Raw genomic sequence first — 57,671 nt, forward strand, 5'->3', positions numbered from 1 at the left:
GGACGGGGCCGTGCCCGGGGAGCCAGGCGGAGTCCGGCCCGCCGAGGAGCGTCTCGTCGGTCATCACGAGGGTGAGCGCGACGTCCCGGGGCTCGTCGACGGCCCGGCCGGTCACGCGCTCGACGAGGAGGTCCGCGGCGATCTGGGCCTTGGTCCGCGAGGCGGCGGCGCCCGTCGCGACGGCGGTGCCGGAGTCGCGCTCGAGGGCCGCCTTGACGCTCACGGCGTCCGCCACCGTCAGCAGGGCGCTGAGGTAGGCCATGCCGTTCGGCGCCGGGCGGACGCTCACGCGCCGCTCGCTCCTCGCGCGCTCCATCCGCAGGACTGCGCTCTCCTGGTCGAGCTCCTGGGCCAGCTTGCGCGCCCGGTTGCCGGCCTGTCGGTCGCCCATCGTGGGGAGGTCGGGCGCGAGCACCTCGTCGACGACGCGGCGGTCGTCGGGCGCGAGGAACGCGATCTCCTTGGCCACCAGGGTCGCGCGCCACTCGGAGACCTCACCCGCCTCCATGAGCTCGAGCGTGCGCGGCATCTCCGAGGTGAGGCACCGCGCGAGGCGCAGGTGCACGCCGCCGGCGAACGGCGACTCGCGGCGGGCGAGCGCGATCTCGTCGGCCACTCCCCTGCCCTGCCGCTCGACGGGAATGCCGCGCCGCGCCTCGTCGTCCCGACGCATGTCGTCCAGCGCCACTGACGCACGCGCCTGCGCAGCCTCGGCCGTGCGCTTGAGCGACTCGGCGGCCGAGATGATCGCGATCGCCTCCGCCTGGTCGGCGACCTCGATCCGCGCGAGCGACCTCGCGAAGGCGAGGATCTCCTCGGGGCCGGGGCTGGCGCCATGGTGGTCGACCGCCCCCGTGTCCGTCCCGGCTGCGCGCTCGGCCGGTCCCGTCCCGCTTGCGTCGTCGTCCGTGCCCGACCCCAGCGTCCAGTCCGTCGTCATGTCGCTCACCTCCCCCGTCGCGTCGCTGCCGAACGACCCTCGGGGGTGGGCACGCGTCCTCGCGCACCCCGCCGGTCTGGTCGATCTGGTGACTACGCTACGGGCCACCACCGACAACGAAACCGCAGGATTGCAACGGTTGTGGACAGTCGTGCAGCAGGCCGACCTGTGGGGACGGCGTCGCCAACAGGGTGTGTTCTAGCGTCGTCGACGGCGACAAGGGCGTTGCCGACGGGACAGCACGTCGAACGACGACGAACGACGCACGCGTGACGTCGAGCGAAGTCCGACGCGCCCTGGCTGTCAGTCGCCGCGGACCACCTCGAGGACGGCGGCGAGCACCTGCTCCTCGTTCATCGTCGTCGTGTCGATCGTGACGGTGGCGACCGCGGCGAGGGCCGCGTCCCGCTCGGCCGCCATGGTCGTCCACATCGCCCGCGGGTTCGGCAGCGCGACCGAGCCGAGGCCGGACAGGCCGAGCCGGCGCATCGCGGTGCCGGGGGTGATCCGCAGGTGGACGACGACGGCGCCGCTCCCCCGCAGGTCGGCCAGCCGTTCGGTGGCCGCGTCGATCGCGCCGGACCCGAGGGCGACGACGGCGGGCTCCTCCAGCGGGTCGCCGCCCAGCGCCTCGGCCGCCACGGCGGACTCCGCGGCACGGAACTCGGACTCGCCGAGATCGACGACGAGCTCGTGCACCGGCGCGCCGAGGCGATCTGCGACGAGGTCGTCGGTGTCGCGCAGAGGCAGGCCGAGCGCCCCGGCGACAGCCCGGGCGGAGGTCGAGACGCCTGCGCCGGGGACGCCGAGCAGGACGATCGTGCGTGCTTCCGGCGTGTCGCCGGTGCCCGAGTCAGGGCCTGCACCGACGCGTGCTCCCGCGCCGGGATCCGGTCCCGAGGCGCCGGGCACGTCCTGGCCGGAGCCGGCGTCGAGGGAGTGGTCGTCGCCCGTCACGCGCTCACCGTGGCCCACGCGGCCTCGAGCACGTCGTCGTCGGGGCCGTCGAGGATGACCGGCTCCCCCTCGGCGCGCAGGGCGACGAACCGCAGCCGGTCGCCGCGCACCTTCTTGTCGTTGCCCATCGCCGCGCGGACGCCGCCCCAGTCGAGCCCGCTCACGGTCACCGGCAGGCCGAGGGAGGTGAGCACGGCCCGGTGACCGTCGGCGAGGCCGCTCTCGGCCAACCCGCTGCGCTCGGCGAGCTCGGCGGCGACGACCGAGCCGACCGCGACCGCGTCGCCGTGCCGCCACGAGTACCCGGACGCCCGCTCGATCCCGTGCCCGGTCGTGTGGCCGTAGTTGAGGACCTCGCGCAGCCCCGCCTCGCGCAGGTCCTCCCCCACGACGTGCGCCTTGACGGCGACTGCCCGCTCGACGAGCTCGCGCAGCACGGCCGAGCCGGGGTCGAGCGCCTCCTCGGGGTGGGAACGCACGAGCGAGAGGATGTGCCGATCGCTCACGAACCCGATCTTCACCACCTCGGCGAGCCCGGCCGCGAGGTCGGCGGCCGGCAGCGTGGCGAGCAGGTCGAGGTCGCAGACCACGGCGAGCGGTGCGTGGAAGGACCCGACGAGGTTCTTGCCCGCCGGCGTGTTGATGCCCGTCTTGCCGCCGACCGCCGCGTCGACCATGCCGAGCAGCGTGGTGGGCACGTGGACGACGCCGACGCCGCGCAGCCACGTGGCCGCGACGAACCCGCCGACGTCGGTGGTGGCGCCGCCGCCCAGGGTGACGACGACGTCCTGACGGCCGAACCCGTGCTCGCCGAGGACGGTGTGGCACCGGCCGACGACCTCCCAGGTCTTCGCGGCCTCGGCGTCCGGGAGGAGGAACGTGTGCGCCTCGCGCCCGCCGAAGCGGAGGGCGGCGGCGATGCGGCCGGCGCGGTCCGCCATGACCTCGGGGTGGACGAGGAGGACGCGACGGGCGGTCTCCGGGATCGCGCGGGCGACCTCGCCGGACAGGTCGTGCCCGATCGTCACCGGGTAGGGGCGGGCACCCGGCACGGTGAGGACGGTGGGGGCGGCCGCGAGTGCCGCGACCTCGGCGGCGACGTCGCTCAGATCGCGCCCGTCGGTGTCGACCGTCCAGGTGGCGACCTCGGCGTAGAGCGGCGCCCGTTCCTCCGCCAGCGCGGCGAGGCGCCCCACCGGGTCCTCGGCCAGCAGGGGCCGGCTCGAGGCGGAGCCCACCCGGGCGTGCGCCTGCTCCGGCGAGACGGCGAGGTGGACGACCCTGCGGTCGGCGAGGTCGGCCCGCGTGGCCGGGTCGAGGACCGCGCCGCCTCCGAGCGTGAGGATCCCGGTGCCGTCGGCGAGCTGTGCGGCGATGACGTCGCGCTCGAGCTCGCGGAACGACCCCTCGCCGGCGGCGGCGAACACGTCGCTCACGCTGCGGCCGGCGCGCTTCTCGACCAGGTCGTCGCTGTCCGAGACCGTGGTGCCGAGGAGCCGGGCGAGGTGCCGCCCGACGGCGGACTTCCCGGCACCGGGCAGGCCGACGAGGACGAGGTCGGGTCCGCGGCCGGGCACGGGCGCCCCGGCGATCGGGTGGACGGCCGGCCCGCCGGGGGTGTCCCCGGCCGGAGGCCCGTCGTCGTGCACGTCGTTGCCCGTCAACGCTGGTGCTCCGGGATCGCCTCGAGGTAGGCGGCGAGGTTGCGGGCGGCCTCCTCGACCGAGTCGCCCCCGGTCTTCTCCAGCAGCGCCTGGGCGAGCACGAGCGCGACCATCGCCTCGGCGACGACGGCGCCCGGCGCCACGTGGCACGTGTCGGAGCGCTGGTGGAGGGCGGTCGCCTCCTCGCCGGTGGCGACGTCGACGGTCGCGAGCGCGCGCGGCACCGTCGAGATCGGCTTGAGGGCGGCGCGCACGCGCAGGACCTCGCCGTTGCTCATGCCGCCCTCGGTGCCGCCGGCGCGGTTCGTCTCGCGCACGATGTGGCCGTCGTCGTCGCGGGTGATCTCGTCGTGCGCCTGCGAGCCTCGGCGGCGGGCGGTCTCGAACCCGTCGCCGACCTCGACGCCCTTGACGGCCTGGATGCCCATGATCGCGCCCGCGAGCCGGGAGTCGAGCCGGGCGTCGCCCGAGACGAACGAGCCGAGCCCGGGCGGCAGGCCGTAGGCGAGGACCTCGACGACGCCGCCCACGGTGTCGCCGTCCTTCTTCGTCGCGTCGACCTCGGCGACCATCTCCTCGTCGACCCCGGGTACGATGCACCTCAGCGGGGAGGCGTCGAGGGCTGCGACGTCGTCGGGCGTGGGCAGGGGGGCGCCGTCGGGGACCCGGACCGGTCCGACGGCGAGGGTGTGCGAGACGAGGCGGACGCCCGCGACCTGCTCGAGGACGGCGGCCGCCACGGTGCCGAGGGCGACCCGGGCGGCGGTCTCGCGGGCGGAGGCGCGCTCGAGGACGGGCCGGGCGTCGTCGAGGTGGTACTTGCGCATGCCGGTGAGGTCGGCGTGCCCGGGGCGGGGCCGCGTGAGGGGCCGGTTACGGGCGACCTCACGCTCGTCCCCGGTGCCGGCGTCGACGAGCAGCTCGCTCGGGTCGACGGGGTCGGCGGACATCACCGTCTCCCACTTGGGCCACTCGGCGTTCCCGATCGTCAGGGCGACGGGGCCGCCCATCGTCACGCCGTGCCGGACGCCGCCCAGCAGGGTGACGACGTCCGTCTCGAACTTCATGCGCGCCCCGCGGCCGTAGCCCAGGCGGCGGCGCGCGAGGGCGGCGACGATCTCGTCGGTGGTGATCGACAGTCCGGCGGGCACGCCCTGCAGCACGGCGACGAGCGCCTGGCCGTGGGACTCCCCGGCAGTGGTCCAGCTCAGCATGCACCGATCATCCCATCCGTCCCGCTCGCTCCCCCGCGCCCCTCGTCCCGTGAGACTCTTGGACCCCCGCCACCGCCGCCGAGAGGGAGCCATGACCAGGCACCACGTGAGAGTCCACCCGTCCGCGGACGACCTCCCCCGGGAGCGGCAGCTCGCCTGGGCGATCGCCGAGCTCGCCGCCGAGCGGGTGGCCCCGGACGCCGAGGTGACCGACATGGTGGTCAACCGCGTCATCGACAACCACGCGGTGGCCGCCGCCTCGCTCACGCGGGCGCCCGTCGTCGCCGCACGCGCGCAGGCGCTCGACCGCCCGCGCACCCCGGGAGCGACGGTGGCCGGCCTCCCGTCCGACACGCGCGTGGCCCCGGAGTGGGCGGCGTGGGCGAACGGCGTGGCCGTGCGCGAGCTCGACTTCCACGACACCTACCTCGCCGCGGAGTACTCGCACCCCGGCGACACGATCGCGCCGATCCTCGCCGTCGCCCAGCACCTGGGCGAGGCGCGTGGACTCACGGGCGCCGACCTCGTCGCCGCGATCGCCACCGCCTACGAGGTCCAGGTCAGCCTCGTCACCTCGATCTCGCTGCACGCGCACAAGATCGACCACGTCGCTCACCTCGCGCCCGCCGTGGCCGCCGGGATCGGCACTCTCCTGCGCCTGGACCCGACGACGATCTTCCAGGCCGTCGGCCAGGCCCTGCACACGACGACGGCGACCCGCCAGTCCCGCAAGGGCCAGATCTCGACGTGGAAGGCGTACGCGCCCGCGTTCGCCGGCAAGGCCGCGATCGAGGCCGTCGACCGTGCGGTGCGCGGCCAGACCTCGCCCGAGCCGATCTACGAGGGCGAGGACGGGGTCATCGCGTGGCTGCTGGACGGGCCGGGGGCGGGGTACGACGTCGACCTGCCCGCGCCCGGTGAGCAGCGCCGCGGCATCCTGCGGACCTACACGAAGGAGCACTCGGCCGAGTACCAGGCGCAGGCGCTCATCGACCTCGCGCGGCGGATGGGCGAGGCGCACCCGGAGCTGCGTGACCCCGTCCGGGTGGCCGGGATCGTGCTCGAGACGAGCCACCACACCCACCACGTCATCGGCTCGGGCGCGAACGACCCGCAGAAGTACTCCCCCGAGGCCACGCGCGAGACGCTCGACCACTCGATCCCCTACATCCTCGCCGTGGCGCTCCAGGACGGTGCCTGGCACCACGAGCGCTCCTACGCGCCCGAGCGCGCCCGGCGCGCCGACACGGTCGAGCTGTGGCAGAAGATCACGACGGTCGAGGACCCCGCGTGGACCGAGCGGTACCACTCGAGCGACCCGGCGGTGAAGGCGTTCGGCGGCCGCCTCGTCGCCACGCTCGACGACGGGACCGTCGTCGCGGACGAGCTCGCGCTCGCCGACGCCCACCCCGACGGCGCACGGCCGTTCGCTCGGGACCAGTACGTCGGCAAGTTCGAGACGCTCGCGACCGACGTCCTCGGCGCGGACGAGGTGGCCCGCTTCCTCGACGTCGCCCGCCGCCTGACCGACCTCGGTCCCGACGAGCTCGGCCAGGTCACCGTCACCGCCCCCGCCGCCACGATCGACGCGGCCGGCCGACCCGAGGGGATCCTCTAGTGCTGCACGCGCCCGCCTCCGCCTCCGACAAGCGCCGGGCCCTCCGTGCCCGGCTCGCCGCCGGGGAGCAGCTCGTCCTGCCCGGGGCGTTCAACCCCCTCTCGGCCCGGCTCATCGAGGACAAGGGCTTCGACGGCGTCTATATCTCCGGCGCCGTGCTGTCCGCCGACCTCGGTCTGCCGGACATCGGGCTCACCACGCTCACCGAGGTGGCCCAGCGCGCCGGCCAGATCGCGCGGGTGACGAACCTGCCGGCGATCGTCGACGCCGACACCGGGTTCGGCGAGCCGATGAACGTGGCCCGCACGATCCAGGTCCTCGAGGACGCCGGGCTCGCCGGCGCGCACATCGAGGACCAGGTCAACCCCAAGCGGTGCGGGCACCTCGACGGCAAGCAGGTCGTCGACGAGGCCACCGCGCTCAAGCGGGTGCGCGCCGCTGCCGAGGGGCGCCGTGACCCCGACTTCCTCGTCATGGCGCGCACGGACATCGCCGCCGTCGAGGGGCCGGGGGCGGCCGCCGAGCGCGCGAGGGCCCTCGTCGACGCCGGGGCAGATGCGATCTTCCCGGAGGCGCTGCGCAGCCTCGAGGAGTTCGCCGCCGTGCGCGCGGCGGTCGACGTCCCCGTGCTCGCCAACATGACCGAGTTCGGCAAGTCCGAGCTGTTCACGCACGCCCAGCTCGCCGACGCCGGCATCACGATCGTCATCCACCCCGTCTCGCTCCTGCGGTCCGCGATGGGCGCCGCCGAGCGGCACCTCGACCACCTGCGCGAGCACGGCACGCTGACCGGAGTGGTCCCCGAGATGCAGACCCGGGCGAGGCTCTACGAGCTCCTCGACTACGCCGGGTACAACGCGTTCGACTCCGACATCTTCACGTACGAGCCCTGATCCACCCTCGTCACCGACGAGCCTCGATCCATCCCTCGACCGGCAGGAGCACCCCATGACGCAGCAGCACGGCACCGCCGAGCCCGAGATCCGCAAGGGCCTGGTCGGCGTGGTCGCCGACACCACGGCGATCTCGAAGGTCAACCCCGAGACGAACTCGCTGCTCTACCGGGGCTACCCGGTCCAGGAGCTCGCCGCGAGCTGCTCGTTCGAGGAGGTCGCCTACCTCCTGTGGCAGGGCGAGCTCCCGACGGCCGCCGAGACGGACGCCTTCGTCGGCACCGAGCGCAGCCACCGCAGGCTCGACCCGGCGCTGCGCGCCGTCGTCGACGCCCTGCCGACGAGCGCGCACCCGATGGACGTCGTCCGCACCGCCGTCTCGGTGCTCGGCGCGCAGGACCCGCTCTCGGAGGACTCCTCCCCCGCCGCCGAGCTGGAGAAGTCCGTCCGTCTGCTCGCCCAGCTGCCCGTCGTCGTCGCCTACGACCAGCGGCGCCGGTGGGGCAAGGACGCGGTCGAGCCCCGCGACGACCTCGACCACTCCGCCAACTTCCTGTGGATGACGTTCGGCGAGGAGGCCGACCCCGTCGTCGTCGACGCCTTCCGTCGCTCGATGGTCCTCTACGCCGAGCACTCGTTCAACGCCTCGACCTTCACCGCGAGGGTGGTCACCTCGACCCTGGCCGACCTGCACTCCGCCGTGACCGCGGCGATCGGCGCACTCAAGGGGCCGCTGCACGGGGGCGCGAACGAGGCCGTCATGCACGTGTTCGAGGAGATCGGGTCGGCCGAGAACGCCGCCGGCTGGCTCGAGGGCGCGCTCGCCGAGAAGCGGAAGATCATGGGCTTCGGCCACCGCGTGTACAAGAGCGGCGACTCCCGGGTCCCGACGATGAAGGCCGCCCTCGACACCCTGGTCGAGCACTACGTCCGGCCCGACCTGCTCGCGCTGTACGACGCGCTCGAGGAGGCCATGACAGGGACGAAGAACATCCTCCCCAACCTCGACTACCCCTCCGGCCCGGCCTACCACCTCATGGGCTTCGACACGGAGATGTTCACGCCCCTGTTCGTCGCCGCCCGGGTGACGGGCTGGACAGCCCACGTGATGGAGCAGCGGGCGAGCAACGCACTCATCCGGCCGCTGTCCGCGTACGCCGGTCCGGACGAGCGGCACCTCCGGTAGGGCCCCGGGGCCCCGGGGCCCCGGGGCCCCGGCCCATCAGATCGGGTCAGGTCGGGTCGGGGGCGAGGTCGAGTCCGTCCCGCCCAGGGCCCGGCAGTCGGTCGCGCTGACCATCGGCGACCGGACGTGCATGACGACGACGCAGCGACGAACGATCGTGCGTGTCACCAGGTCTGCTGGTGCTTCCAACACGGAACGTGGTGAGATCGGGGCGGAGCCCGCGCCGGGACTGCGGCTCCCGTCGTCGGCCGAGGCCGGTCGCGACGCCGATCAGCGCCGATTCGAGGTTCCCATGCCCCCGTCAGCACCGCTCGTCATCGCGGTCGACTCGTCGACCACGTCCAGCAAGGCGATCATCGTCGACCCCGACGGCAAGGTCCTTGCCCTCGGCAAGCGCGAGATCCAGCTGCGCAGCCCGCGCTCGGGCTTCGCCGAGCACGACCCCAACGCCTGGTGGAACTCCACCAACGACGCCGTCGCCGCCGCGGTCTCGCAGCTGAAGAACGCGGACAAGGAGCGCATCGTCGCCATGGGCGTCACGCACCAGCGCGAGACGTTCGCCCCCTTCAGCGAGGACGGCACGCCGCAGCGCGACGGCATCCTGTGGATGGACATCCGGGCCTCGGACCAGATCCTGCGCCACGGCACCAAGGACATCTGGGAGCTGTCCGGCAAGCCGCCGGACGTCACCCCCGCGATCTACAAGATGGCCTGGGTCAAGGAGAACGAGCCCGGCGTCCTCGAGAACGCCGACCGCGTCGTCAACGTCCACGCCTTCCTCGTCAAGAAGCTCATCGGCGAGTGGAAGGACTCGGTCGCCTGCGCCGACTCGCTCGGCCTGTTCGACATCGCCAGGCAGAGCTACGACGCCTCGCTCCTGGAGATCGCCGGCGTCCGCGAGGACCAGATGGTCGAGCTCCACAAGCCCGGCGAGGTGCTCGGGAACATCCAGGAGTCGGTGCTCGACGGCTGGGGCCTGTCCCAGGACGTCCAGCTCGTGGCGGGCCTCGGCGACGGGCAGGGCGCCGGCATCGGCGCGGCCTCCGTCGACGAGCAGACGCTGTACATGAACCTCGGCACGGCCGTCGTCGCGGGCGTGCTGTCCGAGGAGTACGCGTTCGGGCCCATCTACCGCACCCTGGCCGGCGGCGTCGCCGACACCTACGTGCTCGAGATCCTCCAGTCCTCGGGCGCCTTCCTGCCGACCTGGTACCGCACGGCCTTCTGGAACCCCGAGCTGCGCGGCCGCCCCGACCCCGAGCTCGAGCGCATGGCCGCCGAGCGCGCGCCCGGCTCCGGCGGCCTCATCACGATGCCGTACTGGAACGCCGTCCAGAGCCCGCACTGGGACCCGATCGCCCGCGGCGGCGTCGTCGGCTGGCGCGGCTCCCACGGCCGCGGCTCGATGTACCGCTCCATCCTCGAGGCCATCGGCCTCGAGATGGCCCGCTCGGTCGCCGGGCTCGAGAAGGCCACCGGCACCGAGATCACGACCGTGCGCGCGATGGGCGGCGGCGTCCGCTCGCCCCTGTGGCGGCAGATCATGGCCGACACGAGCGGCAAGCCGATCACCGCCTGCCTCGAGGACGAGATCTCCGCCCTCGGCGCCGGCGTGCTCGCCATGGCCTCCACCGGCGTGCACGGCGACACCTCCGTGCGCACCGCGGCCCAGGCGATGGCCCGGTTCGGCGACGTCACCGAGCCGAACGAGGAGAACCACGAGATCTACGCCGAGCTCGGCGCGATCCAGGGTGAGCTCTACGAGGCGCTCAAGCCGACGACGGACAAGCTCCAGGCGTTCGCCACGAAGTACCCGGACGCCGAGGTGACCGACATCGAGTAGGACCCCGCCGGCCGGGGACGGACCGCCACGGTCCGTCCCCGGCCGACCCCGCTCGTCGGGCACCGCGCCACGCGCCCGCACGGCGCCCCACGACCCTCGGCGCACCGACCGACGACCTCCGACACGACTCGCGCCACGCCGACCCACGCCACCAGCCCAGCACCCGCGCCCCGACTCCCGCCGGGGCCGACCACCGAGGAAGGACCAGCCCATGCGCGCCTACATGTTCCACGGACCCGGCGACCTGAGGCTCGAGGAGATCGAGCCCGAGCGTCCCGGCCCCGGCGAGATCGCCGTCGAGATCAGGGCGGCCGCCACGTGCGGCACCGACCTCAAGTCCTACCGCCGCGGGCACCCGACCCTCTTCCCCACGCTCCCGGCCCGGTTCGGCCACGAGTTCGCGGGCGTCGTCACCGTGGTGGGCGACGGCGTGAGCGACTTCGAGGTCGGCCAGCGGGTCGTCGCGGCGAACACCGCCCCCTGCGGCAGCTGCTGGGCCTGCACGATCGGCCGCGAGTCGCTGTGCGAGAACCTCCAGTACCTCAACGGCGCATTCGCGGAGCAGATCGTCGTGCCGAAGGCGATCGTCGAGCGCAACACCTACGTCATCCCCGACTCGCTCGCGTTCGAGGCGGCCGCCCCGCTCGAGCCGCTCTCGACGGTCGTCCACGGCATGCACGAGTCCGGCATCGCGCTCGGCGACACGGTCGTCATCAACGGCGCCGGGCCGATCGGCCAGATGTTCCTCACGCTCGCCCAGCTGCGCGGTGCGACCGTCGTCGTCGCCGATCGCTCGGCCGGCCGCCTCGAGCAGGCCCGCGCCGCCGGGGCCGCGCACGTCGTCGACCTCACCGGGCTCGAGACGCCCGAGGAGTGCGCGGCCGCCGTGCGCCCCTTCACCCCTGGCGGGCGCGGCGCCGACGTCGCCATCGAGGCCGTCGGCCTGCCGAACGTGTGGGAGCAGACCGTGCTCGGGCTCCGGCCCGGCGGCACCGCCGTCCTGTTCGGCGGGACCCCGAAGAACGCGCCGTTCTCGGTCAACAGCTCGGACATGCACTACAAGGAGTACACGCTCAAGGGCGTCTACCACCACCAGCCGCGGTTCGTGCAGATCGCGGTCGACCTCCTGGCGACGGGTCGGTTCGACGGCATGAGCCTGTGCACCGAGGTCCGCCCGCTCGAGGCGCTCGTGGACTCCCTCGAGGACATGGCCGCCGGGCGCGGGTCGAAGTACATCCTCCAGCCCTGAGCGCGCCCGCTCCCCCACCACAGACCCGATCACGCAGGACGACAGAGAGGACGAGCACGGAATGCTGCTCGAGAAGGAGCGCGCCGAGGTGGTGCGCGTGTGCCAGGAGATGCAACGCCAGGGACTCGTGGTCGGCACGGCCGGCAACGTCTCGGTCCGGGTCGGCGACCAGGTGGCGATCTCGCCGTCCGGCATGGCCTACGAGGACGTCGAGCCCGGTGACGTCGGCATCCACGACCTCACGGGTGCGCCGATCGACGCGCGCTGGGCTCCGTCGAGCGAGCTCCCCCTCCACCTCGCCGTGTACGCGGCAACAGACGCCGGGGCGATCACGCATAACCACGCGCCGGCGTCGACCGCGCTGAGCGTCGTGGTCGACGAGGTGCCGGCCACGCACTACTACTCGTCGATTTTCGGCGGTCCGCTGCGCGTGGCGCCGTACGCGACCTTCGGGTCCGACGCGCTCGCCGAGAACGTGGCGGCCGCCCTCGAGGGCCGGTCCGGGGCGCTCATGGCGAATCACGGCGCGCTCACCACGGGCCCGACCCTGGCCAAGGCGTTCAGCCTGCTGCCCTACCTCGAGTACGTGTGCGAGGTCCAGCTGCGCGCGATGGCCGCCGCCGGCGCCGACTCCCCGCGCATCAAGGTGCTCAGCCGCGAGCTCCTCGACGAGGCCGGGTCCGGCCTGTCCGGGTACGGGCAGACGAAGGACTGACGCAGGACCACCGCCCGACGACGAACGACGTTCCGTGACCGCGCGGGACGTCGTTCGTCGTCGGGGCCGTGCGGCAGAGGCCGACCCGAGCGTCAGGCCGGCGCGAGCGTGAGGGCACCCGCCAGGTCGAGCCAGGTGGCCAGCGCCGCGCCGACGAGGAGCGCCGGACCGAGGGGCACGTGGGAGCGGAGCGTCGCCCGTCGCGCCACGACCGCGACGATCGAGACGAGGCCCCCGACGACGATCCCCAGCACGGGACCGACCGTGGCCGCCGGGACCGAAAGGAACCCGAGCCACGCGCCGGTGAGCAGGAGCAGCTTGACGTCGCCGAGCCCCACCCCGCCGGGCGTGACGAGCGCGACCGCGTAGAGGACGCCCGCCGGCACGAGGGCGCCGGCGGCGGCGCGCAGCAGGGCGCCGGGCTCGCCGGCGAGGAGGGCTGACGCCACGAGGAGCGGGAGCGCGACGGCCCCGCCACCGATGAGGAGCTTGTCCGGCAGCCGGTGCGTGCGGTGGTCGGTGACGGCGAGGAGGACCCCCACCCCGGCGAGCCACGCGCCGGCGAGGGCCCACCCGGCGCGCGCGATGCCCGCTGCCGCGGTCCCGGCGTCGTCGTGCCGCGTGCCCGAGCTGCCCTCCGGACCGCCGAACGGGCCCGTCCCGGGACCCGCGGTGAGAAGCGCTGACACGACGGCGAGGGCGACGATCGCCGCCACGACGACGGACACCGGCCCGACGGCGCCGAACGCGGTGGCGCGCGGGCGCGGACGGGGGTGCGGGGTCGTTGTGTCGTCGGTGCGTCCTGGCTCGTCGTCTGTGCGTCCCGCGTCCATCCCGCCCCCTGTCACCTCTGTCGACCCTGTCGTGCCGGTTCGCCGACGACCCGACGCGACCGCCTCCGCCGGACTTCGGGAGCCGCACCCGGTCGTCCCGACCGACATCGTCCCCCGGCCACGGTGACCGAGGTCGACCCCGGGCGGGGTGCGCCGGGGCCTGGTCGTCAGACCGCGGGCGGCAGGACCGGCGGGGAGTCCGGGATCGCGACCCCCGTCGCACGCACCGCCAGCTGGTCGAGCAGCGCCGACCGCATGACGGCGACGTCCGGCTGTCGCCCGGTCCACAGTCTGACCTGGTCGACGGCCTGGTGCAGGAGCATTCCCCAGCCCTCGGCGACGCGGCCGCCGGCGGCAGCCCAGGCGGCGGCGAGCGGGGTGGGCGTCGGGCCGTAGACGACGTCGAGGAGGACGGCGTCCGGACGAAGGGCGGGGACGAGCTCGGCGACGGGGTCGGCAACCCCTCGGGGCAGCGTGGACACGACGACCGCGGCGCCCGCGAGCGCGCGTCGGACCCCGTCCTCGTCGGTGAGCCGCACGTGCTGGGCGGCGAGCCCGGCACGGTGCGCCACCGGCAGCGCCGAGCCCGGGCCGCCGACGTTGCGGGCGAGCAGGGTGAGCTCGCGGGCCCCGATGCTGCCCAGGGCGGCCACCGCCGAGGACGCGGTCGCCCGCGCGCCGAGGATGACGACCGGGCCGTCCACCCGGGTGACCCCGGCGTCGGCCAGCGCCCCGGTGATCCCCACGACGTCGGTGTTCGCGCCGACGATCAGGCCGCCGGGCTGGACCACGAGGGTGTTGACGACGCCGAGGAGGCTCGCCACCGAGTCCTTGACGTCGACCGCCGCGGCGGCCGCGAGCTTGAGCGGCATGGTCACCGAGAGCCCGGCCCAGGTTTCGTCGAGCCCGCCCATGACCGCGGGCAGCTGGTCGACCGTGACGTCCTGGACGCCGTAGGCCCAGTCGGTCAGCCCGAGGCTCCGGTACGCGGCCCGGTGGAGCGTGGGCGAGAGCGAGTGCGCCACCGGGGACCCGACGACGGCGGCCCGGTGCCGTACGCCGGCCGCGTGCACGTCCTGGCCGACGAGGACCTCCCCTGAGGTCACGACGACGGGTTCTCCGCCTGCCACTCGCGCAGCAGCTGGACGTTCTCGTTCTGCTCCTCGAGCGTCTCGGCGAACAGGGTCTCCCCCGTGTCGAGGTTGATCGTGACGAAGTAGAGCCAGTCGCCCGGGGCAGGGTTGAGGACGGCGTCGATCGCGGTCTCGCCCGGCGAGCCGATCGGGGTCGGCGGCAGACCCGGGTGGACGTAGGTGTTGTACCGGTTGTCCGGATTCTCCGTCTCCTCGCGCGAGGGGATGCCGCCCGAGCGGCCGAGCCCGTAGAGCACGGTGGAGTCCATCCCGAGCATCCCGTGGGTCTCGGTCGTGTCGTCGAGCCGGTTCTGGATGACCGTGGCGACCTGCGGCATGTACTCGTCGATGTTGACCTCGCGCTCGACGATCGACGCCCGAGTGAGCACGGACTGCCACTCGTCCTCCGGCACGCCGAGCTCCTCGAGCCGGGCGACCTGGTAGGAGACCATCTCGGCGAGGACGTCCTCCGCGGTCGCGTCCGGCTCGAACGCGTAGGTCGCGGGGCCGAACCAGCCCTCGACCTCGCCCTCGGCGACCTCGGGAAGACCGATCGCGGCCGGGTCCTCGAGCGCGGCCGCGACCTCCTCGACCTCGACCTCGAGGTTGGCGGCGATGCGCTCCATCACCTGGGTGCGCGTGAACCCCTCGGGGATCGTCATGGTGATCTCGTTGCGGCTGGCCGGGTCGAGCAGTGCGGCCACGGCGTCCTCCGCGCGCATCTCCTCCATCAGCGTGTAGGTGCCGGGCTGGATGCCGGCCGCCGTCGGGTCGTTCGCGTAGGCGTCGGTGAACGCCCGCTCGGAGGCGACGACGCCGGCCTCGACGAGCGTGCTGGCGATCTCGGAGCCGGAGGCGCCGATCGGGATCGTCACGTCGGTCTCGCCGCTCCCGGGCCCCGGGTAGTCCTCCGCGCTGGTGTCGGGGCGGAAGCCGAGCGTCTCGCGCACCTGGGGAAGGGCGAACCACGCGACGGCGGCGAGCAGGCCCAGCGTGAGGACGACGACGATCCCGGTCCGGGTGCGGCGGTTCCGGCGTCGCCGCCGGGCCTCCTCCTGGGCGCGGACCGCGCGCCGCGAGGTGCGGGGCTCCTCGGGTTCCGGGGCGTCGGCCACCTCGTCGAACAGGTCGCTCATGCGGGGGTCTCCTTGGGCGCTCGGGGGGTGACCGGGCGCCCGGGGGGACGACCGGTCGCGCGCTCGACGTCGAGTGCGGACTCGAGGATGAGCACCGCCGCGACCTGGTCGACGACCTCGCGGTGGCGCCGCCCGGGGCGGCCGCTCGCGTGCATCGCGCGGTGCGCGGAGGTGCTGGTCAGGCGCTCGTCGACGAGACGGACGGCCACGCCGTCGGTCGCGGCACCGGTCGATGACGTGGTACCGGTCGGCGTTCCGTCCGCGGCCCTGCTCCCGGCTCCGGCTCCGGCTCCGGCTCCGGCCGCGATGATCCCGGCGAGCGTCGCGGCGTAGTCGGTCGCCGCGCGCGCCGAGGCGCGGACCTTGCCGTCGAGGCTGCGCGGCAGGCCGACGACGACCTCGATGGCACCGGTCTCGGCCACGAGGCGCGCGATCTGGCGCTGGTCGGCGCCGCCGGCGTCCCGGGCGAGCGTCGCCACTGGGCTGGCGAGCACGCCGTCGGGGTCGCACCGGGAGACGCCGACGCGGACGGTGCCCACGTCGACGCCGATCCGGACGCCACGACGCAGGGTCATGCGCCCGCCACGGCCGTGCGGACCGCCGCGAGCGCGGCCGGGACCGCCGAGGCGTCCGTCCCGCCGCCCTGCGCGACGTCGTCCTTGCCTCCGCCACCGCCGCCGAGCTCGCCGGACGCGGTCCGGACGAGCTGCCCGGCACGGGCGCCGGCCTCGCGCGCGGCCGCGTTGGTGGCGACGACGACGAGGGGCCGGTCGTTCGCGGTGCCGACGAGCGCGACGACGAGCGGGCGTGACTCGCCGGCCCGGCCGCGGACGTCGAGGGCGAGCGTGCGCAGGTCGTCGGCGCCGGACACGGTACCGAGGTCGGCGGAGACGAGGGTGACGCCGCCGAGCTCCTCGCCCGCGTCGAGCAGGTCGCCGCCCCGGCGCAGGAGCTCGGCCTGCTGCAGGCTCGCCAGCTGCTTCTCGGCGCCCTTGAGCTTCGTCATGAGCGAGCCGATGCGGTCGACGAGCTCCTCCGGGCGGGACCCGACGATCTGGCCGAGCTGGGAGACGATCGCCTTCTCGCGTGCCTGGTTCTGGTAGGCACCGGCGCCGACGAGTGCGTCGACGCGACGCACGCCCGAGCCGATCGAGGACTCCCCGAGCACGGTGACGAGGCCGAGGCTGCCGGTGCGATCCACGTGGGTGCCGGCGCACAGCTCCTTCGACCAGTCGCCGCCGATCGAGACCACGCGGACGCGGTCCCCGTACTTCTCGCCGAACAGGGCGATCGCTCCCGCGGCGCGGGCGTCGTCGAGGCTCATCGTCTCGTCGGTGACGTCGAGGTCCTCGGTGAGGCGCTCGTTGACGCGGCCCTCGATGTCGCCGAGGACGCCGGCGTCGACCGCCGCACCGTGGCGGAAGTCGAACCGCACGCGCGAGGGCGAGTTCTCGGACCCGGCCTGGGTCGCCTGCTCACCGAGGTGCTCGTGCAGCGCCTTGTGGATCATGTGGGTCGCCGTGTGGGCGCGGGCGATGTGGCGGCGCCGCTCGGTGTCGATCGCCGCGTGCACGCCCTCGTCGAGGGTCACGGTGCCCTCGGTGAGCGTGCCGCGGTGGACGGACAGGCCCTTGACGGGCTGCTGGACGTCCGCGACGTCGATCACCCCGCCGCCGACGAGGCGGATCTCGCCCTGGTCGGCGAGCTGGCCGCCCTGCTCCGCCCAGAAGGGGGTGCGGTCGAGGACGAGCTCGACGTCGGCCGGGGCGTTCGCCGTCGGGGCCGGGACCCCGTCGACGAGCAGGCCGACGACGCGGCCCTCCGCCTCGGCGTCGTGGTACCCGAGGAAGTCGACCGGACCGCCGAGGCGGCCGAGGATGTCGTTGTACACGCTCGTGTCGACGTGGCCCGACTTCTTCGCCATCGCGTCGGCTCGCGCGCGCTGGCGCTGCTCGCCCATGAGCGTGCGGAAGCCCTCCTCGTCGACGGACACGCCCTGCTCGGCAGCCATCTCGAGGGTGAGGTCGATGGGGAACCCGTACGTGTCGTGCAGCGCGAAGGCGTCGGCCCCTGACAGGCGGGCGGCCGTCGGGCCGCCCTGCTCCTTGGCCTTCGTCACCGCCGTGTCGAGGATCGTCGTGCCCGCGGTCAGGGTGCGCAGGAACGCGTCCTCCTCGCCGTAGGCGATGTCGGAGATCCGCGCGAAGTCCGTCCCCAGCTCGGGGTACGTCTCCGCCATCGCGTCGCGGGAGACGGGCAGCAGCTCCGGCAGCGTGGCCTCCTCGACGCCCAGCAGGCGCACCGAGCGCACGGCGCGGCGGATGAGGCGGCGCAGCACGTAGCCGCGGCCGTCGTTGCCCGGACGGACGCCGTCGCCGATGAGCATGAGGGAGGAGCGGACATGGTCGGCGACGAGACGCAGCCGCACGTCGTCCTCGGCGTCGGCGCCGTAACGGCGTCCCGTCAGCTCCTCGGTGCGAGCGATGACCGGGTGGACCTGGTCGGTCTCGTAGATGTTGTCCTTGCCCTGGAGCAGGTAGGCCATGCGCTCGAGCCCCGCGCCGGTGTCGATCGACTTGCTCTCGAGCTCGCCGAGCAGCGGGTAGTCCTTGCCCTGGCCGGGCCCCCGGAGGAACTGGTCGAAGACGAGGTTCCAGATCTCGAGGTAGCGGTCGCCGCCGGGGTCGACCGTGCCGCCCTCGGCCTCGGGCCCGAACTCCGGGCCCCTGTCGTAGTGCCACTCGCCGCACGGGCCCGCGGGCCCAGGCTGGCCCGTGTCCCAGAAGTTCTCCTCGCGCGGAAGACGCACGATGTGGGCGGGGTCCAGGCCGATCTCGCGGACGAGGTGGTCGTAGGACTCGGAATCCTCGTCCCACAGCGTGATCCACATGCGGTCGCCGTCGAGGCCGAGGCCCCGCTCGGCGTCGGTGATGAACTCCCACGACAGGTCGATCGCGCCCTGCTTGAAGTAGTCGCCGAAGCTGAAGTTGCCGCACATCTGGAAGAACGTGCCGTGCCGCGTGGTGCGGCCGACGTTCTCGATGTCGTTGGTGCGGATGCACTTCTGCACCGAGGCCATGCGCGGGTGGGGTGCCTTCTCCGTGCCGATGATGTACGGGATGAAGGGCACCATCCCGGCGATCGTGAACAGCAGCGAGGGGTCGGGCGACACGAGCGACGCCGACGGGACGACCTCGTGGCCGTGCCGGGCGAAGTGCTCGTTCCACCGGCGGTGGATCTCGGCGGTACGCATCGGGCCTCCGGAGTGGGGGGTGTGGGTCCGTCGGGGGCGATGGGGCCCGGACGGACTCGGGGCAGGGTATCGCGACGAGACGCGAACGTTACCTATCGGCGTTCCGGCTGATCCTGCGGCCGGCTGAGACACCGGCGCCCCGGTCACGAGGGTGACCGGGGCGCACGGTGGGGGTGGATCAGCGCGAGTAGTACTCGACGACGAGCTGGACGTCGCAGGTCACGGGGACCTCGGGACGGGCCGGGCGGCGCGTGAGCTCGGCGCGCAGCTTCTCGAGCTGGACGTCGAGGTACGGCGGGAGCTCCGGAAGGACGTCGCGGTGCCCGCCGGCGGCGGCGACCTGGAACGGCGTCGTCGTCTGCGAGCGCGGCTTGACCTGGATGACCGAGCCGGGCTGCACGCGGAACGAGGGGCGGTCGACGATCTTGCCGTCGACGAGGATGTGGCGGTGGACGACCGCCTGGCGGGCCTGCGCGGTGGTGCGGGCGAAGCCCGAGCGCAGCACGAGGGCGTCGAGACGCATCTCGAGCAGCTCGACGAGCGACTCACCGGTCATGCCCGGCTCGCGGCGCGCCTCCTCGAAGACGCGGGCCATCTGGGCCTCGCGGATCCCGTACTGGGCGCGCAGGCGCTGCTTCTCCTTCAGACGGACGGAGTAGTCCGAGTCCTGGCGGCGACGGGCGCGGCCGTGCTCACCGGGGCCGTAGGGGCGCTTGTCGAAGTACTTCTGCGCCTTGGGGGTCAGGGCGATGCCGAGTGCGCGGGAGAGGCGCACCTGACGGCGGGTACGGCTGGGGGCCATGCGTGTTCCTTACTCGTGTCACGACCGATCGGCGCTGCGCCGTCGGCGTGGGGTCGACTCTGGCCGGCTGCGAGCCGGCGGTGGCCAGGACCCCGGGAGCGCCTGCGCCGAAGGGGCGCAGGACAACCAGGGCAGGATATCAGCGGTCCCCGCGCTGGATCGAGCGAACGGCGGCCAGGCGGGCTGTGATCTCCCGCTCGTGGCCGTGGGTCGTCGGCCGGTAGTAGATGGTGCCCGCCAGCTCGTCGGGCAGGTAGTCCTGCCGGAGCACGCCGCGCGGGTCGTCGTGCGGGTACCGGTAGCCGGCGCCGTGGCCGAGCGCCTCGGCGCCGGCGTAGTGGGCGTCGCGCAGGTGCTGCGGCACCTGGCCGGAGCGGCCCTTGCGCACGTCGGACAGCGCCTCGTCGATGCCGACGATCGCGGCGTTGGACTTCGGCGCCGAGGCGATGTGGATGACCGCCTGCGCGAGCGGGATCCGCGCCTCGGGCATCCCGATGAGCTGGACGGACTGCGCCGCCGCCACGGCCGTGGGCAGCGCGGTCGGGTCCGCCATCCCGACGTCCTCGGAGGCGTGCACGATGAGGCGACGCGCGATGAACCGGGCGTCCTCCCCCGCCGCGATCATCCGGGCGAGGTAGTGCAGCGCGGCGTCGACGTCGGACCCGCGCATCGACTTGATGAACGCGGAGATGACGTCGTAGTGCTGGTCGCCGTCGCGGTCGTAGACCACGGCCGCCACGTCGACGGCTGCCTCGACGTGGGCGGTGGTGATCTGCTCGTCCCCGGCGTCCTCCGCGGCGGCGGCCGCGGCCTCGAGGACCGTGAGGGCCTTGCGGGCGTCCGGCCCGGCGAGTCGCACGAGCACGGCTGCCGCGTCGTCGTCGAGGGTGAGGGAGCCGCCGAGCCCGCGATCGTCGGCGAGGGCGCGACGCACGACCTCGGCGACGTCGTCGGGCCCGAGCGGGTGGAGGGTGAGCAGGAGGGAGCGCGACAGGAGGGGAGCCTGGACGGAGAAGCTCGGGTTCTCCGTGGTGGCGGCGACGAGCGTGATCCACCGGTTCTCCACAGCCGGCAGGAGCGCGTCCTGCTGGGTCGAGGTGAAGCGGTGGACCTCGTCGACGAACAGGACGGTCTCGCGGCCCGAGGTCACGAGGTCGCGGCGGGCGGACTCGACGACGGCGCGCACGTCCTTGACGCCGGCCGTGACGGCGGAGAGCTCGACGAACCGTCGGCCGGACGCGCGGGCGACGAGGTAGGCGATCGTGGTCTTCCCGGTGCCGGGCGGGCCCCAGAGCACGACCGACGCCGGGGACGTGCGGCGCGCGCCGGCGGCGTCGGCGGGCTCGAGCAGGCGGCGCAGGGGCTGCCCGGGGGCGAGGAGGTGCTCCTGCCCGAGGACCTCGTCCGCGCTCGCGGGTCGCATCCGCACGGCGAGCGGGGCGCCGGCCGGCGCGGCGGGCGTGCCGTCGTCGGAGGTCGAGGCGGAGGTGAACAGGTCCACCGCCCCAGCCTACGGAGCCACCCAGACACCCGGTGCTCGTCGAGAGTGCGGTTGGTGCACGCCGCCACCCTCCCCACCGCAATCTCGACGAGGACGAACCGCAATCTCGACGAGGACGAACCGCAATCTCGACGAACGGACGCGACGGCTCAGCCGCACTCTCGACCAGTGAGTTGCGGCGGACGGCCGGACTGCGCGGTGGGACCATGTCCCACGTGTTCCGCGCACTCGGCCGACTGGTCACCTCGTTCCCCCGCACCGTCGTCACCGTGTGGGCGGTCGTCGTCCTCGTCACCGGCGCGTGGGCGCTGACGGGGCTCGGCGGCCAGGGGCTGTTCGACCGGATGGCCGCGGGCGACGAACCGATCATCGAGGGCTCGGAGTCGACGATCGCGAGCCGGGCCCTCGACGAGTCCTCCACGGCCGCCGACACCGTGACGATGGTGGTCACCGGCATCGACGTGGCCGACCCGGAGGTCCAGGCCGCCGTCGTGGAGACCCTCGGTCCGCTCACCGCCGAGCTCGGCGAGATCGACGGCGTCGTGCAGGCCGTCTCCCCCGCCGCGTTCCCCGGCGGCGTCACCGACGAGCAGGCCGCGCCGTTCGTCTCCGCCGCCGGCGACGGGGTCGCGGTCTCCGCCACGATCGACGCTGCCGCGGACCTCGAGGCGACCCACGCCGAGGTCGTCGAGGCGATGGAGGCGACCGACCTCGCTCCCCTCGGCGCCGACGCCGAGGCCCACCTCACCTCCGGCGAGCACGTCGTCGACGCGATCAACGCCCAGATCCAGACCGACCTCGTCAAGGGCGAGGCCATCGGGCTGCCGATCGCGCTGCTCATCATGGTCCTCGTCTTCGGCGGCTTCCTCGCCGCATCCCTGCCCGTCATCGGCGCGCTCGCCTCGATCGTCACCGGCATGGGCGTCCTGCTCGCGCTCACGTGGACGATGGACATCCAGTCGTTCGTTCTCAACGTCGTCACCGTCCTCGGCCTCGGCCTGTCCATCGACTACGGGCTCCTCGTTGTCTCCCGGTTCCGTGAGGAGGTCGCGCGGATCACGCACGACGATGAACAGCCCGGCGCCGCACCCGCCGATCAGGATCTCGGCGAGACCTCCGACGACGACACCCGCACCGGCGCTCCCCTGACCCGCCGCGACCCGCGACTGCTCGCCGCGGTGAGGACCACCGTCGAGACCGCCGGCCGCACCGTGTTCTTCTCGGCGGTCACCGTGGCGATCTCGGTGGCCGGCCTGCTCCTCATGCGGCCGGACATCCTCACGACGATCTCGGCGGGCGCCGTCGCCGTCGTGCTCCTCGCGGTCGTCGCTGCCGTCACGCTCGTCCCCGCGATCCTCGTGCTCGTCGGCCACGTCCTCGCCCGGGGCTCCGCGCTCGCCCGGGTGCCCGGCCTGCGCGTCCTCGTCCGCGCGTTCGGCGACTCGGGATCCGACGACGGCGCCTTCGCCCGCCTCGCCCGGTTCGTCCACCGCCACCCGTGGGCGATCCTCGTCGGCGTCGTCGCGCTGCTCGCGGCCGCCGTCGTCCCGCTCGGCAGCATGACGCTGCGCGCGTCGACGATCGAGATGGTTCCCGCGGACACGAGCACCGGGCAGGCCGTGCGCACCGTCGCCGAGGACTACCCCGCGCTCGGGTTCGCCGACGTCTACACGATCGCCGACGCCTCCCCCGAGGAGCTCGGCGACTGGAGCGACCAGGTCGGTGCGATCGACGGTGTCGAGGCCGTCGGCACCCCGAGCCCGCTCGAGGACGGTCGCTCGCTCGTCACCACGCAGCTCACCACCGACGACCCCGGGGACGCCAGCGGCGTGGCCGTCACCGAGGAGATCCGTGCCCTCGACCCCGGCTTCGAGACGTTCACCGGTGGTACCGCCGGCGCCCAGATCGACTTCACCGACGCCCTGATCGACGGACTCCCGCTGACGGCGGGCGTCGTCGTCGTGGCCGTGTTCGTCCTGCTCTTCCTCATGACCGGGTCGCTCCTCATCCCGCTCAAGGCGCTGCTCATCAACCTGCTGTCGATCGCGGCGTCGCTCGGGCTGACGAGCTGGCTGTTCACCAGCGGGACTGGGTCGAGCCTCATCGGCCTGGGCGAGCCGCACGCGGGGCTGGAGACCTACGTGGTGGCGATCATCGTCGCGTTCGGGTTCGGCCTGGCGATGGACTACGAGGTCTTCCTCCTCGCGCGGATCAAGGAGTACTGGGACTCGACCGGGGACAACGACCTCGCCGTCGAGCGAGGGCTGCAGCGCTCGGGGCGGATCATCACCTCGGCGGCGGCGATCATCATCGCCGTGTTCCTCGGCTTCGCCCTCGGGGAGATCGACGCGATCCAGCAGGTCGGCCTCGGGCTCGCGCTCACGGTCCTCATCGACGCGACCCTCGTGCGCATGCTGCTCGTGCCCGCCACGATGACGCTGCTGGGCCGCTGGAACTGGTGGGCGCCCGCGCCGCTGCGCCGCCTGTACTCCCGCTTCTCGATCGAGCACTGAGGTGCGGCTCCTCGTCGACCTCACCCCGCTGCGTGAGTCGGTCCCCTACCGGCACCTGTGGATCGGCCAGCTCGCGTCCGCCGTGGGCGCCCAGCTCGCTACCACCGCGATCGCGCTCCAGCTCTACGCGCAGACCGGGTCCTCGATGTCGGTCGGGCTCGTCGGGCTGTTCGCGCTCGTGCCCATCGTCGTTGTCGGCCTGTACGGGGGCGCCGTCGTCGACGTGTTCGACCGCCGGAAGGTCGCGCTCGCCGGCGGGGTGCTGCTCTGGGTCACCGGCGCGCTCAACGTCACGCAGGCGGCGCTCGGCAACACGCACCCGTGGGTGCTCTACGCGCTCGTCGCGCTGCACTCGACCGGCTTCGCGATCGTCTCCCCCGCACGCTCGGCCATCTACCCGCGCCTCCTGCCGCCCGAGCAGCTGCCCGCGGCGAACGCGCTCAACGCGATCGTCATGTCCGGGTCGATGTTCGTCGGACCGCTGCTCGCCGGGTTCATGGTCGAGCACGTCGGGTACACGGCGACCTACCTCGGGGACGCCCTGCTGTACACGGTGGCGATGTGGGGGATGTGGACGCTGCCGCCCGTGCCGCCGCAGGGGTCGGTCGCCGGGGTCCGCGCCCGGATGCCGGGGCTGCGGTCCGTCGCCGACGGCGTGCGGTTCCTCGCCACGGCCCCCAACATCCGGATGACGTTCCTCACCGACTTCTGCGCCATGGTGCTCGCCAACCCGCGGGCGCTGCTGCCGGCCGTCGCGATCGTCTGGCTCGGCGGCACCGAGGGGACCACCGGTGTGCTCTCGGCCGCGATCGCCGCGGGGGCGCTGCTCGCCCTCACGTTCTCCGGGCCCGTGGGTCGGGTGCGCCGCCAGGGCGTGGGGACGGTGGCGGCGGTCGGCTCGTACGGCGTGGCGGTCGCGCTCGCCGGGGTCGCCGTGCTGGGCGGCGGGCAGCTCGGCACCACGTGGGCCCTCGTGCTCGTGTGCGCGGCGCTCGCGCTGTCCGGATCGGCGGACTCGATGGCGATGGTCTTCCGCACGACGATCCTCCAGGTGGCCACCCCCGACCACCTGCGCGGGCGGCTCCAGGGGATCTTCGTCGTCGTGGTGGCCGGCGGGCCGAGGCTCGGCGAGTTCCTCCTCGGCTCGGTGGCCACCGTGACCGGCGAGGGCTGGGCGCTCGTCGGCGCGGGCGTCGCGTGCGTCGTGGCGCTCACCGCGCTCGTGTCGGTCCAGCGGCGCTTCCTCGACTACGACGCCGAGGACCCGCGGCCCTGACGACGGTGCCTGCCGCGTCGAGCAGGACCTGCGGGATCGTCAGCGCAGGAACAGCTTGCGCAGCCGCACGGTGGTCAGCCACAGCCCCGCGGCCACCATCGCCACGTAGTACCCGAGGTGCCCGAGCGTGGCCAGGTCGACGTGGCCGACGCTCAGGTGCCGCATGAGCTCGACCCCGTGCCAGAGCGGGAGCGCCTGGACGAACCACTGCACGGCCTCCGGGTAGACGTCGATCGGGTAGAGCGTGGCCGAGAGCAGGAACATCGGCAGCATGACGAACCCGATGACGTCCATCTGCTGGAAGCTCGTCATGAAGCTCGTGATCCCCATGCCGACGGCGGCGAAACCGAAGGCCACGAGCACGGCCGCCGGGACCATGAGCAGGGCCCACCAGCTGGTGACCAGCCCCATCATCGCCATGACGCCGAGGAAGCCGCTCGCGTAGAGGAACCCGCGGAACAGGGCCATGAGGATCTCGCCGAGCGCCACGTCGAGCGGGCCGAGGCTCGTCTGCAGCATCGCCTGGTAGAGCTTGGCGAACCGGAGCTTGAAGAACACGTTGAAGGTCGAGTCGTAGATCGCGCCGTTCATCGCCGAGGTCGCGAGCAGCGCCGGCCCGATGTAGGCGGCGTACTCGACGGTCCGCCCGCCGGGGCCGCTCACCTCCCCGACGAGCCCGCCCATGCCGATGCCCATGGCCAGCAGGTAGAGCACGGGCTCGAAGAACCCGGAGACGACGATGATCCAGTTCTGCGCGAGGACGACCTTGAAGCGGCGCTCGAGGACCGCGCCCACGTTGCCGGCCCACAGGGACCGCACCACCGACCGCGCGCTCACGCGCTCAGCCGCCTCGTGTAGGACCGTCGTGACCAGAGCAGGCCGGCCACGGTGCACGCGAGGAGGAACACCACGTGCACGACGACGAGCCACGGCGCGACGTCCGCCCCGTAGGAGGCCACGCGAGCGAGCTGGCTGCCGTGCCACACCGGGGAGATCCAACCGATCCACTGGAGGTAGACGGGCATGACGGTGAGCGGGAAGAACGTCCCCGCGAAGAGGAACATCGGCATGACGACGAACCGCTGGATCGCGGAGAACTGGAAGCCCTCGTCCTCGAGCGTCGAGGCGTAGGCCTGGACGGGGGCGCCGAACGCGGCCGCGGCGAGCACGCCGATCGGGACGGTGAGCACCGAGGCGGGGGACGTCGTCGCGCCGAAGGCGAGCATGATGAGCCAGAAGACGACGCACTGGGCGGCGAAGCGCAGCATGACCCCGAGGAAGTGGCCGTGCGCGATCTGGCCGGGGCTCAGCGCGGTGGCGGCGGGCGCGTAGTAGAGCCGCTGCCACTTGAACCCGCCCATCACCGGGTAGGTCATCTCGCCGGTGACCGACATGACGACCGTGGAGACGAGGATCGCGGGCGCGACGAAGGTGAGGTAGTCGACGCCGTCGACGGTGCCGGCCCCCTGGCTGACGAGCGTGCCGAGCCCGATGCCCATGGCGACCATGTAGAGCAGCGGCTGCCCCACGGCGTACATCAGAGCGGAGATCGCGTAGTAGCGGAAGCCGCGGAACCAGGCCTCGACCTCGTACCACCAGCCCCACCGGCGGGCCCTCGCCGCCATCGCGAGGTGCCGCTCGGTCGCGCCCGCGGAGGTGAGGGTGGCGGAGGTGGCGAAGGTGGGGCTGCCGTCCCGCTCAGTCAACGAGGCTCCTGCCGGTGAGCCGGAGGAAGACGTCCTCCAGCGACGAGCGGCGCACGAGCGAGGTGAGCGGGGTGAGGCCGCGGCGGGCGACCTCCTCGAGGAGGGCCTCGCCGTCGTCGGCGTAGAGCAGCACGCGGTCCGGGAGGACCTCGGTGCGGTCGGCGACGTCGGCGAGGGTGTCGACCACGGCGGCGTTGCGGTCGGCGCCGAACCGCAGCTCGACGACCTCGCGGGTGGAGTAGCGCCGGATGAGGTCGCGCGGCGAGCCCTCGGCCATGATCCGCCCGTGGTCGACGACGACGAGCCGGTCGCACAGCTGCTCGGCCTCGTCCATGAAGTGGGTCGTCACCACGAGGGTCGTCCCGCCCTCCTTGAGGCGGAAGAGGCGGTCCCACAGGATGTGCCGCGCCTGCGGGTCGAGGCCGGTGGTGGGCTCGTCGAGCAGGAGGACCCGCGGGTCGTTGACGAGGCCCCGCGCGATGGTCAGGCGCCGCTTCATGCCTCCGGACAGGGACTGGACCTTCGCGGTCGCCTTGTCGGTGAGCTGGGCGAACTCGAGCAGCTCGTCTGCCCTGACCGTCAGCTCGCGCCGGGACATGCCGAAGTAGCGGCCGTACATGACGAGGTTCTCCTTGACGCGGAGCTCCTCGTCGAGGTTGTCCTGCTGCGGGATCACGCCGAGGTGCGCGCGGACCTCGGGGCCCTGGGCCGCGGGGTCCATGCCGAGCACGCTCAGCTCGCCGCCCGTGCGATCGAGGGTGCCGCCGATCATGCGCATCGTCGTCGACTTGCCGGCGCCGTTGGGTCCGAGGAGTCCGAAGCTCTCCCCCGGCGCCACCTCGAGGTCGATGTCGTCGACGGCGACGAAGTCCCCGTAAGTCTTGCGCAGCCTCGAGGCGTGGATGGCGGGTGGCACGCGGAGGATCGTAGGCCAGGCCGGCGCCGCCTGCCTCGGTGATTACTCGAACCGACTGACGTCGCCCGCGCCGACCCGCGCGACCCGGACGTCCCCCTCGCTGAGGTCGAGGACGGTGGTCGGCTCGGTCGAGGTGACGTCGGAGTCGACGATCGCGTCGAGCGCGTGGCCGATCTCCTCGGCGACGACCCACCCCTCGGACATCGGCTCCTCGGCCTCCGGCAGGATGAGGGTGGAGGACAGGATCGGCTCACCCAGCTCGCGGACCAGGGCGAGCGCGACCGGGTGCTCGGGGATGCGCACGCCGACCGTCAGCTTCTTCGGGTGCACCATCATCCGCGGCACCTCCTTGGTGGCCGAGAGGATGAACGTGTAGGGCCCGGGCGTCAGCGACTTGATGAGGCGGAAGTCGGAGTTGTCGACGATGACGACCGACCCGAGCTGCGCGAAGTCGTGGCAGACAAGAGTGAAGTGATGCTTCTTGTCGAGGCGCCGGATCTGGGTGATCCGCTCGATCGCCTCCTTGTTGCCGGGCGTCGCGCCGAGCGCGTACCCGGAGTCCGTGGGGTAGGCGACCAGGCCGCCCTGCCGCAGGACGTCGACGACCTGCGCGATCTTGCGGGGCTCCGGGTCCTTCGGATGGATGTCGAGGTGGCGCACCATCACCACATCCTGCCACCGGAGCTCCAGCTGCGTCGCGCACCGTCGACCGACCACGGGTCGGCACCGCCGGCTCGGAATGTGGGACTCCCTACACTTCGGCCGTGGGCATCCTCGACTTCGTCGCCGACTACTGGTGGCTGGTGTTCCCGCTGGGCGGGGTCGTCGGCGGCGCGGTCGGGGGCATCGCCAGCGGTGTCAGCACGTGGGACAAGCGCAGGCGCAGGCACAAGATCGAGCTCGCGCGGATAAAGTACGGCGCGAGAGAGGCCGAGGCCGAGCGGGACGACGTCTCCCGGCGCACGATCGAACGCACGCGCGCGCGGCACGACGCGGTGGACCGGCGCTGGCTCGACTACGAGCTCGACATCGCCAAGCTCATCGACCACCCGCTGATGACCGACATGCGCGAACCGCTGACCGTCGACTTCCACCGGGCCAGGCGCGACGCCGATGCGCTGCGACCCGACGAGGACGGCGGTCCGACCGACCCGGAGCTGCACGAGGAGTACCGGCAGGCGGTGCGCCGGTACGAGACCGCGTTCGACGTCGCCGAGCAGGAGGCACGGCGCCGGCAGACCTCGGACTTCTCCGTGACCGAGCAGCAGGCGCTGGTCCGCGCCAAGAAGTTCCTCGCGCTGGCCGAGGACGGGTCGGCCACGTACGCCGAGCGGCAGACGGCCTACCGGCGCGCTACCCGGGAGCTCAGCGGGCTCGTCGTGCTGCCGACGGCGGCCACCGATGCCGTCGAGCACCGCATCGCCGGCGCGATCGACGCACCGGCCGACGGCGCCCGTCGCGACACGTGACGACGTGCGCCGTCGCACTCAGCCGGCCGGGCGCGCGTGGATGTTCTCCACGCGCTGGACGTGCGCGAAGCCGAGCGACTCGTACAGGCGCCGCGGCCCCTCGACGTCGGCCCACGTGCCGAGCTGAACCACCTGCGCCCCGGCGGCGAGCTCCCGTCGCGTGATGGCGCACGTCAGGGCCGAGCCGACGCCGCGTCCCCGGTCGGCCGGACGGGTGCCGAGCCCGGAGAGGACGGCGACCTCTCCCCCGCCCTGCACGGGTGCGCGGCTCGAGGCCATGACGGCGAGCCACCGGTCCCCGTCGCGGTACCCGGTCCAGTCGTGGTCCTCGACGTGCTGCAGCGCCCACGTGTCCGGGTAGGCCTCGGCGAGGACGTCGCGGACGACGGCCCCCGCGTCGTCCGACGGGAGGAGCTCGGCGTGCTCCTCCCCGGGCCTCCGGGCCGGCGCCTCGTCGATGGCGAGGAGGTCCCACGCCCGGCCCGTCGTCATGGCGAGCCACGGGGCGGCGGCCGCCGTGGCGCCCGGGTCGGTCGCCGCCCGACGCCGCAGCGCGGCCAGGGTCCCGTCCGGCGCCTGGGCGGAGACGAGGTCGGCGACGGGGTGGGCGAGCAGGAGGTCGACGATCTCCTCGACGTCGCCCGCCGCGAGCACGCGCCGTCCGGTCCCGTTCGGGTCCGGCCCGACGCCGACGCCGGCCGCCGCGCTCTCCGCGACGGTCCGGGCGCCGATCCGCGCCGCCTGGGCGCGGTAGAACAGGTCGCCGTCGAGGAACCCTCCGGTCGCGGTCGTCACGCCCCGGGGGCCGCGGGCGCGGTCGCCGAGCCGGCCGAGCCGGTTGCCGCGCCCGTCGGCGCGCCGGCGTCGCCGGACCCGTCCGCGGCGGCAGCGCCCTCCGCCTCGTCGTCCTCGGGCTCGGCGTCGACGCCGGCCTCGGCGCGCTGGTCGTCGGTGATGGGCGCGGGCGCGCCGGTCAGCGGGTCGTACCCGCCGCCCGTCTTGGGGAAGGCGATGACCTCGCGGATCGAGTCCACGCCGTGCAGGAGCGCGACGATCCGGTCCCAGCCGAACGCGATGCCGCCGTGCGGTGGCGCCCCGAACTGGAAGGCGTCGAGCAGGAAGCCGAACTTTTCCTGCGCCTCCTCCTCGCCGATGCCCATGACGTCGAACACGCGGCTCTGGACATCGCGGCGGTGGATACGGATCGAGCCGCCGCCGATCTCGTTGCCGTTGCACACGATGTCGTACGCGTAGGCCAGCGCCTCGCCCGGGTCCTCCTCGAAGCGGTCGATCCACTCGGGCGTCGGCGAGGTGAAGGCGTGGTGGACGGCTGTCCACTTGCCCCCGCCCACGGCGACGTCGCCCTCGTCGACGGCCTCGGCGACCGGCTTGAACAGCGGCGCGTCGACGACCCAGACGAACGCCCAGGCGTCCTCGTCGATGAGGCCGACCCGGCGCGCGATCTCGCCGCGCGCCGCGCCGAGCAGGGCGCGCGACGGGGTGGCCTCGCCCGCGGCGAAGAACACGCAGTCGCCGGGCTCGGCGCCGACGGCCGCGGCGAGGCCGGCCCGCTCGTCGTCGGAGATGTTCTTGGCGACCGGCCCGCCCAGGGTGCCGTCCTCCGCGATCGTCACGTAGGCGAGGCCGGGGGCGCCGCGCTGCTTGGCCCAGTCCTGCCACGCGTCGAAGGTGCGGCGCGGCTGGCTCGCACCGCCGGGCATGACGACGGCGCCGACGTAGGGCGACTGGAACACGCGGAAGGGCGTGTCCGCGAAGAAGTCGGTGAGCTCGGTGATCTCGACCCCGAAGCGGAGGTCCGGCTTGTCCGAGCCGAACCGGCGCATGGCCTCGGCGTAGGTCATCCGGGCGATCGGGCGCGGGATCTGGACGTCGATGAGCGCCCACAGCTCGGCGAGGATCTCCTCGGCCACGGCGATGACGTCGTCCTGGTCGACGAAGCTCATCTCGACGTCGAGCTGGGTGAACTCGGGCTGCCGGTCGGCGCGGAAGTCCTCGTCGCGGTAGCAGCGGGCGATCTGGTAGTAGCGCTCCATGCCGCCGACCATGAGCAGCTGCTTGAACAGCTGGGGCGACTGCGGCAAGGCGTACCACGAGCCCGGGGCGAGGCGCGCGGGGACGATGAAGTCGCGGGCGCCCTCCGGGGTGGACCGGGTGAGCGTGGGGGTCTCGATCTCGACGAAGTCCTGGGCGTCGAGCACGCGGCGCGCGGCCTGGTTGACCTTGGCGCGCAGGCGCATGCCGGCGGCCGGGCCGGAGCGGCGCAGGTCGAGGTACCGGTGGCGCAGGCGCGCCTCCTCGCCGACCGCACCCGAGTCGCCGGCGTGGTCGGAGACCTGGAACGGCAGCGGGGCGGAGGTGTTGAGGACCGTGAGGTCGGTGGCGATGACCTCGATCTCGCCGGTCGCGAGGTCGAGGTTCGCGTTGCCCTCGGGACGGATCGAGATCTCGCCGGTGACCTGGACGACGAACTCGCTGCGCAGCTCGTGGGCCACGTCCTCGTCGCGGACGACGACCTGGGCGATGCCCGACGAGTCCCGCAGGTCGAGGAACGCGACGCCGCCGTGGTCGCGCCGGCGGTCGACCCAGCCGGCGAGCGTGACTTCGGTGCCGGCGTCGGCGGCGGTGAGCGATCCTGCGGGGCGCGTGCGGAGCACGGGTGGTCCTTCCGTCGGGGTGCACCCCGCGAGACGGGCGGGGGCGTCCTTCCGATGGTACGACTCACGCGCGGCCCGCTTGTCCCCCGCCTGCGGGCGGGCGACGATGCGCGTGTGGCAGCAGCGGCGGGCGAGGACCTCGCGGAACGGACGGACGCGCGGACGATCCGGCTCCTCCTCGTCGTCTCCATCGCGCTCATCACGTTCGTCGCGTTCGAGGCCCTCGCGGTGGCCACCGCGATGCCGTCGGTCTCCCGCGACCTCGACGGCGGGCAGCTCTACGCGCTCGCGTACGGCATCACGCTCGCCACGCAGGTCGCCACGACCACCGCGGCCGGGCGCTGGTGCGACGCCGGCGGGACCCGCACCGCGCTCGTGACCGGCATCGTCACGTTCATCGCCGGCCTCACCCTCGCGGGCCTCGCACCCGACATGTGGCTGCTCGTCCTCGGCCGCGCCGTCCAGGGGATCGGCGGGGCGCTCGTCATCGTGCCGCTCTACGTGCTCGTCGGCACCGTGGTCCCCGCGCGGCGCCGGCCCGGGTTCTTCGCCGCATTCTCCGCGGCCTGGGTCGTGCCGTCGCTGGTGGGACCCCTGCTGGCCGGCTTCCTCGCGGACCAGCTGTCCTGGCGGTGGGTGTTCCTCGGGATCGCGGGGGTCGCCCTACCGTCCCTCGTCCTCGTGATCGCCGTCCTCGCCCGGCTCGCGCGGGACGAGGCGGCGGCGAGGGAGGACGACACGCGTCCCCGGGGCGCCCGGGCGGACGTCTCGACGACGCCACGACCCAACGCCCCCACGTCGGACGCGCCGCTGTCTGACGGCACCACCCCGGCGGACGCACCGCTCCCTGGCCCTGCCCCCTCCGCGCCCGCGCCGCCGCAGTCCGGCGCAGCGCCGGCCGACGACGGCGGTCGCGCGTCGAGCGGCGTGCTCGCGATCGCCGTGGGGGTCGGCGCCGGCGTGGGAGCCGCGCTCCTCCAGTCCGCGGGCTCGGCGCCCGGCGAGGGCGTCGGGCTCACCGTGACGGACTGGGTGCTCCTCGCGCTCGGCGTCGTCGTGCTGGTCGTCAGCCTTCCGCGGGTGCTGCCGGCGGGTGCGCTGAGCCTGCGGCCGCGGGTCCCCGCGCTCATCTCGGGGCGCGCGCTGCTCAACGGCGCGTACGTCGCGACCCAGGTCTACCTCGTCCTCCTCCTGCAGGAGCAGCACGGGTGGGGCGCGATGTCGGCCGGGAGCGTGCTGACCGTCGGGTCGCTCTCGTGGGGCGCCGCCTCGGTCGTGGCCGCGCGCGTGCGGACCGAGGCGACGAGGGCGCGGCTGCCGTGGATCGGCGCCTCGATGCTGGCCGTCGGGATCGCGCTCGCGCTGCCGACGTCGTGGCCGGCCGTGCCCGCCTGGCTGACGATCGTCGCGTGGGTGGTCGCCGGCGGCGGGATCGGGCTCGCGATGTCCTCCTCGTCCGTCCTCGCGCTCGGATGGGCACCGCGGTCGCGCCAGGGCGAGGTGAGCGCCCACCTCCAGATCGCCGACGCCCTCGGTCCAGCGGTCCTCGTGGCCCTCACGGGCGTGGCGGTCGCGGTCGCCCCGCCCGGCGCGTCCGGAGAGCTCCCCTACGTCGCCGCGCTCGGGATCGGACTCGTGCTCGCGGTGGGGTCGGCGTCCGCCTACTTCCGGTCCCAGGGCGATCGCGCGACCCTCGGGACCGAACGGGACTGACGGGGCCGAGCGGCGCCGATCCGGTCCGCCGGTGCGGTCCGCCGGTGCGGTCCGCCGGTCCGGCTGCGATCGAACCGATCCGCCCGTCCGTGCGCGGCCGATCCGGCGCGACCGTGCACCGCCTGTGCCGGTTCTCACCGGCACCGCGCCGGACGCGCCGGGCCCCGCGGCGGTAGCCTGACGAGTCGAGCGCGCCATCCATGGCCGTGCACGCCCCCTCGCAGTCCGACGCACAAGGCGCGGACCTTTCCCGGGCACTGTGCGGCATGCGCCCCGTCCTGGGCGCCCCGCTCGCCGCACCCCGAGGAGAACCATGTCCGATCACGTCGACAACCCCACGAACGCCCCCGACGACGACGCCGCGTCGCAGCCGGCCCCCGCCGAGCGGGACGAGCCCACCGGTGCGTCCGCCGACGCCCCGGCCGAGCAGGCGGAGACGTCTGCGGACGAGCAGGCCGAGTCCTCGACGGCCGAGCAGGCCGCGTCCCCGACGGCCGGCGAGAAGCGCCCCGCCGAGCGGGACGAGAAGCCCGCGACCTTCGCGACGCTGGGCCTGCCGACGGACCTGCTCCGCGCCGTCGAGGACCTCGGCTTCGTCGCCCCCACCGACGTCCAGGCCCGCACGATCCCCGTCCTCATGGGCGGGCGGGACGTCGTCGGCGTCGCCCAGACCGGCACCGGCAAGACCGCCGCGTTCGGCCTGCCGCTGCTCGCCGCCGTCGACCCGTCGCTGCGCAAGGTTCAGGCGATCGTCCTGGCCCCCACCCGCGAGCTGGCCGTACAGGTCGCGGACGCGATCGCCGACTTCGCGCACCGCATGCCCGGGCTCCAGGTGCTGCCGATCTACGGCGGCTCCTCCTACACGCCGCAGCTGCGCGGGCTCAAGGACGGCGCGCAGGTCGTCGTCGGGACCCCCGGTCGCGTCATCGACCACATCGAGCGCGGTTCGCTCGACCTCACGCACGTCACGTTCCTCGTGCTCGACGAGGCCGACGAGATGCTGCGCATGGGCTTTGCCGAGGAGGTCGAGTCGATCGCGTCGCACGTCCCGACCGACCGGCGCACCGCCCTGTTCTCGGCCACCATGCCGTCCCAGATCCGCCGCGTGGCCGCCACGCACATGACCGACCCGGCGCACGTGTCGGTCACCCCGCCGGCGAGCACGGTGGCGAACATCGAGCAGACCTACGCCGTCGTCCCGTTCCGGCACAAGACCGGGGCGCTCGCCCGGATCCTCGCGGTGTCCGACGCCGACGCGGCCATCGTGTTCGTCCGCACCAAGGCCCAGGTCGAGGAGGTCGCGGTCGAGCTCCAGGGCCGCGGCGTCCAGGCGGCCGCCCTGTCCGGCGACGTCCCGCAGAAGGAGCGCGAGCGCATCGTCGAGCGGCTCCGGGAGGGCACGCTCGACGTCCTCGTCGCCACCGACGTCGCCGCCCGCGGGCTCGACGTCGAGCGGGTGGGCCTCGTCGTCAACTACGACGTCCCGCGCGAGACCGACTCCTACGTCCACCGCATCGGCCGCACCGGCCGCGCGGGCCGCACGGGCCGGGCGCTGACGTTCCTCACGCCCCGCGAGCGGGGCCGGCTCGGCCAGATCGAGCGCGCGACGAACGCGACGCTCACCGAGGCCGTCATCCCGACGCCGGCCGACGTCTCCCGGCACAAGGCGCAGAAGATCCTGCTCCAGGCGTCCGAGCGACACGACGCCGGTCGCCTCGAGATGTACCGCGAGCTCCTCACCGAGGCCATGGGCGTCTCCGCCCCCGCCGACCCGGCCGAGGTCGCGGCCACGCTGCTCGCCCTCGCCGTCGGCGACTCAGGCCCCCGGCCGCGGTCCGAGCAGGAGCCCGACCAGCTGGCCCTGCCCGCCCGCAAGGAGCGCGACCGCTCCTGGAAGGACGACCGTCCCGGCTCGTCCGGGCGTGACGACCGCCGCGGCCGCACCCGCCGCGAGGAGCAGGTCGACGAGCAGGGGGAGTTCCTCAGTGCCCGCTTCGAGGACGGGCGCGAGCCCAAGGGCCGCGTCGCCCGCCGCCCCCGAGGTGGCGGTGACGGGACGACCTACCGGGTCGATGTCGGCCACCGCGACGGGGTCCGCCCGGCCGCGATCGTCGGCGCGCTGACCGGCGAGTCCTCGCTGCGCGGTGGGGACATCGGCAAGATCGACATCTTCCCCAGCTTCAGCCTCGTCGAGGTGAGCGCCGACCTCGACTCCCGTTCGCGCGAGAAGCTCGCGCGCGCCGTCATCGGTGGTCGTCGGCTCAACCTCCGCGAGGACTCCGGTCCCAAGGGCGGTCACAAGCCCGCGGGTCGCGGTGGGGACCGCCCCCGTGGCGGCCGGGACGACCGTCGCTCGAGCTCGCCGTCGCGTCCCAGCCGGCCGCGCTACTGAGCCGCACTCTCGACCACTCGATCACGCTCAGCTCAGGGTTCTGAGCCGCACTCTCGACACACGGTGGGCGAGCGGGTGGTCGATCGCGATGAGCGTCAGCGCAGGGCGCGGACCGACGTCGCGAACCGCTCGTAGCGCGCGAGGTGGGCGTCCAGCGGCGCCGTGACTTCGGCGCGCACCCGCTCCGCCACGACGACGCCGAGCCGCTTCCGGACCGCCGCCGCCCGCCGCCGGGCACCGAGCCGCGCGCACCACGAGCCGACGAGCCAGGTCAGCAGGCCGGCGACCACTCCCCCGAGGAGCAGCAGCGTCGGCACGGGCCAGCCGCGCCATTCGGGCGTCTCCGGCGCCGGCACCTGCAGGTAACCCATGACCGCGAGCGCGCCGAGCCACACGCCGCCGACGATCGCCGCGCCGATGAGCACCCACTGGAGGAACCCGAGCACCCGCCACCAGGCCGGGCGCCGGCCCTGGCCGAGGTCGACGGCACCGATCTCCGGGTCGACCTGCTCGAGCAGGCCGGGCACGCGCCCCTCGACGTCGGCCCCGACGTCCGCGCGCCACGAGTCGGGCAGACCCGCGGTGCGGGCGTCGACGTGCCGACGCACGGAAGTCGTCAACGCAGCGACCTGCGCGGGGCCCGCGGGAGGCAGCGAGGTCACCCGCCCCTCACCCCCGCGCTCGCCGAGGTGGAGGCGACGCAGCGGGTCCGGCCGCAGGCGGGCGACCCAGCGCACGGGCGGCCAGCCGACGTGGCGTGCCGCCCCGCGCCGGTAGGCGGCCGACGCGGCGCGCGTGACGACCGGGACGCCGGCGGCGTCTGCCGCGGCCGTGACGACCTGCCGCTCGTCGGCGTCCTTCGCCCGCGCACCGCCGGCGGAGTCCAGCTCCGCCGCCACGGCGAGCTCGTCGGCGACGGTCGAGATGTCGGCGCGCAGCCGGGCGTGCGCGGCCACGTGGGACGCGGCCTGGTCCGCGACGGCCCCGGCGAGCTCGGCCACACCCTCGCCCGTGCGGGCCGAGGTGAGGAGGACCGGGACGCCGCCGAGGCCGTCCTCGGCCAGCAGGCGCCGCAGGTCGCCGACGACCGCCTCGCGGGAGGCCGGCGCGAGCGTGTCGGCGTGGTTGAGCACGACCAGCGTGACGTCGGCGTGCCGGGCCATGGGCGCGAGGAACTCGCGGTGGACCACGGCGTCGGCGTACTTCTGGGGGTCGAGGACCCAGACGAGGACGTCGACCCGCTCGGCGAGCTGGGTGGCCAGCGCCCGGTGCTCGGCGGCGGTGGAGTCGATGTCCGGCAGGTCGAGGACCACGAGGCCGGTCGTCCGCTCGTCGGCGGTGCTCGTGGGCGTGCGCTCGGGGACGTCGAGCCAGTCGAGCAGCGCGGAGGTCGCCGCGGGGCCGTCGGGCCCGGGGCGGAAGGTCACCGCGTGGGGGCGCTGCGTCGTCGGGCGCGTGGGGGCGACCCGCGCCACCGGCGCGCCGGCGAGGGCGTTGACGAGCGAGGACTTGCCCGACCCGGTGGCGCCGAGCAGGGCGGCGACCGTCGTGCCCGGGGCCAGCGAGCCGCGCTCGCCGGCCCGCGCGAGGACGGCCCGCGCCCGGTCGAGCACGTCGGCGGCCAGGTGCCCGTCCGCCGCCTCGACGGCCGTGGTCAGCTGCTCGAGGTCTCCCGCGAGGTCGACGGCGGGGGTGTTCTTCCGGCGGCGCCCTCTCATCGGCCGTGCTCCACACCGCGCGCGGCGGCCACCGCGCGTGCCGCCGCGTCGACCCGGTCCGCGAGCGCGACGTCGACCTCGAGCGCGTCGAGCTGGTCGGTGAAGTGCCGGGCGCCCTCGGCGAGCAGGGCACGGACCCGGCCGGCCAGGTCCGCGCGGGCGCGCTCGGCCATGCGGCGCACCTCGTCGTCGCCGAAGACGGCCTCGAGGATCTTCTGGGCCACCACCACGGTCCCGCCGCCCACGGCGACCTCGGCGCCCGTCGGGATGAACGCCGTCGAGGCGAAGACGGCCACCATGAGCGCCGCACCGAGGACGTTGACGCCGAACGAGAGGGCCCGGGCGGTCTGCCGGCGGTCGGCGCCCTCCTCGCGCACGAGGTCGAGGAGCGAGGCCTGCCAGGCGCGCACCTCCTCGGCGGCCCGGGCGCGGACGGTCTCGTCGTCGGGGCGCCGGTCGACGGCCGCGCGCACGAGCTCCCGGGCGACCGGTTCGCGGAGCCAGGACCGCTCGGTCTCGACCGAGGCGCGGCGGACCTCCTCGGCGAGCACCGCCATCATCCCGGTCTCGATGGCCTCGGTGACCGGCTCGGCCGGTGCGCCCTTCCCGCTGAGGGCCGAGACGATGCGGTCCCGGATGCGTCCCACCCGGGACTCGACGGCGCGCATGAGCTCGCCCGTTCCGACGAGCTCCTGCCAGCGGGCGAGCACCTCGCCGCGGAGCATCGAGCCGTCGCCGGCGGCCTCGACCGCCCGATCCTCGGCGGCGGAGTAGGCGGCATGGACGACCTCGCGCAGCCGATCGACGACGACGGACTGCTCGCGGGCACCCTCGGCGACGGCGGCCGTGCGGCGCACGATGTCGTCGACGGCCCCGCCGAGGGTGGCGCGGGCGACGGCGGCGCGGGAGGCGGCGTCGGTCGCGATGCCGCCGAGCCAGGCGCGCAGCGGGGCGACGTCCATGTCCGGCAGCAGCCCGCCGTCCGGGATCGGCAGCTCGGCCACCGTGAACAGGGGCGCGCGCCCGAGACCGGCCGAGGCGAGGCGGACGGACAGGTCGTGACGGACCTGGCCGGACACGCCCTGCGGGACGCGGTTGAGGACGACCGCGACGACGATGCGGCGGGCGGCGGCCTCGGCGAGGAGCTCCCACGGGACGGCGTCGGCGTACCGGGCGGCGGTGGTGACGAAGACCCACAGGTCGGCGGCGGCGAGCAGCTCCCCGGCCAGGCGCCGGTTGTCCTCCACCACGGAGTCGATGTCCGGGGCGTCGAGGACGGCCAGGCCCGCCGGCACGCGGTCCGAGGACCGCAGCTCGAGCTCGCCGTGCGTTCGCTCGCCGGCCGGCGTCGGCGCGGCGCCGCCCGAGACGTGGACGCGGGCGAGGCCGGGCAGGACCTTCTCGGAGGCGAACCACTCCGCGTCGACGGGGTGGTGGACGAGCAGGGGGCGCCGGGTGGTCGGGCGGATCGCCGAGGAGGTCGTCACGGGCGCCCCGAGGAGCGCGTTGACGAGCGTCGACTTGCCGGCGCCGGTCGACCCGCCGACGACCGCGAGCAGCGGCGCGTCGATCCGGGAGTACCGGGCGAGGACGTAGTCGTCGAGCTGCTGGGTCACCCGCCTCGTCTCGGCGCGTGCACCGGCCGCCACGGGCGTCTCGAGCGGGAGCCGGACCTCGCCGAGGACGCCGCGGAGCTCGGTGAGCGCCGCCAGGACGCGGCGCGCTGCCGCGCCGGTGCCCGCGGGAAGGCTCACGAACCGTCCTCGTCGGCGGTCGCCGAGACGCTCGGCCACCGGTCGGCCGCGGGCGGCTCCCAGGTGGCCGGGTCGGCGGGGACCTGGTCACCCGAGCGGATGTCCTTGACCTCGTGCCCGTCGTCCCCGACGAACCAGACGAACGGGATAGAGCGACGGTCGGCGTGGCGGATCTGCTTGCCGAACTTCGCCGCGCTCGGGGCCACCTCGACCGGAATGTCGCGGGCGCGCAGGGCGGCCGCCACGTCGTCGGAGGTCGAGCGGTGCGCCTCGTCGGCCACCGCGACGAGCACGGCGCTCGGCACCGGGCGGCTCGCGCGGGCGAGGTCGGCGCCGAGGATGCGGGCGACGAGCCGGGAGACCCCGATCGACAGGCCGGCGCCGGGGAACGTCCGGTTGCCGGCCGACGCGAGCGAGTCGTAGCGGCCGCCGGAGCAGATCGAGCCCAGGTCCTCGTGGCCGAGCAGGGTCGTCTCGTAGACGGTGCCCGTGTAGTAGTCGAGACCGCGTGCGATCGACAGGTCCCCGACGACGGCGTCCGGCCGCCGGCGCTCCGCCGCCGAGAGCACGCCGAGCAGCGAGTCGAGCCCCTCGTCCAGGAGGTCCGTGCGCACGCCGAGGGCGCGCACCGAGTCCTCGACCTCGTGCGCCGTGCCGCGGATCGCCGCCAGCGCGAGCGCCTGCTCGGCCTGCTGCTCGGTCGCGCCCGCCTCGTCCTGCAGGAGCCGGGCGACGGCGTCGGGGCCGATCTTGTCGAGCTTGTCGATCGTGCGCAGGACGGCGTCGACGTCGGTGAGCCCGATGCCGGCGTAGAAGCCCTGGGAGAGCTTGCGGTTGTTGACGCGGACGCGGGCGGGCGGCACGGGCAGCGCGGCGATCGCCTCGGCCATCACGAGGGCGAGCTCGGCCTCGTGGTGCTCGGCGAGCGTCCCGTCGCCGACGATGTCGACGTCGGCCTGGGTGAACTCCCGGAAGCGGCCGTCCTGGGGCCGCTCGCCCCGCCACACCTTCTGGATCTGGTAGCGGCGGAACGGGAAGGCGAGGTCGCCGGCGTGCTCGACCACCCAGCGGGCGAACGGCACGGTGAGGTCGAAGTGGAGGCCGAGCCGGCGGTCGGGGCCGCCCGCGCCGGTGCCACCGTCTGCGCGCGTGTCGTCGTCGGTCCCCTCCGCGTCGGCCTGGAGCCGGCTGAGGAGGTAGATCTCCTTGGAGGTCTCCCCCTTGGCGAGGAGCTGCTCGACCGGCTCGACGGAGCGGGTCTCGATCGGGGCGAAGCCGTGGAGCTCGAAGGTGTGCCGCAGCGTGTCCAGGACGTGGTTCTCGACGATGCGGCCGTCGGGCAGCCACTCGGGGAATCCGGACAACGAGGAGGTACGGGCCATGACCCCGATTGTTCCACCGAACCCGTGACTCGCCCGTCCGGGAGGCCCGTGTGCCGCCGGGCGGGGGTGTGCGCCTGGTCCCACCCGCGCCGGTGGGAGCGACGACCCACAGGGTTCGTCGTCGGGCCGGGTCTCGTCCTCGGGACCGGTGCGACGGCCGCCCGGCCGCCCGCTCAGACGAGGAAGGGGTTCGTGGCGAGCTCCCGCTCGAGCGTGGTCACGGGGCCGTGGCCGGGCAGGAGGATCGTGCGTGGGTCGACGACCTTGGTGAGGGTGCGCAGCGTCTCGTCCATCGCCTGCGGGTCGCCGCCCGGGAGGTCGGTGCGCCCGACGGAGCCGGCGAACACGACGTCCCCGGTGAGCAGGAGCAGGTGCGGGCCGGTCGAGGCGGGAAGGTCGAGGTGCCCGGGGTCGCCGGCGGTGCCCGTATCGAGGGTGTCGGCCTGGAGCAGGAGCACCGTCGAGCCGGCGGTGTGCCCGGGGGCCGGGATGCCGCGGACGCCGAGACCAGGGAGAACAGCCGTCCCGCCGCCGGTGAGGAGCGCGGAGGAGAAGGAGTCGGACCGGGCGGGCTCGCGCCACGGGGTCCCGGCGATCTGCGGGAAACGGTGGCCGAGGAGCTCGCCGACCTGGTCGGGACCGGCCGGGTCCGCGAGGCGCGGGCGGTCGGGGGACGCGATCTGCACGGCGACGCCGGCGGGATCGGCCACCGCGGCCGCGTCCCACACGTGGTCGGGGTGCCCGTGCGTGACGAGGACGGCCCCCACGGTGAGGTCGAGGTCCGCGAGGACGGCGGCGAGCGGGCCGGCGGAACCGCCGCCCGGATCGACGACGACGCACGGCCCCGACGGCGACGGCGCGAGCACGTAGGTGTTGACGTCGAGGGCCGGGGCGACGACGCGGCGAAGCAGCATGCGGCCAGGGTAGGCATGGCCGCAGGCAGGACCGGGCGCCGCGTGTCAACCGGGGGGCGCCGAGCCAACTACGCTGTCCTGGTCCCCTGCCGAGCCGGGGACCCGCGTACCAGGTCGGTGCCGCGGTGACGACGACGCCCGCACGCGGGCCTCGGCATGGAGTGAGCGACGTGAGCGATCAGCCCTACCGCGACGAGAACGCCCCGGCGGAGCCGCACGGCACCCCCGAGGCACCCGCAGCCCCCGACGAGGCGCAGGCACCGGAGCATGCCGCGCCGGTGGACGCACCCGAGGCTCCCGCTGCCGCTGAGCAGGCGGGCCAGGCAGCTGCAGAGCCGGCGCCCGAAGCTGTGGCAGAGCCGGCGGCCGAGCAGGCGCCCGAGGTTCCCGCCGAGCCGGCAGTCGAACAGGCAACTGAGGTCCCCACCGAGCCGGCAGTCGAAGAAGCCGAGCAGGTCGCCGAGCCTGTTGCGACCGAGGAGCCCGCCGCAGAGGCAACAGCCCCCGAGGCCGAGCAGGCCGCCGAGCCTGCGGCGACGGAGGAGCCCGCCGCAGAGGCAACGGCCCCCGAGGCCGAGCAGGCCGCCGAGCCTGCGGCGGCGGAGGACCCGGAGCCCGCGGCCTCCGCGGCTCCCGCCCCGCCCCCCGCGCCCGGACCGCGGCCGCGCCCGGGGGGCGCGCCGACGCCCGGCTCGGTCCCGACGCCGAAGGCGATGCCGGCGAAGCCCTCCGTGGCACCGGTGCCCGCAGCGACCGCCGCGCCGTCAGCACCACAGCCGGCCCTCGACCCCGCGCTCGCAGCCGCCGCGGCCGCGTTCGGCAGGGTCGACGAGGAGGGCTCGGTCTTCGTCAAGGACGGTGAGACCGAGCGGATCGTCGGCCAGTTCCCGGGCGGCACCGAGGAGGAGGCGCTCGGCATGTACGTGCGCCGGTACCTCGACCTCGCCGCCCAGGTCGCCCTCCTCGAGACGCGCCTCACGCACATCACGCCGAAGGAGGCCGGTCAGACGCATCGCAAGCTGACCGAGCAGCTCACCGAGCCCGCGGCCGTCGGCGACCTGCCGGCGCTGCGCGAGCGGCTGTCCGCCGTCGAGCAGGTCATCGAGGTCGAGCGGGAGAAGGCGCGCGTCGAGCGTGCCGAGGCGAAGGCCGCTGCGCTCGTCGAGCGGACCGCCCTCATCGAGCGCGCCGAGGAGATCGCCGCGCAGAACCCGGCCAACACGCGGTGGAAGGCGTCCGGCGAGGAGATGCGGGGCCTGCTCGACTCCTGGAAGAACGCTCAGCGCACCGGTCCGCGGATCGACAAGCCCGACGAGGACGGGCTGTGGAAGCGGTTCTCCGCGGCCCGGACGCAGTTCGACAAGCAGCGCAAGACGTTCTTCCACCAGCTCGACTCGAGCCAGGACGAGGTGCGTCGCGCCAAGGAGAAGCTCATCACCCGGGCGGAGGAGCTGTCCGGGTCCACCGACTGGGGACCCACCTCGGGTGCCTACCGGGACCTCATGGACCAGTGGAAGGCCGCCGGTCGGGCGTCGAAGAAGGTCGACGACGAGCTCTGGCACCGCTTCCGGACCGCCCAGCAGCGGTTCTTCGACAACCGGACGGCGGCCAACGCGGCGATCGACAAGGAGTACGAGGGCAACCTCGAGGTCAAGCTCGAGATCCTCACGAAGGCGGAGGCGCTCCTGCCGATCACGGACGTCGAGGCGGCGAAGGCCGCGCTGCGCCCCCTGCAGGACCAGTGGGAGGAGGCGGGCAAGGTGCCGCGCGCCGACATCCAGCGCGTCGAGGGCCGTATGCGGGCCGTCGAGAAGGCGATCCGCGACGCGGAGTCCGAGCGCTGGAACCGCACCGACCCGGAGAAGAAGGCCCGCGCGGACGGCATGCTCGCCCAGCTCGAGGACGCCATCGCCGGGCTCGAGACGGACCTCGCGAAGGCCCAGGCGGGCGGGGACGCGAAGAAGATCGCGGCCGCGCAGGAGGCGCTCGACGCCCGGCGCGCCTGGCTCGAGCAGATCCAGGCGGCCTCGGAGCGCTGACCGGCGCCTGCCGGCACCCCCGGCGAGCGGTGATCCACAGGACTCCGTCGCGCGGCCCCGTCCACAGCTCGTGGGCGGGGCCGCGGCCGTCCCGGGCATCGTGTCCGCATGCACCCCGCGCTCACCTGGCTGGCGCCGCGCCCCGCACCCCCGCCGCCGCTCCTCCGGTGGGGCGACGGCCACGGCCTCGTCGTCCGCACCCCGCTCCCGGGTGACGGGCATGCCCTGCCGTCGGGATGGGACCCGGTCGACGGACGCGAGGGGCAGGCGGGGCGGGCGGACCTGCTGGCGGGGCTCGAACGCGCCGCCCGTGCCGGCGAGGCCGCCCCGGACCTGATCCACGGTCAGGCGCTGTGCCTCGCCTCGGCCGCCTGGGTCCATGTCGGAGGCAGGCCGCCGACGGTGGTGGACACCGCTCGCGCCCCCGGCGTGAGCGTCCGCGCGCGGCACAGGCTCGTGCTGCGTGAGGAGGACGTCGTGCGGATGCACGGGATCGTGCTCACCACCCCGGGCCGCACGGCCGTCGACCTGCTGCGCCGCGCGCAGCTCTCCGACGCCGTGGGCCCCGCGCGTGCACTCCTGCGCGGTCGGGAGGCCGCAGCGGCGGCACGCCTCCTCGTCCTCGAGCGCAGCCGGTTGCCCGGCATGCGGCGCGCCGGCCGACTGCTCGCGCTCCTGCTCACCGATCTCGGGCACCCGTCGTTCGTCCCCGCCTAGGGGCCGCTCGGTACGGTGACCGGGCACGGACCACCACGAACGCGCCGAACCGCAAGGAGCCCCATGTCCCGCATCGTCGTCGCCGGAGCATCAGGGGTCCTCGGCGCACGCGTCGTCGAGCATCTCGCCGCGATCGACGGCGCGACCGTCGTGGCCGGTGACCACCGCCCGGAGCGCGCACCACGCACCGCCGCGGCCGTCGGTGCGCCCGAGCACGTGCACCTCGACGTCCGGGAGGCCGCCGTGGTGGCGACCGCGCTCGACGGCGCCGACGCGGTCGTCGTCACCGCACCTCAGGCCCGGCCGCTCGTGCAGGAGGTCGGGCTCGAGCTCGGCGTCCACGTCGTCGACGTCTCGCCGGACCCGGTACTGGTTGAGGACAACCGCGGGCTCGACGACCGCGCCCGCAGTCGGGGCCTCGCATCCGTGACGATGGCCGGGATGTTCCCCGGACTGTCCGGGCTCGTGGCGTGCGACCTCGCGTCCGGCCTCGACCGGGTCGACCACCTCGAGCTCCTGCTGCGGCAGAGCGCCAACGCCAGGGTGGGACCGGACGGCACGGAGCAGATGCTCCGCTGGGTCGCCGCACCCGTACCGCCGAACGACCGGGCGGGCCTGCGCGACCGGCACGCGCGCGAGGCGGGCATGCGGCGGTTCGAGCACCCCGAGCGCGCGCTGCTCGCGGGGCGGACCGGGGCCGACGTGCGGTACTGGACCCGGTGGGACTCCCCCGTCCTCACCGGCGTCGTCTCCGCCCTGTCGACCCTGCGGATCCTCGACGCGCTCGCCCCCAGGGTGGCGTCGCTCGCCACCCACGACCCGAGGCGGCCGGAGGACGCGACCCTCACGGTCCGGGTCCTCGGCCACCGCGACGGCCGGCCCGTGCGGGACGGGGTACGGATCGCGTGCGAGTCCGACTACGGGGCGACCGCGGCCGCCGCCACCGCGCTGACGCGGCTCGCCCTCGACGGGCGGCTCGTCGGTGCAGGTGTGCCCTTCGACCTCACGACGCTCGACGAGGTGCTCCCCCACGTGCCCGCCACGCTGAGCGCGGCGGCCTGATACCTGCTCAGGCCCGGCGGTTCTCGGGGCGTCGCCCCATCACGCGGTGCACGTCGAGCACGCCCTGGACCTGCCGGATCGCGGTGAGCACCGAGCCCAGGTGCGCCGTCTCGGCCATCTCGAAGACGAAGCGGCCGATCGCCACCCGCTCCCTCGTCGTCGAGATGGAAGCGGACAGGATGTTGACGTGGTTCTCCGAGAGGACCCGGGTGAGGTCCGAGAGCAGGCCGTGCCGGTCGAGCGCCTCGACCTGGACCTGGACGAGGAACGTCGACTCGGGGCTCTCGACCCACTCGACGCCGACGAGCCGCTCCTGCTGCCCCCGAAGCTGGTCGACGTTCTGACACTCGGCGTGGTGCACGGAGACGCCCTGGGACCGGGTGATGAACCCGACGATCGGGTCGCCGGGCACGGGCGTGCAGCAGCGGGCGATCTTCACCCACACGTCCGCGCCGTCCATGCCGTCGACGGAGATGCCGGAGTCCCCGTTGCGGCGCACGGGCGTGCCGGTGCCGGGGATCGTGGCCTCGGCGAGCGTCTCCTCGGCGCCGTCGTCGCCACCCATCGACTCGACGAGCTTGGCCACGACGTTCGCCGCCGACACGTGCCCCTCGCCGATCGCGGCGTACAGGGCGGAGACGTCCTGGTACCGCATCTCCACGGCGAGGGAGTGCACGGCCTCCGCGCTCATCAGCCGCTGGATCGGCATGTTCTGCTTGCGCATCGCCTTGGCCAGCGCGTTCTTGCCGCGCTCGACGGCCTCCTCGCGCCGCTCCTTGGTGAACCACTGCCGGATCTTGTTCTTCGCGCGCGGGCTCGCGACGAAGCTCAGCCAGTCCTGGGAGGGGCCGGCCTCGGGCGCCTTGGAGGTGATGACCTCGACCGTGTCCCCGTTGTCGAGCCGGCGGTCGAGCTGGACGAGCTTGCCGTTGACCTTGGCGCCGACGGTGCGGTGGCCGACCTCGGTGTGCACGGCGTAGGCGAAGTCGACGGCCGTGGAGTGCCCGGGCAGCGCGAGCACGTCCCCCTTCGGGGTGAAGACGTAGACCTGGGAGCCGGCCATCTCGTAGCGCAGCGAGTCGAGGAACTCGCCGGGGTCGGCGGTCTCCTTCTGCCAGTCGACGAGCTGACGCAGCCAGCCCATCTCCCCGCCGGACGGCTCGGGCGCCTCCTTGCCCGCCCGCGACCCCTCCTTGTACTTCCAGTGCGCGGCCACGCCGTACTCCGCGCGGCGGTGCATCGCGTGGGTGCGGATCTGGATCTCGACCGGCCGTCCGCCGGGTCCGAGCACGGTCGTGTGCAGCGACTGGTAGAGGTTGAACTTGGGCATCGCGATGTAGTCCTTGAACCGCCCGGGGATGGGGGTCCAGCGGGCGTGCACCGCGCCGAGCATCGTGTAGCAGTCGCCGACGGAGTCCACGAGCACCCGCACGCCGACGAGGTCGAAGATGTCGTCGAAGTCGCGGCCGCGCACGATCATCTTCTGATAGATCGAGTAGTGGTGCTTCGGCCGGCCGGTGACGACCGCCTTGAGCTTGTGGGTCTTGAGGTCCTGCTCGATCTGCGTGCGCACCTTGGCCAGGTACTCGTCGCGCGCCGGTGCGCGCTCGGCCACGAGGTGGTCGATCTCGTCGTACACCTTGGGGTACAGGGTGCGGAACGAGAGGTCCTCGAGCTCCCACTTGATGGTGTTGACGCCGAGCCGGTGCGCGAGCGGCGCGTAGATCTCCAGGGTCTCGCGGGCCTTGCGTCGGGCCGAGTCCTGCGAGACGTATCGCCAGGTGCGGGCGTTGTGCAGCCGGTCGGCGAGCTTGATGACGAGCACCCGGATGTCCTTGGCCATCGCCACGACCATCTTGCGCACGGTCTCGGCCTGCGCGGCTTCGCCGTAGTGGACCTTGTCGAGCTTCGTCACCCCGTCGACGAGGAGCGCGATCTCCTCGCCGAACTCCTTGCGCACCTGGTCGAGCGAGTAGTCCGTGTCCTCGACCGTGTCGTGCAGCAGGGCGGAGGCGAGCACGACGTCGGGCATCCCCAGCTCCGCGAGGATCGTCGTCACCGCCACCGGGTGCGTGATGTAGGGCTCGCCGGACTTGCGCGTCTGGCCCTCGTGCGCGCGCTCGGCGACCTCGTAGGCGCGCCTGACCAGCTGGACGTCGGACTTGGGGTGGTTCGCGCGCAGGGCCCCGATGACGGGCTCGATCGCCGCGGGGAACTGGTGCGAGCGCCCGCCCAGCCACACGAGGCGCGACCTGCCCCAGCCGGACGGCGAGGACGCCGCCGGCGGCCCCGTCCGCTCGATCGTCATCCCAGGATTCTAGTGCTCCCGCGGAGCACCGGCGGACCGGACCGCCCGGACGGCAGGCCAGGAGGACGTCCCTCCCCCGGGTCGGACGCTCCTCGGCCGGTCGGGCGCACCCGGGAGCGCAGGGTCAGACGATGACGACCGAGTCGACCTGCCGACCCGCGAGCCGGTCCCGGCCGCCGAGCTCCGAGAGCTCGATGAGCATCCCGAGGGCCGCGACCTCGGCGCCCGCCTCCTCCATGAGACGGCAGGCGGCCTCGGCGGTGCCACCGGTCGCGAGGACGTCGTCGACGACGAGGACCCGCTGCCCCTGCGCCACGGTGGTCGGCCGGACCTCCATCCGGGCCTCGCCGTACTCGAGCGAGTAGTCGGCACCGATGACCTCGCCGGGGAGTCGCCCCGCCTTGCGGACGGTGATCATGCCGACCCCGAGCGCCACGGCCACGGGCGCACCGAGGATGAACCCGCGCGACTCGAGCCCGGCGACGGCGTCGACCCGCCCGCGGTAGGTCTCCGCGAACGCCTCGACGAGTGCGCCGAAGGCCGGCCCGTCGGCGAGCAGCGGCGTGATGTCGCGGAACAGCACCCCGGGCTTGGGGTAGTCGGGGACGAGGTCGATGTGGTGCTCGACGATCGCCGTGATCTCGGGACCGAACCCGCCGCGCCCGTTCGTCATCGCTTCTTCCTCTTCCTGCCGGTGGTCCCGGACGTCGCCGGGACGGTAGCACCGTCGGCCGATTCGTCACCGGAGTCTGCGCCGGTGGCCTCGTCGTCGGAGCCGTCGCCCTCGCGCGCGGCCTCCGGGTGGGTGCCGTCGCGCTCGAGGAGGACGTCCTCGGTGTGCTGGCGGTAGTCCCGGTCGAGCATCCGGAGGCTGACCTCGGCGGGCGCCGCGATGAAGACCGACGACACGGTCGAGAGCAGCATGCCGACGAACAGGGCGAGGGCGATGTCCCGCAGCGTCCCCGCGCCGAGCAGGGCGACGCCGATGACGAGGATCGCGGCGACCGGCAGGAGGCCGGTGACCGAGGTGTTGATCGAGCGGACGAGCGTCTGGTTGACGGCGAGGTTCGAGCGCTCGGCGTAGGTGTCGCGCCCCTGCTCGAGCACGCCCTCCGTGTTCTCCCGGACCTTGTCGAACACTACGACCGTGTCGTACAAGGAGTACCCGAGGATCGTGAGGAACCCGATGACCGTGGACGGGGTGACCTCGAACCCGATCGCGGCGTAGATGCCCACGGTGAGGACGACGTCGTGGAGGAGGGCGAGGATCGCCCCCGCCGCGAAGGTCCAGGCCCTGAAGTACAGGACCATCACCACCGAGACCGCCACGAGGAAGATGACCAGTGAGGTCAACGCCTGCCGGGTGACGTCCGCGCCCCAGGTGGGGCCGACGAAGGTCGCGGTGACGTCGTCGACCGGCACGTCGTACGCCTCGGCGAGCGCGGCACTGACCTCTCGGGTCTGCTCGTCGGACAGCTCCGCGGTCTGCACGCGCAAGGACGAGGAGCCGACGGCGGCAACACGCGGGGGCTCTCCCCCGGCGTCCGTGACCGCGTCGGTGGCCAGGGACTGGTCGAGGGTCTCCGCGCCGGAGACCGTGAACTGCGAGCCGCCGCGGAAGTCGATGCCCGGATTGATGCCGCGCACGAGCAGCACGCCCACGGACAGCAGGACGAGGAGCGCCGCGGCGATGAACCACGTGCGCCGCCGGCCGACGATGTCGAAGGACCGCTTCCCCGTGTAGAGGTCGTTGCCCATCGTTGCGAGGGACGCCATCAGACCACCGCCCCGTCGTCACCGGACCCGCCGAGACCCGCGTACGGGTCGACCGATCTCTCCTTCTTGCGCTTCTCCCGCTCGGCGCGGCGCTCGGCCGCACGCCGCTCGGCGATGGTCGTGCCGGCCGCGGCGCCGACCCTCTCGCGGTCGCGCCCGGACGCGGTCGGTCCGTCGTCGTCGGGCTGGTCCGTGCCGCTCGTCCCCGGACGATCCTTACCGCTCGTGCGGGAGCGGAACCGGCCGGCGCCCCGGTAGAGCGCCGGGTCCACGCCGAGCCGCTCCGGGGAGAGCCCGGACAGCCGGTGCCCGTCCCGGAAGAACGGCATCCGCACGAGCACCTGCATCATCGGGTGCGTGAAGAGCACGACGACGAGGAGGTCGATGATCGTCGTCAGGCCGAGCGTGAACGCGAACCCGCGCACGCCGCCGACGGCGAGCAGGTAGAGCACGATCGCCGCGAGGAAGTTGACGGCGTCCGAGGCGATGATCGTCCGGCGCGCCCGCTTCCACCCGTGCTCCACGGCGGAGGCGAGCGTGCGGCCGTCCCGGATCTCGTCGCGGATCCGCTCGAAGTAGACGATGAACGAGTCCGCGGTCGTGCCGATCGAGATGATGAGCCCGGCGACGCCCGGCAGCGAGAGCCGGTAGTTGATCGTCCAGCTCAGCAGCGCGATGACGACGTAGACGATGACGGCGGCCACCGCGAGGCTCGCGACCGAGAGGAGGCCGAGGCCGCGGTACTGCCAGATCATGTAGGCGACAACGAGGACGAGGCCGATGAGCCCCGCCAGCGCGGCGTTCGTCAGCTGCTCCGAACCGAGCGTCGCGGAGATCTGCTCGGTCGACTGCACCTCGAACGTGATGGGGAGCGAGCCGAAGTTCAGCTGGTTCGCGAGCGCGTTCGCCTCCTCGTCGGTGAAGTCGCCCGTGATCTGGGCGCTGCCGTCGAGGATCGGGCTCGTGAAGCCGGCGTTGGAGATGACGACGCCGTCGAGGACGATGGCGAACTGGTCCTGCGGGGTGGGCAGGGTGGGCAGCCGTTGCGACACCTCGGCGAACACCTCGGTGGCCTCGGAGTTCAGCTCGAGGTTGACGGCCCACAGGCCCGTCGACATGCCCTGACTGTTGGTCTGCATGCCGGAGCTGGCGCCGGTGAGCTGGGTGCCCTCGACCACGGCCGGGCCGAGGACGAACTTCTGCTGGCCCGAGGAGTCGCAGGCGACGACGGCGCTCTCGGAGTCGTCCGCCCAGCCGCCCGACTGGTTGGCCGGGAGGGTGCAGTCGAGCGCGTAGATGTCGTACATCACGCGCTCGGTGATCCACGCCTGGTCGGAGGTGTCCGCGGGCTCGGTGTCCGGCTCGGTCGACAGCTCGCCGTCGCCGTTCGCGTCGGCCGCGATGAAGGCGGCCCCACGGACCTCGTCGGGGATCTCGGCGGCACCGGGCCCGTCGGTGGGGGCGTTCTGGGCGGCCTCGAGCGCCCGCTCGGTCCCGGCGCCCGCCGTGGCGGACTCCGAGGGCGACTCGCTGCCGGACTCGGCGGCGCTCGGCGACTCGCTGCCGGACTCGGCCGCGCTCGGCGACTCGGCGCCGTCGCTTCCGCTCTCGGGCCCCTCGGTCGCGCTCTCCTCGGGCAGGAGCTGGGAGGGGTCGATCGTCGTCGGCCCCTGGAGGGCGAGCACCGGACGGAAGCGCAGCTGCGCGGACCGACTGATGAGCTCGAGCGTCTCCTCTGAGGCCCGGCCGGGGATCCCGACCACGATGTTCTGGCCGCCCTGGCTCGAGATCTCGGCCTCCGCGACGCCCGAGCCGTCGACCCGGTTACGGATGATCTCGATCGCCTGGACGACGTCCTCGTCCTCGATCGCGGACCCGTCGGTCGTCCGGGGCGTGAGGATGACCTGGGTGCCGCCCTCGAGGTCGAGCGCGAGGCGCGGCACCGGGGAGGCGCTCCCGGCGAGGTTGCCCGCCGCGAGCGTGCCGACGAGGGCGACGACGAGGACCAGCAGCCCGAGGAGGGTGCGGACGGGTCGGGGCGCGGCTGAGCGACGCGGCTCACGCCGCCTGAGGGACTCGGACACGGGGCTCGGTCAGGCGCGGTCGTCGCGGCCCGGGCGGCCGTCGTCGAACCAGTCGTTCTCCTGGTCGACCGCCGAGGTGTCGCCGCCGGCGGCCCCGCGGGCCTCCTCGATCGAGGTCTCCGGCGCGGAACCGGCTGCAGCGGTGCCGGTCGCGGACTCGTCGTCGAGGTCGTCGTGCGAACCGTCGACCCCGTTCGACATCAGTTCGTACGGGGACTCGCTCGGCTGCGCGATGCCCGTGCGGTGGACGAGGTATTCGCTGCCGTCGGGGTTGGACAGCGTGATGATGTCGCCGTTGACCTCGACGACCTGGTGGTAGGTGCGCGCGATCGTCTGCACCCAGCCCCCCGGGACGAGGGCCTCCTCCACCTTGGCCCGCTGGCGCTCCTGCGCCTTCTTCCCCTGGCGGCTCATGAACCAGAAGAGCAGGATCATGCCGGCGATGAGGATGATGAATGTGGGATCCACGCGAGAACCAATCAGATGAAGGGGCGAACCTGGACAGTCTAGGCCGTGGGCGCTCCTGCCGGGCCGAGGCCCGGCCGTGAAGGTTGTCTCCAGGTCGGCACCGAGGGCAGGCGGGCGCCGCTCAGGTAGGCCGCGCTCACGAGTGCCACGCTCAGAAGGGCGACGCTCAGGAGAACAGCGCGCCTTCCGCGGGCGGCTCGAGCCCCAGGTGGGCGTACGCCGCGGCGGTCGCGGCGCGGCCGCGCGGCGTACGCACGACGAGCCCCTCGCGGACGAGGAACGGCTCGGCGACCGTCTCGACGGTCTCCGGCTCCTCCCCGACCGAGACCGCGAGCGTCGTCAGGCCCACGGGTCCCCCGCCGAACCGCGTGCACAGGGCGGTGAGGACGGAGCGGTCGAGACGGTCGAGGCCGAGGTCGTCGACCTCGAAGATCGCCAGCGCCGCGCGCGTCGCGCCGAGGTCCGCGACGCCGGTGCCCCGCACCTGCGCATAGTCCTGGACCCGCCGCAGGAGGCGGTTGGCGATCCGGGGCGTGCCCCGCGAGCGGGACGCGAGCTCGCTCGCCGCGTCCCGCGTCAGCTCGATGTCGAGCAGCGTGGCGGAGCGGGTGAGTACCTGGACGAGCTCGTCGGCGGTGTAGTGCTCGAGGTGCGCGGTGAAGCCGAACCGGTCGCGCAGCGGGGCGGGCAGCAGCCCGGCCCGCGTCGTCGCGCCCACGACCGTGAACCGCGGGAGCGTCAGCGGGATCGACGTGGCGCCCGGCCCCTTCCCCACGACGACGTCGATCCGGAAGTCCTCCATCGCGAGGTAGAGCATCTCCTCGGCCGGGCGCGCGAGCCGGTGGATCTCGTCGATGAAGAGCACGTCGTGCTCCTGGACGGCCGAGAGGATCGCGGCGAGGTCCCCCGCGTGGGTGATGGCGGGGCCGGACGTCAGCCGGAGGGAGCCGGACACCTCGTTCGCCACGATCATCGCGAGCGTGGTCTTGCCCAGTCCCGGTGGGCCCGACAGGAGGACGTGGTCGGGCGCGGCTCCGCGCGCGGTGGCGGCGGCGAGCACGAGCGCGAGCTGGTCCCGGACGACCCGCTGGCCGATGAAGTCCGCGAGACGCCGCGGGCGCAGGGCGGCCTCGGCCGCACGCTCGACGTCGTCGGCACCAGTGGTCATCGGGTCGTCGTCCGCCCGCCCGGTCGCTGCGGGGCCCACGCCCGGGGAGCCGGTCCCGCCCTCGGCGCCCGTTCCCTCAGCCACGGCGTCCTCCACCGAGGTGGGTGAGGGCGGCACGGAGCAGGCCGGGGACGTCACCGTCCGCGGGCGCGTCCTCGGCGGCGAGCACCGCGTCGACCGCCCCCGTCGCCTGGGCGTCGCTCCAGCCGAGCGTCGTCAGGGCGGCGACGACCTCGCCGACGTGCGCGCCCGGCTTCTCCGGCTCGGCGGTGGTCGCACCGGGGTCGGTGGAGGACTCTCCCGCCGGCCCGAGCCGGTCACCGATCTCGAGGACGATGCGCTGCGCGCCCTTCTTCCCGATGCCGGGCACCCGCTGGAGCGCCGTGAGGTCCTCGTCCGCGACAGCGCGCCGCAGCTGGTCCGGGCTCAGCACCGCGGTCATCGCCAGCGCGAGCCGCGGTCCCACGCCGGAGACGGTCTGCAGGGTCTCGAAGACGTCGCGCTCCTCCTCGTCGGCGAACCCGAACAGGGTGAGCGAGTCCTCGCGCACGACCAGCGAGGTCGCCACGCTGGCCTCCGCGCCCTCGCGCAGTCCCGCGAGGGTCCCGGGCGCGCACTGGACGCGCATCCCCACCCCGCCGACAACGATCTCGGCGTCCTGCAGCGAGACGCGTCCGACCGTGCCGCGCAGCGATGAGATCACCGGTGGTGCACCTTCCTCGATCGACGTCCCCCGGCCACGCATCGGTCGGCGGTCCCGGGGTGCACCGGGCGCCCGACGGCGCACCCGTGCCAGAACATGTGTTCGACACCCTACCGTCGTTGGGCGACGGCACCCGCCCGACGCGCCAGGCGCTCGGCGTCGGCCCAGGCGCGCTGCGCGGGCGTGAGCCCGGCGCCCGCGGCGTCGGGCAGCATCCCGGCCCCGCCGTGCTGGGCGGTGGCGGTCCCCCGGCCCGGGACCGTCGCCCCGCCCCGCCACGCGTGACAGATGGCGAGCGCGAGCGCGTCGGCGGCGTCCGCGGGCCGTGGAGCCGCCTCGAGACGGAGGATCCGGCGCACCATCTCCTGGACCTGCTTCTTTCCCGCGCGACCGTCCCCGGTCACGGCCGCCTTGACCTCGCTCGGCGTGTGCAGGGCGAGGGCGGTTCCGGCACGCGCGGCCCCGAGCATCGCCACGCCGGCGACCTGCGAGGTTCCCGTGACGGAGCGGACGTTGGCCTGGGCGAACACGCGCTCGACCGCCACGACGTCGGGCCGGTGCTCCGCGAGCACGGCGTCCAGCCGGTCGGCGACCGCGAGGAGGCGGAGGTGCGGGTCCTCGTCCGCCGGGGTGCGCACGACCTCGACGTGCAGGAGCTCGACCTCGCGCCCCCCGCCGCGCTCGACGAGGCCGAGGCCGCAGCGGGTGAGGCCGGGGTCGACTCCGAGGATGCGCACGTCCCCACTGTCGCACCCCGGCTCAGACGAGGCGGACAATCCCCCGCGCCAGCGTGGCGAGAGCCCCGGCCCAGGCGACCGCCAGTGTCAGCGTCCGGGCCCGCCCGGACGGCACGCGCGCCGCGAGCTTCCCGGCCGCCGGGACCACCGCGATCACGGTGGCGGCGAGCAGGGCGACGACCCACCACGGCGGGAGCTCGGACGCGGGGGCGGCGCCGAGGACGAGCTTGAGCGTGACGGACAGGACGCCCATCGTGAAGAACGTCGGCTGCATCGACGCGGCGAACGAGGTCTGGGACCACCGGGAGAGCCGGGAGTACATCACCATCGCCGGGCCGGCGACCCCGGCCGTCGTGTTGAAGAACCCCCCGATCGCGCCCGCCACCCCGGCGGCGAACGGCCCGCGCACGGGTGGGAGCCGGTCGAGCGCCGAGGCGAGGACGGTGCCGAGCAGGCCGAGCACGAGGATCGAGCCGACGGAGATCTCGAGCCAGGCCAGCGGCAGCTCGCGCACGACGATCGCCGCCGGGACCGCGCCGATGACCGCGCACGGCAGCAGGACGCGCAGCCGCCGCCAGTCGAACCCGGTGCGCATGGCGCGCCAGATGACGAGGGCGGAGACGGTGGTGGTCGCGTTGGTCAGCCACACGCCGGCGACCGGCCCGATGAGGAGCGCGAGGACGGGCGCCACCACGAGGCCGACTCCCATCCCGGACACGCGCTGGAGCGTGGCGCCGATCGCCACGGCGAGCACCGCGACGACGATCTCGAGCGGGCTCACCGGTCGCGCACGTCCCGGTCGCGCGCGTCCCGGTCGCGCACGTCCCGGTCGCAGGACCGGCCCGGAGCCGGCGCGACCTCCGACGTGCCGCGGACGGCTCAGTCCTCCGTGTCGAGCTCGGCGAGCACCTCGTCGGGGATGTCGACGTTGGAGCTGACGTTCTGCACGTCGTCGAGGTCGTCGAGCGCGTCGATCAGCCGCATGACCTTCTGCGCGCCCTCGGCGTCGACCGTGACCTCCATCGACGGGACGAACTGCGACTCGGCCGAGTCGTAGTCGAGGCCCGCGTCGACGAGGGCGGTCCGCACGGCGACGACGTCCGTCGCCTCGGAGAGGATCTCGAAGCTCTCGCCCTGGTCGGTGACCTCCTCCGCCCCCGCGTCGAGCACGGCCGCGAGGACGTCGTCCTCGGTCACGCCCTCGGCCTTGGGCACGACGACGACGCCGCGCCGGTTGAACAGGTACGCGACCGAGCCAGGGTCGGCGAGGTTGCCGCCGTTGCGGGTGAAGGCGACGCGGACGTCCGAGGCCGCGCGGTTCTTGTTGTCCGTCAGGCACTCGACGAGCAGGGCCACTCCGCCGGGTGCGTAGCCCTCGTACATGATCGTCTCGTAGTCGGCGCCGCCCGCGAGCTCGCCGGAGCCGCGCTTGACGGCGTTGGTGATGTTGTCCCCGGGGACGGAGTTCTTCTTCGCCTTCTGGATCGCGTCGAACAGCGTCGGGTTGCCGGCCGGGTCACCACCTCCCGTGCGGGCGGCCACCTCGATGTTCTTGATGAGGCGCGCGAAGAGCTTGCCGCGCTTGGCGTCGATCGCGGCCTTCTTGTGCTTGGTCGTCGCCCACTTGGAGTGTCCCGACATCGTGTCTCCCTCGCTCGGCTCTCGCTGCAGGTCCGCGGTCGGTGAGCTGTCGTCACCGAGCGTCGTCGGCGCCTGGTCCGTCGGGCATCGTACCTGGCACCCGACGCCGGTCCGCCGCGCGGCGGAGCGCGGCGCGCGGTCCGGGGCACCGTCCGTCGTGCGTGCCGGCCGTCCACGTCACCGGGACGCGGCCGTCAGTGAGTCCTGGTCGCTCAGTCGTCCTGGACGAGGTGCGGCCGCGTCCCGTCCCAGCCCGAGGCCACGCGGCGGTGGAGGTCGGGGAGCTCGCTCGGGTAGACGGTGGCGCCGCCGGCCACGAGAGCGTCGAGCTCGTCGGGGCTGAACCAGCGCATCTGGTCGAGGACGTCGCGCTCGAGCTCGGTCCAGCCGGCCTCGTCCGTGCCCGGTCGCCGGCCCGGGACGCGTGCGACGAAGAAGACCTCGTCCTGGCGCACGGTGCGGCGCACGAACCGGAACGTCGCGCTCCTCGTGGCCACCGGGCCGAGCAGGTCCTCGGCCGCCACTGTCAGGCCCGACTCCTCGCGCACCTCGCGGACGGCAGCCGTGCGGTCGTCCTCGCCGGTCGCGATTCCGCCGCCGACGGTGAACCACCAGCGGTGGTCGTCGTCGTCGCCGTCGTGCCCCTCGACCAGCAGGAGCGCCCCGTCGTCGTCGAGCAGGAGAACCCGGGCGCCGCGCCGGAACGGGATGCCGTCGGGACCCGGCACCCACTCCTCACCGAGGTCGGCCGGGGGGAGGTCGGCGGCAGGCTCGTGATCAGCCACGGAGGAACACCGCCCGGTCTGCCACGGCGCGCCGGAGGAGGGCGGACTCCTTGGCCTGGTGGTCGCGCCCCTGGCGGCCGGCGCGGGCCCGGCGCCGGCCCAGCGCCAGCTCGACGGCGGCCTGCTGGAAGTCGATCATCGCGCTGCGCTGGGGGCCGCCCCGCCCGCCCGCCCAGCGCACGGCGTTCTTCCGGGCCCCGGTGGACGTGAGCATCTGGACCTCGAACGGGGCGAACCACCCGGCGGCGGCGTAGTCGCGCAGCCCGGACTCGATCGCGCGTCGCTCCCGGTGGCGCAGCCACAGCACGAGGGCGATGAATGCGCCGAAGAGCGGGATCTGGAACGAGACGAACACCTGGAAGAAGGAACCGCTCACCGAGGTGTAGTTCCACAACCCGTGCAGCACCACCGAGGCGATCCAGCCCGGGACCACGAGCAGCCAGCGCCCGGGCCGGTCGGACTGCGAGGCGATGCCGAGCGCGAGGCCCATGCACACGGTGAACATCGGGTGGGCGAACGGGGTCATCAGCCCGCGCTGGACGAAGACCGCGGTGATCGAGTCCCAGTAGGTGAGGAAGTACTGGATGTTCTCCACGGCGGCGAATCCTGAGCCGACGGCGAGCGAGTAGACGACGCCGTCGACGAGTCCGTGGAACTGGCCGCGCCCGAGGAGCACGACGACGACGAGCCCGAGACCCTTCATCGACTCCTCGGTGAGCGGGGCGCTGACGACGGCCGTGAGGGCCGCCGCACGCTCGAGGCCCTGGTCCTCGGCGACGACCACCTGGAACAGCGAGTTGCCGGTCGCGGCGACGGCG

Annotated in this window: 47 protein-coding genes (2 of these 47 cut by a window edge); 14 read left to right on the forward strand and 33 right to left on the reverse strand. The window is 74.0% G+C overall.

Annotation, left to right across the window (positions count from 1 at the left end):
• From ACZLMO_RS09470 to aroC, 4 genes are all read right to left on the reverse strand, one after another.
• Positions 1–940 carry the 5' portion of an HNH endonuclease gene (locus ACZLMO_RS09470; RefSeq protein ID WP_425714057.1) on the reverse strand. Its footprint begins 638 nt before the window's first position, so 940 of the gene's 1,578 nt are visible here — the first part of the coding sequence; its start codon is at positions 938–940; its stop codon lies beyond the left edge, outside the window.
• A gap of 303 nt (positions 941–1,243) precedes the next feature.
• Positions 1,244–1,897: a shikimate kinase gene (locus ACZLMO_RS09475; protein WP_425714058.1), complete on the reverse strand. Its 654-nt coding sequence runs from the start codon at positions 1,895–1,897 to the stop codon at positions 1,244–1,246.
• The gene (aroB, locus tag ACZLMO_RS09480) at positions 1,894–3,561 is read right to left on the reverse strand and encodes a 3-dehydroquinate synthase (protein ID WP_425714059.1); all 1,668 of its coding nucleotides are present in this window, start codon (positions 3,559–3,561) and stop codon (positions 1,894–1,896) included. The genes ACZLMO_RS09475 and aroB overlap by 4 nt, the downstream gene beginning before the upstream one ends.
• On the reverse strand, positions 3,558–4,775 hold the full coding sequence (gene aroC / locus ACZLMO_RS09485; RefSeq protein ID WP_425714060.1) for a chorismate synthase: 1,218 nt from the start codon (positions 4,773–4,775) through the stop codon (positions 3,558–3,560). Before aroC ends, aroB begins: the two co-directional genes overlap by 4 nt.
• Before the next feature lie 91 nt (positions 4,776–4,866).
• Between aroC and ACZLMO_RS09490 the strand changes: the two genes are divergently transcribed.
• The 6 genes from ACZLMO_RS09490 (at position 4,867) to ACZLMO_RS09515 (ending at position 12,279) form a co-directional block, all read left to right on the forward strand.
• On the forward strand, positions 4,867–6,393 hold the full coding sequence (locus ACZLMO_RS09490) for an MmgE/PrpD family protein (RefSeq protein ID WP_463653575.1): 1,527 nt from the start codon (positions 4,867–4,869) through the stop codon (positions 6,391–6,393).
• Positions 6,393–7,286, forward strand: coding sequence for a methylisocitrate lyase (gene prpB / locus ACZLMO_RS09495; protein WP_425714062.1), 894 nt, complete (start codon positions 6,393–6,395; stop codon positions 7,284–7,286). Before ACZLMO_RS09490 ends, prpB begins: the two co-directional genes overlap by 1 nt.
• Before the next feature lie 55 nt (positions 7,287–7,341).
• Entirely contained in the window at positions 7,342–8,472 is a 1,131-nt protein-coding gene (locus tag ACZLMO_RS09500) for a bifunctional 2-methylcitrate synthase/citrate synthase (protein WP_425714063.1), read from the forward strand.
• Between the two features lie 292 nt (positions 8,473–8,764).
• On the forward strand, positions 8,765–10,315 hold the full coding sequence (locus ACZLMO_RS09505; protein ID WP_425714064.1) for a xylulokinase: 1,551 nt from the start codon (positions 8,765–8,767) through the stop codon (positions 10,313–10,315).
• A 211-nt stretch (positions 10,316–10,526) separates the two neighbouring features.
• Positions 10,527–11,564 carry a zinc-dependent alcohol dehydrogenase gene (locus tag ACZLMO_RS09510; protein ID WP_463653576.1) on the forward strand — a complete coding sequence of 346 codons (1,038 nt, stop codon included), beginning with the start codon at positions 10,527–10,529 and terminating at the stop codon, positions 11,562–11,564.
• 61 nt (positions 11,565–11,625) lie between these two features.
• On the forward strand, positions 11,626–12,279 hold the full coding sequence (locus tag ACZLMO_RS09515; protein WP_463653577.1) for a class II aldolase/adducin family protein: 654 nt from the start codon (positions 11,626–11,628) through the stop codon (positions 12,277–12,279).
• Between the two features lie 92 nt (positions 12,280–12,371).
• Here the strand turns inward: ACZLMO_RS09515 and ACZLMO_RS09520 are convergent, their stop codons facing one another.
• The 7 genes from ACZLMO_RS09520 to ACZLMO_RS09550 all read right to left on the reverse strand — a co-directional run bounded on the left by ACZLMO_RS09520 (position 12,372) and on the right by ACZLMO_RS09550 (position 20,937).
• Positions 12,372–13,112 (reverse strand): prepilin peptidase, encoded by a 741-nt coding sequence (locus ACZLMO_RS09520; protein WP_463653578.1) that lies wholly within the window; start codon positions 13,110–13,112, stop codon positions 12,372–12,374.
• Positions 13,113–13,279: 167 nt separating this feature from the next.
• Complete coding sequence (locus ACZLMO_RS09525; protein WP_463653579.1) at positions 13,280–14,218, reverse strand: shikimate dehydrogenase; 939 nt, start codon at positions 14,216–14,218, stop codon at positions 13,280–13,282.
• On the reverse strand, positions 14,215–15,381 hold the full coding sequence (mltG, locus tag ACZLMO_RS09530) for an endolytic transglycosylase MltG (RefSeq protein WP_463653580.1): 1,167 nt from the start codon (positions 15,379–15,381) through the stop codon (positions 14,215–14,217). The genes ACZLMO_RS09525 and mltG overlap by 4 nt, the downstream gene beginning before the upstream one ends.
• Positions 15,378–15,956 (reverse strand): Holliday junction resolvase RuvX, encoded by a 579-nt coding sequence (gene ruvX / locus ACZLMO_RS09535; RefSeq protein WP_463653581.1) that lies wholly within the window; start codon positions 15,954–15,956, stop codon positions 15,378–15,380. Before ruvX ends, mltG begins: the two co-directional genes overlap by 4 nt.
• Entirely contained in the window at positions 15,953–18,634 is a 2,682-nt protein-coding gene (gene alaS / locus ACZLMO_RS09540; RefSeq protein WP_463653582.1) for an alanine--tRNA ligase, read from the reverse strand. Before alaS ends, ruvX begins: the two co-directional genes overlap by 4 nt.
• Before the next feature lie 178 nt (positions 18,635–18,812).
• The gene (rpsD, locus tag ACZLMO_RS09545) at positions 18,813–19,436 is read right to left on the reverse strand and encodes a 30S ribosomal protein S4 (protein ID WP_425714072.1); all 624 of its coding nucleotides are present in this window, start codon (positions 19,434–19,436) and stop codon (positions 18,813–18,815) included.
• A 139-nt stretch (positions 19,437–19,575) separates the two neighbouring features.
• Positions 19,576–20,937, reverse strand: coding sequence for a replication-associated recombination protein A (locus ACZLMO_RS09550; protein WP_463653583.1), 1,362 nt, complete (start codon positions 20,935–20,937; stop codon positions 19,576–19,578).
• Positions 20,938–21,143: 206 nt separating this feature from the next.
• Between ACZLMO_RS09550 and ACZLMO_RS09555 the strand changes: the two genes are divergently transcribed.
• Both ACZLMO_RS09555 and ACZLMO_RS09560 read left to right on the forward strand, forming a co-directional pair.
• Positions 21,144–23,450, forward strand: coding sequence for an MMPL family transporter (locus ACZLMO_RS09555; RefSeq protein WP_463653584.1), 2,307 nt, complete (start codon positions 21,144–21,146; stop codon positions 23,448–23,450).
• Between the two features lies 1 nt (position 23,451).
• Positions 23,452–24,726 (forward strand): MFS transporter, encoded by a 1,275-nt coding sequence (locus ACZLMO_RS09560; protein WP_463653585.1) that lies wholly within the window; start codon positions 23,452–23,454, stop codon positions 24,724–24,726.
• Between the two features lie 39 nt (positions 24,727–24,765).
• Here ACZLMO_RS09560 and ACZLMO_RS09565 read toward each other — a convergent pair whose 3' ends face one another.
• The 4 genes from ACZLMO_RS09565 to ACZLMO_RS09580 are packed head-to-tail and all read right to left on the reverse strand — an operon-like array spanning position 24,766 to position 28,011.
• Entirely contained in the window at positions 24,766–25,563 is a 798-nt protein-coding gene (locus tag ACZLMO_RS09565) for an ABC transporter permease (RefSeq protein WP_463653586.1), read from the reverse strand.
• Positions 25,560–26,432, reverse strand: coding sequence for an ABC transporter permease (locus tag ACZLMO_RS09570; RefSeq protein ID WP_463653587.1), 873 nt, complete (start codon positions 26,430–26,432; stop codon positions 25,560–25,562). The genes ACZLMO_RS09565 and ACZLMO_RS09570 overlap by 4 nt, the downstream gene beginning before the upstream one ends.
• Positions 26,425–27,348, reverse strand: a complete 924-nt coding sequence (locus ACZLMO_RS09575; RefSeq protein ID WP_463653588.1) for an ABC transporter ATP-binding protein — start codon at positions 27,346–27,348, stop codon at positions 26,425–26,427. Before ACZLMO_RS09575 ends, ACZLMO_RS09570 begins: the two co-directional genes overlap by 8 nt.
• Before the next feature lie 42 nt (positions 27,349–27,390).
• Positions 27,391–28,011: an L-threonylcarbamoyladenylate synthase gene (locus ACZLMO_RS09580; RefSeq protein WP_463653589.1), complete on the reverse strand. Its 621-nt coding sequence runs from the start codon at positions 28,009–28,011 to the stop codon at positions 27,391–27,393.
• 101 nt (positions 28,012–28,112) lie between these two features.
• Here ACZLMO_RS09580 and ACZLMO_RS09585 point away from each other — a divergent pair, with 101 nt between their 5' ends.
• A complete protein-coding gene (locus tag ACZLMO_RS09585) occupies positions 28,113–28,817 on the forward strand; it encodes a hypothetical protein (RefSeq protein WP_463653590.1) in 705 nt (234 codons plus the stop codon).
• 18 nt (positions 28,818–28,835) lie between these two features.
• Here the strand turns inward: ACZLMO_RS09585 and ACZLMO_RS09590 are convergent, their stop codons facing one another.
• Positions 28,836–29,612 carry a GNAT family N-acetyltransferase gene (locus tag ACZLMO_RS09590; protein ID WP_463653591.1) on the reverse strand — a complete coding sequence of 259 codons (777 nt, stop codon included), beginning with the start codon at positions 29,610–29,612 and terminating at the stop codon, positions 28,836–28,838.
• The gene (gene aspS, locus ACZLMO_RS09595; protein WP_463653592.1) at positions 29,609–31,492 is read right to left on the reverse strand and encodes an aspartate--tRNA ligase; all 1,884 of its coding nucleotides are present in this window, start codon (positions 31,490–31,492) and stop codon (positions 29,609–29,611) included. Before aspS ends, ACZLMO_RS09590 begins: the two co-directional genes overlap by 4 nt.
• 114 nt (positions 31,493–31,606) lie before the next feature.
• Here aspS and ACZLMO_RS09600 point away from each other — a divergent pair, with 114 nt between their 5' ends.
• Together ACZLMO_RS09600 and ACZLMO_RS09605 are read left to right on the forward strand one after the other, a co-directional pair.
• A complete protein-coding gene (locus ACZLMO_RS09600) occupies positions 31,607–33,205 on the forward strand; it encodes an MFS transporter (protein ID WP_463653593.1) in 1,599 nt (532 codons plus the stop codon).
• Between the two features lie 313 nt (positions 33,206–33,518).
• Positions 33,519–35,597, forward strand: a complete 2,079-nt coding sequence (locus ACZLMO_RS09605) for a DEAD/DEAH box helicase (RefSeq protein WP_463653594.1) — start codon at positions 33,519–33,521, stop codon at positions 35,595–35,597.
• Positions 35,598–35,692: 95 nt separating this feature from the next.
• Here the strand turns inward: ACZLMO_RS09605 and ACZLMO_RS09610 are convergent, their stop codons facing one another.
• From ACZLMO_RS09610 to ACZLMO_RS09625, 4 genes are all read right to left on the reverse strand, one after another.
• Positions 35,693–37,315 (reverse strand): GTPase family protein, encoded by a 1,623-nt coding sequence (locus ACZLMO_RS09610; RefSeq protein WP_463653595.1) that lies wholly within the window; start codon positions 37,313–37,315, stop codon positions 35,693–35,695.
• A complete protein-coding gene (locus ACZLMO_RS09615; protein ID WP_463653596.1) occupies positions 37,312–39,069 on the reverse strand; it encodes a dynamin family protein in 1,758 nt (585 codons plus the stop codon). Before ACZLMO_RS09615 ends, ACZLMO_RS09610 begins: the two co-directional genes overlap by 4 nt.
• Positions 39,066–40,451 carry a histidine--tRNA ligase gene (hisS, locus tag ACZLMO_RS09620; protein ID WP_463653597.1) on the reverse strand — a complete coding sequence of 462 codons (1,386 nt, stop codon included), beginning with the start codon at positions 40,449–40,451 and terminating at the stop codon, positions 39,066–39,068. Before hisS ends, ACZLMO_RS09615 begins: the two co-directional genes overlap by 4 nt.
• 173 nt (positions 40,452–40,624) lie before the next feature.
• On the reverse strand, positions 40,625–41,365 hold the full coding sequence (locus tag ACZLMO_RS09625; protein WP_425714088.1) for an MBL fold metallo-hydrolase: 741 nt from the start codon (positions 41,363–41,365) through the stop codon (positions 40,625–40,627).
• A gap of 170 nt (positions 41,366–41,535) precedes the next feature.
• Between ACZLMO_RS09625 and ACZLMO_RS09630 the strand changes: the two genes are divergently transcribed.
• From ACZLMO_RS09630 to ACZLMO_RS09640, 3 genes are all read left to right on the forward strand, one after another.
• A complete protein-coding gene (locus tag ACZLMO_RS09630; RefSeq protein WP_463653598.1) occupies positions 41,536–43,404 on the forward strand; it encodes a DUF349 domain-containing protein in 1,869 nt (622 codons plus the stop codon).
• Between the two features lie 108 nt (positions 43,405–43,512).
• Positions 43,513–44,121 (forward strand): hypothetical protein, encoded by a 609-nt coding sequence (locus ACZLMO_RS09635; RefSeq protein ID WP_463653599.1) that lies wholly within the window; start codon positions 43,513–43,515, stop codon positions 44,119–44,121.
• Positions 44,122–44,184: 63 nt separating this feature from the next.
• On the forward strand, positions 44,185–45,183 hold the full coding sequence (locus ACZLMO_RS09640; protein WP_463653600.1) for an NAD-dependent epimerase/dehydratase family protein: 999 nt from the start codon (positions 44,185–44,187) through the stop codon (positions 45,181–45,183).
• Positions 45,184–45,190: 7 nt separating this feature from the next.
• On the opposite strand, the gene ACZLMO_RS09645 is transcribed toward ACZLMO_RS09640, so the two are convergent.
• From ACZLMO_RS09645 to ACZLMO_RS09700, 12 genes are all read right to left on the reverse strand, one after another.
• Positions 45,191–47,491, reverse strand: coding sequence for a RelA/SpoT family protein (locus tag ACZLMO_RS09645; protein WP_463653601.1), 2,301 nt, complete (start codon positions 47,489–47,491; stop codon positions 45,191–45,193).
• A 124-nt stretch (positions 47,492–47,615) separates the two neighbouring features.
• On the reverse strand, positions 47,616–48,164 hold the full coding sequence (locus ACZLMO_RS09650) for an adenine phosphoribosyltransferase (protein ID WP_463653602.1): 549 nt from the start codon (positions 48,162–48,164) through the stop codon (positions 47,616–47,618).
• Entirely contained in the window at positions 48,161–49,267 is a 1,107-nt protein-coding gene (gene secF / locus ACZLMO_RS09655) for a protein translocase subunit SecF (protein WP_463653603.1), read from the reverse strand. Before secF ends, ACZLMO_RS09650 begins: the two co-directional genes overlap by 4 nt.
• Entirely contained in the window at positions 49,267–51,351 is a 2,085-nt protein-coding gene (secD, locus tag ACZLMO_RS09660) for a protein translocase subunit SecD (protein ID WP_463653604.1), read from the reverse strand. Before secD ends, secF begins: the two co-directional genes overlap by 1 nt.
• 9 nt (positions 51,352–51,360) lie before the next feature.
• On the reverse strand, positions 51,361–51,819 hold the full coding sequence (yajC, locus tag ACZLMO_RS09665) for a preprotein translocase subunit YajC (protein WP_463653605.1): 459 nt from the start codon (positions 51,817–51,819) through the stop codon (positions 51,361–51,363).
• 166 nt (positions 51,820–51,985) lie between these two features.
• On the reverse strand, positions 51,986–52,987 hold the full coding sequence (gene ruvB / locus ACZLMO_RS09670; protein ID WP_463653662.1) for a Holliday junction branch migration DNA helicase RuvB: 1,002 nt from the start codon (positions 52,985–52,987) through the stop codon (positions 51,986–51,988).
• A 76-nt stretch (positions 52,988–53,063) separates the two neighbouring features.
• A complete protein-coding gene (ruvA, locus tag ACZLMO_RS09675) occupies positions 53,064–53,690 on the reverse strand; it encodes a Holliday junction branch migration protein RuvA (protein WP_463653606.1) in 627 nt (208 codons plus the stop codon).
• A 110-nt stretch (positions 53,691–53,800) separates the two neighbouring features.
• On the reverse strand, positions 53,801–54,427 hold the full coding sequence (gene ruvC, locus ACZLMO_RS09680) for a crossover junction endodeoxyribonuclease RuvC (RefSeq protein ID WP_425714098.1): 627 nt from the start codon (positions 54,425–54,427) through the stop codon (positions 53,801–53,803).
• A gap of 22 nt (positions 54,428–54,449) precedes the next feature.
• The gene (locus ACZLMO_RS09685; protein WP_463653607.1) at positions 54,450–55,208 is read right to left on the reverse strand and encodes a TSUP family transporter; all 759 of its coding nucleotides are present in this window, start codon (positions 55,206–55,208) and stop codon (positions 54,450–54,452) included.
• Between the two features lie 98 nt (positions 55,209–55,306).
• Positions 55,307–56,068, reverse strand: a complete 762-nt coding sequence (locus tag ACZLMO_RS09690) for a YebC/PmpR family DNA-binding transcriptional regulator (protein ID WP_425714100.1) — start codon at positions 56,066–56,068, stop codon at positions 55,307–55,309.
• Positions 56,069–56,280: 212 nt separating this feature from the next.
• Positions 56,281–56,853 (reverse strand): NUDIX hydrolase, encoded by a 573-nt coding sequence (locus ACZLMO_RS09695; protein WP_463653608.1) that lies wholly within the window; start codon positions 56,851–56,853, stop codon positions 56,281–56,283.
• Positions 56,846–57,671: the 3' portion of a PrsW family intramembrane metalloprotease gene (locus ACZLMO_RS09700; protein WP_463653609.1), read on the reverse strand. It continues 320 nt past the right edge of the window; only the last 826 of its 1,146 coding nucleotides appear in the window; its start codon lies beyond the right edge, outside the window — the gene reads right to left on this strand; the stop codon is at positions 56,846–56,848. The genes ACZLMO_RS09695 and ACZLMO_RS09700 overlap by 8 nt, the downstream gene beginning before the upstream one ends.

It is taken from the genome of Georgenia sp. G2120 (assembly GCF_055326485.1).

Coding starts and splice junctions, on each gene's coding strand:
- aroC (WP_425714060.1), bottom strand. CDS start 4,775: ATGCTGAGCTGGACCACTGCCGGGGAGTCCCACGGCCAGGCGCTCGTC.
- ACZLMO_RS09490 (WP_463653575.1), top strand. CDS start 4,867: ATGACCAGGCACCACGTGAGAGTCCACCCGTCCGCGGACGACCTCCCC.
- ACZLMO_RS09500 (WP_425714063.1), top strand. CDS start 7,342: ATGACGCAGCAGCACGGCACCGCCGAGCCCGAGATCCGCAAGGGCCTG.
- ACZLMO_RS09505 (WP_425714064.1), top strand. CDS start 8,765: ATGCCCCCGTCAGCACCGCTCGTCATCGCGGTCGACTCGTCGACCACG.
- ACZLMO_RS09510 (WP_463653576.1), top strand. CDS start 10,527: ATGCGCGCCTACATGTTCCACGGACCCGGCGACCTGAGGCTCGAGGAG.
- ACZLMO_RS09515 (WP_463653577.1), top strand. CDS start 11,626: ATGCTGCTCGAGAAGGAGCGCGCCGAGGTGGTGCGCGTGTGCCAGGAG.
- ACZLMO_RS09520 (WP_463653578.1), bottom strand. CDS start 13,112: ATGGACGCGGGACGCACAGACGACGAGCCAGGACGCACCGACGACACA.
- mltG (WP_463653580.1), bottom strand. CDS start 15,381: ATGAGCGACCTGTTCGACGAGGTGGCCGACGCCCCGGAACCCGAGGAG.
- ruvX (WP_463653581.1), bottom strand. CDS start 15,956: ATGACCCTGCGTCGTGGCGTCCGGATCGGCGTCGACGTGGGCACCGTC.
- alaS (WP_463653582.1), bottom strand. CDS start 18,634: ATGCGTACCGCCGAGATCCACCGCCGGTGGAACGAGCACTTCGCCCGG.
- rpsD (WP_425714072.1), bottom strand. CDS start 19,436: ATGGCCCCCAGCCGTACCCGCCGTCAGGTGCGCCTCTCCCGCGCACTC.
- ACZLMO_RS09555 (WP_463653584.1), top strand. CDS start 21,144: ATGTCCCACGTGTTCCGCGCACTCGGCCGACTGGTCACCTCGTTCCCC.
- ACZLMO_RS09580 (WP_463653589.1), bottom strand. CDS start 28,011: ATGGTGCGCCACCTCGACATCCATCCGAAGGACCCGGAGCCCCGCAAG.
- ACZLMO_RS09605 (WP_463653594.1), top strand. CDS start 33,519: ATGTCCGATCACGTCGACAACCCCACGAACGCCCCCGACGACGACGCC.
- ACZLMO_RS09610 (WP_463653595.1), bottom strand. CDS start 37,315: ATGAGAGGGCGCCGCCGGAAGAACACCCCCGCCGTCGACCTCGCGGGA.
- hisS (WP_463653597.1), bottom strand. CDS start 40,451: ATGGCCCGTACCTCCTCGTTGTCCGGATTCCCCGAGTGGCTGCCCGAC.
- ACZLMO_RS09625 (WP_425714088.1), bottom strand. CDS start 41,365: ATGCTGCTTCGCCGCGTCGTCGCCCCGGCCCTCGACGTCAACACCTAC.
- ACZLMO_RS09635 (WP_463653599.1), top strand. CDS start 43,513: ATGCACCCCGCGCTCACCTGGCTGGCGCCGCGCCCCGCACCCCCGCCG.
- ACZLMO_RS09640 (WP_463653600.1), top strand. CDS start 44,185: ATGTCCCGCATCGTCGTCGCCGGAGCATCAGGGGTCCTCGGCGCACGC.
- ACZLMO_RS09645 (WP_463653601.1), bottom strand. CDS start 47,491: ATGACGATCGAGCGGACGGGGCCGCCGGCGGCGTCCTCGCCGTCCGGC.
- ACZLMO_RS09650 (WP_463653602.1), bottom strand. CDS start 48,164: ATGACGAACGGGCGCGGCGGGTTCGGTCCCGAGATCACGGCGATCGTC.
- secF (WP_463653603.1), bottom strand. CDS start 49,267: ATGGCGTCCCTCGCAACGATGGGCAACGACCTCTACACGGGGAAGCGG.
- ruvB (WP_463653662.1), bottom strand. CDS start 52,987: ATGACCACTGGTGCCGACGACGTCGAGCGTGCGGCCGAGGCCGCCCTG.
- ACZLMO_RS09690 (WP_425714100.1), bottom strand. CDS start 56,068: ATGTCGGGACACTCCAAGTGGGCGACGACCAAGCACAAGAAGGCCGCG.